Source organism: Pokkaliibacter sp. MBI-7 (genome assembly GCF_029846635.1).
Taxonomy (GTDB): domain Bacteria; phylum Pseudomonadota; class Gammaproteobacteria; order Pseudomonadales; family Balneatricaceae; genus Pokkaliibacter.
Genome location: NZ_JARVTG010000001.1, coordinates 3342501 through 3400171, shown reverse-complemented (window position 1 = coordinate 3400171; position 57671 = coordinate 3342501). Strand labels below are relative to the sequence as shown.

The 57671-nt window shown below is 54.2% G+C and carries 48 protein-coding genes, 5 tRNA genes and 2 rRNA genes (2 of these 55 cut by a window edge); 6 read left to right on the top strand and 49 right to left on the bottom strand.

Translation table 11 applies throughout. The annotated features are described in order from the left end of the window. The 10 genes from QCD60_RS15095 to QCD60_RS15050 all read right to left on the bottom strand — a co-directional run. On the bottom strand, window positions 1-633 hold the 5' portion of the coding sequence (locus tag QCD60_RS15095; RefSeq protein ID WP_279786656.1) for an AMP-binding protein. It extends 1044 nt beyond the left edge of the window; 633 of the gene's 1677 nt are visible here — the first part of the coding sequence; the start codon lies at window positions 631-633; its stop codon lies beyond the left edge, outside the window. A 117-nt stretch (window positions 634-750) separates the two neighbouring features. Beyond that, the gene (locus QCD60_RS30645; protein ID WP_347950208.1) at window positions 751-1374 is read right to left on the bottom strand and encodes an SCP2 sterol-binding domain-containing protein; all 624 of its coding nucleotides are present in this window, start codon (window positions 1372-1374) and stop codon (window positions 751-753) included. A gap of 101 nt (window positions 1375-1475) precedes the next feature. Further along, window positions 1476-3275 (bottom strand): acyl-CoA dehydrogenase C-terminal domain-containing protein, encoded by a 1800-nt coding sequence (locus tag QCD60_RS15085; RefSeq protein WP_279786654.1) that lies wholly within the window; start codon window positions 3273-3275, stop codon window positions 1476-1478. A gap of 397 nt (window positions 3276-3672) precedes the next feature. After that, the gene (locus QCD60_RS15080) at window positions 3673-4533 is read right to left on the bottom strand and encodes a universal stress protein (protein WP_279786652.1); all 861 of its coding nucleotides are present in this window, start codon (window positions 4531-4533) and stop codon (window positions 3673-3675) included. After that, window positions 4520-6988 (bottom strand): MMPL family transporter, encoded by a 2469-nt coding sequence (locus tag QCD60_RS15075; RefSeq protein ID WP_279786650.1) that lies wholly within the window; start codon window positions 6986-6988, stop codon window positions 4520-4522. Before QCD60_RS15075 ends, QCD60_RS15080 begins: the two co-directional genes overlap by 14 nt. A 13-nt stretch (window positions 6989-7001) precedes the next feature. After that, complete coding sequence (locus QCD60_RS15070) at window positions 7002-8204, bottom strand: YCF48-related protein (RefSeq protein WP_279786648.1); 1203 nt, start codon at window positions 8202-8204, stop codon at window positions 7002-7004. Window positions 8205-8354: 150 nt separating this feature from the next. Beyond that, on the bottom strand, window positions 8355-9545 hold the full coding sequence (bktB, locus tag QCD60_RS15065) for a beta-ketothiolase BktB (protein WP_279786646.1): 1191 nt from the start codon (window positions 9543-9545) through the stop codon (window positions 8355-8357). Between the two features lie 362 nt (window positions 9546-9907). Beyond that, entirely contained in the window at window positions 9908-10711 is an 804-nt protein-coding gene (locus QCD60_RS15060; protein WP_104154356.1) for a MetQ/NlpA family ABC transporter substrate-binding protein, read from the bottom strand. Window positions 10712-10804: 93 nt separating this feature from the next. Then, entirely contained in the window at window positions 10805-11464 is a 660-nt protein-coding gene (locus tag QCD60_RS15055; protein ID WP_279786643.1) for an ABC transporter permease, read from the bottom strand. Beyond that, window positions 11451-12491 carry a methionine ABC transporter ATP-binding protein gene (locus QCD60_RS15050; RefSeq protein ID WP_279786641.1) on the bottom strand — a complete coding sequence of 347 codons (1041 nt, stop codon included), beginning with the start codon at window positions 12489-12491 and terminating at the stop codon, window positions 11451-11453. The genes QCD60_RS15055 and QCD60_RS15050 overlap by 14 nt, the downstream gene beginning before the upstream one ends. A gap of 726 nt (window positions 12492-13217) precedes the next feature. Here QCD60_RS15050 and QCD60_RS15045 point away from each other — a divergent pair. Next, window positions 13218-14345 (top strand): GIY-YIG nuclease family protein, encoded by a 1128-nt coding sequence (locus tag QCD60_RS15045; protein WP_279786639.1) that lies wholly within the window; start codon window positions 13218-13220, stop codon window positions 14343-14345. A 238-nt stretch (window positions 14346-14583) separates the two neighbouring features. Here the strand turns inward: QCD60_RS15045 and tuf are convergent, their stop codons facing one another. The 22 genes from tuf to pomA all read right to left on the bottom strand — a co-directional run bounded on the left by tuf (window position 14584) and on the right by pomA (window position 35806). After that, window positions 14584-15777, bottom strand: coding sequence for an elongation factor Tu (gene tuf, locus QCD60_RS15040; protein WP_104154361.1), 1194 nt, complete (start codon window positions 15775-15777; stop codon window positions 14584-14586). Window positions 15778-15805: 28 nt separating this feature from the next. Continuing rightward, on the bottom strand, window positions 15806-17896 hold the full coding sequence (fusA, locus tag QCD60_RS15035) for an elongation factor G (protein WP_279786637.1): 2091 nt from the start codon (window positions 17894-17896) through the stop codon (window positions 15806-15808). A gap of 18 nt (window positions 17897-17914) precedes the next feature. After that, window positions 17915-18385, bottom strand: coding sequence for a 30S ribosomal protein S7 (gene rpsG, locus QCD60_RS15030; protein ID WP_104154365.1), 471 nt, complete (start codon window positions 18383-18385; stop codon window positions 17915-17917). A gap of 146 nt (window positions 18386-18531) precedes the next feature. Continuing rightward, window positions 18532-18906: a 30S ribosomal protein S12 gene (rpsL, locus tag QCD60_RS15025; protein WP_104154367.1), complete on the bottom strand. Its 375-nt coding sequence runs from the start codon at window positions 18904-18906 to the stop codon at window positions 18532-18534. Window positions 18907-19075: 169 nt separating this feature from the next. Continuing rightward, a complete protein-coding gene (gene rpoC / locus QCD60_RS15020) occupies window positions 19076-23320 on the bottom strand; it encodes a DNA-directed RNA polymerase subunit beta' (protein WP_104154369.1) in 4245 nt (1414 codons plus the stop codon). A gap of 77 nt (window positions 23321-23397) precedes the next feature. Next, window positions 23398-27516: a DNA-directed RNA polymerase subunit beta gene (gene rpoB, locus QCD60_RS15015; protein WP_279786633.1), complete on the bottom strand. Its 4119-nt coding sequence runs from the start codon at window positions 27514-27516 to the stop codon at window positions 23398-23400. 210 nt (window positions 27517-27726) lie between these two features. Further along, window positions 27727-28098, bottom strand: coding sequence for a 50S ribosomal protein L7/L12 (gene rplL, locus QCD60_RS15010; protein WP_104154373.1), 372 nt, complete (start codon window positions 28096-28098; stop codon window positions 27727-27729). Between the two features lie 82 nt (window positions 28099-28180). Then, entirely contained in the window at window positions 28181-28681 is a 501-nt protein-coding gene (gene rplJ / locus QCD60_RS15005) for a 50S ribosomal protein L10 (protein ID WP_104154375.1), read from the bottom strand. A gap of 184 nt (window positions 28682-28865) precedes the next feature. Beyond that, window positions 28866-29561, bottom strand: coding sequence for a 50S ribosomal protein L1 (gene rplA / locus QCD60_RS15000; protein WP_110185677.1), 696 nt, complete (start codon window positions 29559-29561; stop codon window positions 28866-28868). Beyond that, window positions 29562-29993: a 50S ribosomal protein L11 gene (gene rplK / locus QCD60_RS14995; RefSeq protein WP_279786628.1), complete on the bottom strand. Its 432-nt coding sequence runs from the start codon at window positions 29991-29993 to the stop codon at window positions 29562-29564. 99 nt (window positions 29994-30092) lie between these two features. Then, a complete protein-coding gene (nusG, locus tag QCD60_RS14990) occupies window positions 30093-30626 on the bottom strand; it encodes a transcription termination/antitermination protein NusG (RefSeq protein WP_104154380.1) in 534 nt (177 codons plus the stop codon). Window positions 30627-30635: 9 nt separating this feature from the next. Further along, on the bottom strand, window positions 30636-31004 hold the full coding sequence (gene secE, locus QCD60_RS14985) for a preprotein translocase subunit SecE (RefSeq protein ID WP_104154382.1): 369 nt from the start codon (window positions 31002-31004) through the stop codon (window positions 30636-30638). A gap of 71 nt (window positions 31005-31075) precedes the next feature. Next, window positions 31076-31151 (bottom strand) — tRNA-Trp (locus QCD60_RS14980). A gap of 105 nt (window positions 31152-31256) precedes the next feature. After that, a tRNA-Thr gene (locus QCD60_RS14975) sits at window positions 31257-31332 on the bottom strand. 4 nt (window positions 31333-31336) lie between these two features. Next, a tRNA-Gly gene (locus QCD60_RS14970) sits at window positions 31337-31411 on the bottom strand. Between the two features lie 2 nt (window positions 31412-31413). After that, a tRNA-Tyr gene (locus QCD60_RS14965) sits at window positions 31414-31497 on the bottom strand. A gap of 12 nt (window positions 31498-31509) precedes the next feature. Beyond that, a tRNA-Thr gene (locus QCD60_RS14960) sits at window positions 31510-31585 on the bottom strand. A 64-nt stretch (window positions 31586-31649) separates the two neighbouring features. After that, entirely contained in the window at window positions 31650-32291 is a 642-nt protein-coding gene (locus tag QCD60_RS14955) for a hypothetical protein (RefSeq protein ID WP_279786625.1), read from the bottom strand. After that, window positions 32285-33034, bottom strand: coding sequence for a type III pantothenate kinase (locus QCD60_RS14950; RefSeq protein ID WP_279786623.1), 750 nt, complete (start codon window positions 33032-33034; stop codon window positions 32285-32287). The genes QCD60_RS14955 and QCD60_RS14950 overlap by 7 nt, the downstream gene beginning before the upstream one ends. Then, entirely contained in the window at window positions 33015-33995 is a 981-nt protein-coding gene (birA, locus tag QCD60_RS14945; RefSeq protein WP_279786621.1) for a bifunctional biotin--[acetyl-CoA-carboxylase] ligase/biotin operon repressor BirA, read from the bottom strand. The genes QCD60_RS14950 and birA overlap by 20 nt, the downstream gene beginning before the upstream one ends. Window positions 33996-34063: 68 nt before the next feature. Beyond that, complete coding sequence (locus QCD60_RS14940) at window positions 34064-35032, bottom strand: flagellar motor protein MotB (RefSeq protein ID WP_279786619.1); 969 nt, start codon at window positions 35030-35032, stop codon at window positions 34064-34066. 15 nt (window positions 35033-35047) lie between these two features. Next, a complete protein-coding gene (pomA, locus tag QCD60_RS14935) occupies window positions 35048-35806 on the bottom strand; it encodes a flagellar motor protein PomA (RefSeq protein ID WP_104154390.1) in 759 nt (252 codons plus the stop codon). Window positions 35807-35983: 177 nt separating this feature from the next. Between pomA and QCD60_RS14930 the strand changes: the two genes are divergently transcribed. The 3 genes from QCD60_RS14930 to QCD60_RS14920 are packed head-to-tail and all read left to right on the top strand — an operon-like array spanning window position 35984 to window position 38897. After that, complete coding sequence (locus tag QCD60_RS14930) at window positions 35984-36217, top strand: exodeoxyribonuclease VII small subunit (RefSeq protein ID WP_104154391.1); 234 nt, start codon at window positions 35984-35986, stop codon at window positions 36215-36217. A gap of 1 nt (window position 36218) precedes the next feature. Continuing rightward, window positions 36219-37100, top strand: a complete 882-nt coding sequence (ispA, locus tag QCD60_RS14925; RefSeq protein ID WP_279786615.1) for a (2E,6E)-farnesyl diphosphate synthase — start codon at window positions 36219-36221, stop codon at window positions 37098-37100. A 27-nt stretch (window positions 37101-37127) separates the two neighbouring features. Beyond that, window positions 37128-38897, top strand: coding sequence for a 1-deoxy-D-xylulose-5-phosphate synthase (locus tag QCD60_RS14920; protein WP_279786613.1), 1770 nt, complete (start codon window positions 37128-37130; stop codon window positions 38895-38897). Between the two features lie 50 nt (window positions 38898-38947). On the opposite strand, the gene ribA is transcribed toward QCD60_RS14920, so the two are convergent. The 10 genes from ribA to glyA all read right to left on the bottom strand — a co-directional run bounded on the left by ribA (window position 38948) and on the right by glyA (window position 46976). Continuing rightward, a complete protein-coding gene (gene ribA, locus QCD60_RS14915; RefSeq protein WP_104154394.1) occupies window positions 38948-39559 on the bottom strand; it encodes a GTP cyclohydrolase II in 612 nt (203 codons plus the stop codon). Between the two features lie 104 nt (window positions 39560-39663). Next, a complete protein-coding gene (locus QCD60_RS14910; protein WP_279786611.1) occupies window positions 39664-40158 on the bottom strand; it encodes a phosphatidylglycerophosphatase A in 495 nt (164 codons plus the stop codon). A gap of 36 nt (window positions 40159-40194) precedes the next feature. Then, entirely contained in the window at window positions 40195-41163 is a 969-nt protein-coding gene (thiL, locus tag QCD60_RS14905) for a thiamine-phosphate kinase (protein ID WP_279786609.1), read from the bottom strand. A gap of 11 nt (window positions 41164-41174) precedes the next feature. Next, on the bottom strand, window positions 41175-41645 hold the full coding sequence (gene nusB / locus QCD60_RS14900) for a transcription antitermination factor NusB (protein ID WP_279786607.1): 471 nt from the start codon (window positions 41643-41645) through the stop codon (window positions 41175-41177). Continuing rightward, a complete protein-coding gene (gene ribE / locus QCD60_RS14895) occupies window positions 41642-42121 on the bottom strand; it encodes a 6,7-dimethyl-8-ribityllumazine synthase (RefSeq protein WP_104154398.1) in 480 nt (159 codons plus the stop codon). The genes nusB and ribE overlap by 4 nt, the downstream gene beginning before the upstream one ends. 19 nt (window positions 42122-42140) lie before the next feature. Continuing rightward, entirely contained in the window at window positions 42141-43253 is a 1113-nt protein-coding gene (gene ribBA, locus QCD60_RS14890; protein ID WP_279786604.1) for a bifunctional 3,4-dihydroxy-2-butanone-4-phosphate synthase/GTP cyclohydrolase II, read from the bottom strand. 58 nt (window positions 43254-43311) lie between these two features. Beyond that, entirely contained in the window at window positions 43312-43977 is a 666-nt protein-coding gene (locus QCD60_RS14885; RefSeq protein ID WP_279786602.1) for a riboflavin synthase, read from the bottom strand. A 23-nt stretch (window positions 43978-44000) separates the two neighbouring features. After that, window positions 44001-45131 carry a bifunctional diaminohydroxyphosphoribosylaminopyrimidine deaminase/5-amino-6-(5-phosphoribosylamino)uracil reductase RibD gene (ribD, locus tag QCD60_RS14880; RefSeq protein WP_279786600.1) on the bottom strand — a complete coding sequence of 377 codons (1131 nt, stop codon included), beginning with the start codon at window positions 45129-45131 and terminating at the stop codon, window positions 44001-44003. Then, a complete protein-coding gene (gene nrdR, locus QCD60_RS14875) occupies window positions 45124-45606 on the bottom strand; it encodes a transcriptional regulator NrdR (protein ID WP_104154402.1) in 483 nt (160 codons plus the stop codon). Before nrdR ends, ribD begins: the two co-directional genes overlap by 8 nt. A 116-nt stretch (window positions 45607-45722) precedes the next feature. Beyond that, on the bottom strand, window positions 45723-46976 hold the full coding sequence (gene glyA, locus QCD60_RS14870) for a serine hydroxymethyltransferase (RefSeq protein ID WP_279786597.1): 1254 nt from the start codon (window positions 46974-46976) through the stop codon (window positions 45723-45725). 426 nt (window positions 46977-47402) lie between these two features. Between glyA and ettA the strand changes: the two genes are divergently transcribed. Both ettA and QCD60_RS14860 read left to right on the top strand, forming a co-directional pair. Further along, window positions 47403-49061, top strand: coding sequence for an energy-dependent translational throttle protein EttA (gene ettA / locus QCD60_RS14865; RefSeq protein WP_279786595.1), 1659 nt, complete (start codon window positions 47403-47405; stop codon window positions 49059-49061). A gap of 108 nt (window positions 49062-49169) precedes the next feature. Beyond that, a complete protein-coding gene (locus QCD60_RS14860) occupies window positions 49170-49541 on the top strand; it encodes a PilZ domain-containing protein (protein ID WP_104154405.1) in 372 nt (123 codons plus the stop codon). Window positions 49542-49554: 13 nt separating this feature from the next. Here QCD60_RS14860 and radA read toward each other — a convergent pair whose 3' ends face one another. The 7 genes from radA to QCD60_RS14825 all read right to left on the bottom strand — a co-directional run. After that, window positions 49555-50922 carry a DNA repair protein RadA gene (gene radA / locus QCD60_RS14855; RefSeq protein ID WP_279786591.1) on the bottom strand — a complete coding sequence of 456 codons (1368 nt, stop codon included), beginning with the start codon at window positions 50920-50922 and terminating at the stop codon, window positions 49555-49557. Window positions 50923-50993: 71 nt separating this feature from the next. After that, a complete protein-coding gene (locus QCD60_RS14850; protein WP_110185658.1) occupies window positions 50994-51773 on the bottom strand; it encodes an SDR family oxidoreductase in 780 nt (259 codons plus the stop codon). A 32-nt stretch (window positions 51774-51805) separates the two neighbouring features. Next, window positions 51806-52870, bottom strand: coding sequence for a uroporphyrinogen decarboxylase (gene hemE, locus QCD60_RS14845; RefSeq protein WP_279786588.1), 1065 nt, complete (start codon window positions 52868-52870; stop codon window positions 51806-51808). A 152-nt stretch (window positions 52871-53022) separates the two neighbouring features. Beyond that, the gene (locus QCD60_RS14840; RefSeq protein ID WP_104154409.1) at window positions 53023-53238 is read right to left on the bottom strand and encodes a hypothetical protein; all 216 of its coding nucleotides are present in this window, start codon (window positions 53236-53238) and stop codon (window positions 53023-53025) included. Window positions 53239-53509: 271 nt separating this feature from the next. After that, the gene (locus QCD60_RS14835; protein ID WP_279786583.1) at window positions 53510-54475 is read right to left on the bottom strand and encodes a TAXI family TRAP transporter solute-binding subunit; all 966 of its coding nucleotides are present in this window, start codon (window positions 54473-54475) and stop codon (window positions 53510-53512) included. Window positions 54476-54803: 328 nt separating this feature from the next. Beyond that, window positions 54804-54919: ribosomal RNA gene (gene rrf / locus QCD60_RS14830) — 5S ribosomal RNA — on the bottom strand. A 178-nt stretch (window positions 54920-55097) separates the two neighbouring features. Continuing rightward, a 23S ribosomal RNA gene (locus QCD60_RS14825) occupies window positions 55098-57671 on the bottom strand; it runs 304 nt beyond the window's last position.

The following is a 57671-nucleotide window of genomic DNA, read 5'->3' as shown; positions in this document are numbered from 1 at the left end:
CTGCAGCATAACGGTGTCATGGCGATGGACCCGGACCTCACGCCACGCCTGACCTGCGCCTTTATCCAGTGCCTCACGCAGGGGCACCTCGTTGGCCAGGTGATAAGGAGGCTGCATTTTCTTGATGTATTTGACTGCCGCATTGAGCAGCGCCCGTTTGGGCCAGGGGTGCAGATCCCCTATTTCGGTGGTAATCACATGGCGAATCTGGGTGTCAGCGAGTATCGGCTCGGCCTTGCTGGCCATACAGCGGTGAATGACCAGCGCCTTAGCACCGCTGTCGGCAAACTGGTGCTGCATCTCGGTCGAGGTATACAACGGGTTGGTGTTGACCACGATCAGCCCCGCCCGCATGGCTCCCAGCAATACGACCGGATACTGCAGCAGGTTAGGCAGCTGGATAGCAATGCGATCACCGGGTTTGAGGTCGGTATGATGCTGAATGTAGGACGCGAAGTTACCCGCCAGCCGGTCCCATTCGGCATAGCTCAGAGCATGACCGAAGCAGGTATAGGCCGGGCGCTCGGCGTACTTCTTACAGGCATGGTTCAGCACCTCGGGAATAGACTGATATCCTTCCGGATTCGGCCATTCAGCGGGCTGCACCGTCACTGCGGTCGCGGCAGCGTTCATCACATTGTCTCCAACTTATTCTTATAAGAGACGAGCTGGGTAAAGCCCTTCTTGAGCTTTACCGCCCGACGACTGTCATGGCCTGAGGTGGCAGCTCAGGCCAGTCTCAGAAGGGACTCAGTCGAGGGGAAACAGGTTGTTGAGCTTGGTTGCCAGCATGATGTTGCCATCGGCACGAATGCGGCCGGTCATAAAGGCCTGCATGCCGTCCAGCTCACCGGTCATCACCTGCTGCAGGGTATCGCTGTCCATGATCAGGGTAACGGTAGGATCATCATGCTCACCGTCCACCACCTGGCAGGTCTGGTTTTCAATCACGATATGGGTGGTATCACCATCGGTCAGCTCGAACTGGAAAACAGCATCCAAGCCGGCAGCGGCCTGGGCATTAAAACGGCTCTGCATAGACTGAAACAGGGCGGCGATAGCAGACATGGGGGTATCCTCGTGGTAACGGTCATTATTATTCGGAATATCGGTCAGGGTAGCGGGCGCACGGGTGATGGCTTCCACCGCCAGCATTTCCGGCGTGATGGCAATGGCTGCCGGGGCAGGCTCGACAACGGTCTCCACTGCGGCAGCGGGCTCCACCCTAAGCTCGGCCTTACGTGCCTTTCTGGCCGCATAGGCGCGCTGCTGAGAAGCCAGCAGGCGCTGCACCAGCCAACGGCCAACGGCATTGCCCATCAGCCCCTGCACCAGCGCCGGACTGGCTGCGGCCTTTTTAATCAATCGCTTCACTGTGATGCCCATCCGGCGTCCGCTGTGCCCCGCTGCGGCTGAAGGCTCAGCAAGCAGGGCAGGGTTGTAACATTAACTGTAGTCAGATCGTGAACCGGGTCTCAGAACTGGAACAGCGCTGAATCCAGCGCCATGATTGGCGCCGCACCGGCCTGCATGCAGGCGACATGAGCACGGGTGCGTGGCAGGATACGCTTGAAGTAGAACTCGGCAGTCGCGACTTTGGCCTGATAGAAACCAGCCTCATCGCTGCCAGCAGCCAGTGCTTCGTTGGCCACCTTGGCCATCCGCGCCCACAGATAACCCAGTACGACGTAACCCGAGTACATCAGGTATTCAACCGAGGCGGCACCGACTTCATCACGGTTTTTCATGGCGCCCATACCGATCTGCAAGGTCAGCTCGCCCCACTCCTTGTTGAGTCTGGCCAGCTCCTGCACGTAAGGCTTGAGCTGTTCGTTGCCTTCTTCAGCCTGACAGAACTTGTGCACCATCTTGGTAAAGCGTTTCAGGGTTTCACCCTGCGTCATCAGCACCTTGCGGCCCAGCAGGTCAAGCGCCTGAATCTGGGTGGTGCCCTCATACAGCATGGAGATACGGCTGTCGCGCACGTTCTGCTCCATCCCCCACTCGGCGATAAAGCCATGACCACCGTAAATCTGCACACCGTGGTTGGCGGCTTCGTAGCCCACTTCAGTGAGGAAGGCTTTGGCGATGGGAGTCAGCAGCGCCAGCAGCTCATCTGCTTCTTTCTTTTCAGCATCGTCGGTGCTGAGTTTGACCTTGTCCACCAGCGTAGAGCAGAAGTAGATCAGCGCCCGGCCACCTTCGGAGAAGGCTTTCTGGATCAGCAGCATCTTGCGCACTTCGGGATGCACGATGATAGGATCCGCCGCTTTCTCCGGTGCAGCAGGCCCGTTCAGCGCCCGCATCTGCAGACGCTCTCTGGCGTAAGGCAGGGAGTTCTGGAACGCCCACTCGGCATGCGCCAGCCCCTGCAGGGCGGTACCCAGACGGGCGGTATTCATAAAGGTGAACATGCAGTTCAGACCTTTGTTGGCCGGGCCGATCAGATAACCGGTGGCCCCATCAAAGTTCATCACGCAGGTAGCGTTACCGTGGATCCCCATCTTGTGCTCGATGGAGCCGCAGCTGACGGCATTGCGCTCACCGATACCGCCATCAGTGGTCGGCATGAATTTGGGTACGATAAACAGGGAAATGCCCTTGGTGCCGGCAGGGGCATCGGGCAGGCGGGCCAGCACGATATGGACGATGTTGTCGGCCATGTCATGCTCACCGGCAGAGATGAAGATCTTGGTGCCACTGACCTTGTAGCTGCCATCCGCCTGAGGTTCGGCTTTGGTGCGCAGCAGACCGAGGTCAGTACCGCAGTGAGGTTCGGTCAGGCACATGGTACCGGTCCACTCGCCGGACACCAGCTTGGTCAGATAGGTATGTTTCTGTTCATCGGTACCGTGGGCTTCCAGCGTATTCATGGCGCCGTGAGACAGGCCTGGGTACATGCTCCACGACCAGTTGGCAGTGCCGGTCATCTCGTTGACGAACAGACCGAGTGATTCGGGCAGCCCCTGACCACCGTGTTCGGGGGAGTGAGCCAGTGAAGGCCAGCCGCCTTCAACATATTGCTGGTAGGCTTCCTTGAATCCGGTGGGTGTCGTGACGGTGCCGTTATCGAACGTACAGCCTTCACGGTCACCTACCTGATTGAGCGGTGCCAGCACGCGCTCGGAGAACTTGGCGCCCTCCTCCAGAATGGCAGTAATCATGTCAGGTGTGGCTTCTTCGCAGCCAGGCAACGCAGCGTAATGCTTGTCGATACCCAGGACTTCGAAGAGGGTGAATTGCATATCTCGTAATGGCGCTTTGTAACCAGGCATAGTAACCCTACCTCGATTGTTCTTGTTGTAAGTCGCTCTGCCACCCCGTCTCCCGCTGGAGACACTGCCGGGCTAGCAATGGCGACTACCTCTGGCATGGGGTACAGAATCCTGCAATTGACGCATTCTGCTCAATAACAAAACGAACCATATTCGCTAACAAAAAATATCAGCCGGTGCAGGTAGTGGCTCGTCAGCAGGCATGAAACGGACTTTATGAGTTATGCCTGCGAAACGGCGCAAAGCAAGATGATTACTGACATAAGCGGAGGGAAGATCGTCAGGGTAATACCTGTCTGGGGACAGGGTGACAAGCGATGTCAGCACCGGAGTCCGGCACTGACATGCTTTGCACTGAAGAAGGAATAGCGGCAGTGCTCAGAGCGTAAACAGGTTCTCAGCCTTCCAGCAGGGTCAGTACCGCCTCACCGTTATCAGGTTGCAGCACCAGCACATCACTGTGGATGGCATCCAGAATGCGCTCGGCCGTGTTACCCAGTAGTGCTCCGATAAACTGCGAGCGTGCGACGGTACCTAGCACCACGACCGCATAGCTGTCTTCGCCTGCAATCTTGGGAATCCAGTGCTCGGCTGGTCCTTCACCAATGTGCATGGCTGCAGGCGTGGGAGCCAGACTGGCACTCTGGCCAATGCAGGCCAGACGCCACTGGCTTTCCAGCTGCTGCACAGTCAGCTCATCCGGGTTGCCTCCCTGCAAGGGCGGTGGAAAAGCGGACACCAGATGCAGCTGGCCATCAATACTGCGCGTCACCAGAGCCGCCAGCTGCAAAATACCTTGATTCAGCAGGCGATGACGCTCGCTCTGTGGCTGCCCTTCGATAGCCGCCAGCACCTTACCGCCCTGCCAGCGGATATCACGCTTGACCAGCAGCACCGGACAGGGGCACTGACGCAGCAGCTGCCAGTCCGCCGGCGCACGCCAGGACAGCTGCGAATGGCGCGGATCACACTCCTTCACCACCAGTCCGGCCTGCAGACGGCTCTGGGCACGCAGCACGGCATCAGCCAGATCAGGATCAGCATCCGCTTCAATGCAGATATCCTGACCGGCCGCACTGAAGGCCGCCAGCTCCGACTCCAGCCACGCCTGCCGCTCCATAAGCTCCGCCTGGGTCCCTGCGACCAGCACCGCCAGCCGGCAATGCAGACGCTCGGCGATCAAGCGGCCACGCTCCAGGGCGATGGTTTCCTGCTCATGGGCGCGCAATACCACCAGTACAGTCTTACTTAACGACATGGCTTACCTCCCGCCCCACACGGCCTGTTTTACTCTGTTTGATTTCATCACCGTGCCGGGCGCGCACTGTACTGGCTTCGGCGTCCTCAGTACGTTGTGGCGCCACCGGGGGTTCCACGGCTACCGGCCGCTTCAGCAGGCACACCAGTGCAGGCAGGAAGATCAGCGCACCGAGCATGTTCCACAGGAACATAAAGGTCAGCAGTACGCCCATGTCGGCCTGGAATTTGATCGGCGACCAGATCCAGATGCCCACGCCAATGGCCAGTGTCAGCCCGGTGAAGGCAACGGATTTACCCGTGCTTTTCAGGGTCAGCAGATAGGCCTTCGGCAGTGCCATTCCCTGCACCAGATAGGTACTCAGGCGTGAGTAGATATAGATACCGTAATCCACCCCGATACCCACCCCAAGGGCGATGACCGGCAGCGTGGCGACCTTGACGCCGATACCGAGTTTGGCCATCAGCGCCTGACAGAGTACCGAGGTCAAGCCCAGTGGCAGCAGTATGCACAGCACCGTGGTCAGCGAGCGGAACGTGAGCAGGCAGAGCAGCCCGACCACCGCATATACCCAGGCCAGCATGGCGTACTGAGCGGTGCCAATCACTTCATTGGTGGCGGCCTCAATGCCTGAGTTACCAGCCGCCAGTACAAACCTGAGCGTGTCGCTGTTGTTGTCGGCAGCAAAGCGCTTGACCGCATCGACGACACCCCGCAGGGTGTCGGCCTTATGGTCATCAAGGAAGATGATGACCGGCACCAGCGAACACTCGGCATCCATCAGACCGGGGGGCACAAAGCTCAGACTGGAGTTGATCATGTACTGGTTGCGGGTCAGGGTGCGCCATTTCAGGCTGCCCTCGTTCATCCCGGCAATGGTCATTCTGGCCACATTAGCCAGCGATACGCTGGACTGCACACCGGCGACGTTGTCGATATAACCCTGGAAGCGGTCGATCATGGCCAGATTGGCGTAACTCGAGCACTGTTCAGGTTTCGTTTCCGCCATCACCACAAACACATCACTGCTGGATGAGTAGTGTTCATTGATAAAGGCGTTGTCGAGGTTGTAGCGTGAGTCAGCGCGCAGTTCTGGCGCACCCTTCTCCAGATCACCAATCTGCAGATCCTGCCCGGCATAAAAACCATAGGCGGTTGCCGCTACACCCAGTGTCACGGCCACGATCGCACCACGAGGCCTGGCGAACCAGGTGAACGGCGCCCAGAAGCGGTCCTGATACTGTTCGCGGCGGCGCTGATGCTGCAGCGCCTTTTCACCCACACCGGTGTAGGACATCAGCACGGGCAACAGCAGCAGATTGGTGAGAATGATCACCGCCACGCCGATACTGGCCGCCACCGCCAGCTCCTTGATGACCTGAATGTCGATCACAATCAGTGTGACAAAGCCGATGCCGTCGCTGAGCAGTGCTACCATGCCGGGAATAAACAGACTGCGGAAGGCACGTCGTGCGGCGGTCAGCTTATCAGCACCGTTGATGCTTTCATGGGTCAGCCCATTGACGATCTGCACGCCATGACTGACACCGATGGCAAATACCAGAAACGGCACCAGCATCGAATAAGGGTCCAGCCCGAGGCCGAGCTGATTGAGCAACCCCAGCTGCCATACCACCGCCACCAGTGACGTCAGCAACGGCACCAGAGTACAGGACAGGGAGCGGGAATAGATAAACAGCAGCACCAGCGTGATGCCAATGGCCACCAGGAAGAACAAGGCCACCTGACTGGCACCATCGATCAGGTCACCCACCGCCTTGGCAAAACCGGTGATATGGATCGCCACATGATCGTTCTGGTACTTATCACGTACCAGTTTCTCCAGCGCGGCGGAGAACGCCTGAAAGTCGAGTCGCTTGCCGGTATCCGGATTGATGTCCAGCAGTGGCACCTGAATGATGCTGGATTTGAAATCATTCGCCACCAGCACGCCGACCTGCCCGGAGCGCAGGATATTCTGCCGCACCTGTTCCAGACTGGCCGCGGAGCCATCGTAGTTTGCCGGGATAACCGGGCCGCCGGCAAAGCCGTCTTCGGTCACTTCGGTCCAGCGCACGTTGGGTGTCCAGATTGACTTCATGCCGGAGCGGTCAACACCGGGCAGAAAGAACAGCTCATCGGATATCTTGTGCAGCACATCCTGATAGTCCTTGCTGAAGATATCGCCGTCTCTGGCTTCCACTGCCACACGAATGGAGTTACCCAGTCCTGACAGCGACTCACGGTGTTTGAGGTAATTGATGACGTAAGGATGATCGCTGGGAATCATCTTGAGAAAGCTGGCATCAGTGCGGATATGAGCCGCCTGCCAGCCCAGCCACAAGGTGGCCAGTGCAAATAGCAGCAGCACCCCCAGCCGACGGAAAAAAAGCACCCGCTCCAGCACACTTTCCAGTGCCGCGACAGGGCGGAGCAGCAGATTGAAAATCTTCATTACAGCAGGCTCCTCAGGGCTGAGTACGGGCAATGCGGGTCAGACCACCTTCACCCGCCACCACCCAGTAACCGGGTACGGCAGCAATGGCACTGTGGGTACGACGCCCGGGCAAGGTGGCCGTGGTCAGAGGTTGACCTGGCTGGCCGCTGATCATTAAGCCGCTGTTACCGACAATCGCCAGCTGGCCATCACTGAACAGCCCGGCATTGGTGGTCAGCGCCGTATCCAGTTTGACCGGCTGCCAGGAGTCTCCCTGATCCTCGCTGACAAAAACATGCCCACGCAGGCCAAGCAGATAGGTATCAGCCCCTGCAGAGAGCAAACCAAAGTAGGAACCTTCATAGGGGCTGTCGAGACGCTGCCAGCTGCTCCCCTGATCATCCGAACTCATCAGCAGACCAGCCTCACCGGCCAGCAGCAGCCGTCCGGAATCCAGACGCACCAGGGCGTTGTAGTGATTGTGATCTGGGTTATCCATCTGCGACTGCCAGGAGTGCCAGCTCTTGCCACCATCCTCGGTCCGCGCAATCTGTCCATAGGCGCCAACCACCATACCTATTTCAGGGGTCACAAACAGTACGTCCAGCAGCGGATTACCGGGGCCATCACTGACGGCAGCCCTGGCATCATCCAGCGCGGCTTCGGCATCTTCCAGCGTCGTCTGCAGGTCGGCGGCATCATTAGCGGTATCTGCGGCCGTTTGCTCCGCCTGCGGATTATCCCCACTACTGACCGTTGCGCTGACCTGATTACTCTGGCTGGCCGCCAGCTCTGTCTGCAGCCTGGCCACCTGTTGCTGCCAGTCTTCCACCGCCAGCTGATTCAGCTGATTGCCGTCCAGCACCTTGCGCCAGCTGGCACCGGCATCGTCGCTCTGCAGTACCACGCCATCATGACCCACAGCCCAGCCAAGCTTGTCAGTGCTGAAGGTGACTGCGGTGAGCATCACACTGACGGGCACCCGAGCCTGCTGCCAGTGCAGTCCCTGATCGTCAGAAAAGAGGATATTGCCCCGCTCGCCCACACTCACCAGTCGTGAACCGGCCCTGGCCAGATCGACCTGCAGTGAATGCTCAGCGCGGCTGGCAGGTAAGGCCGGCATAGTGAGCAGATCATCGCCGGCCTGCACCGCTGCGGTCAGACTCAACCCCAGGGCCAGCAGCACGCACTGTCCGGCACGCCACCCCGGTTTCCCGGTTCGTTTCGGCTTCATAGCGCCCTCGTTGTTATGCTTATTATCAGGAGTAAAAATGAAGCAGCCCTGTGCCACTCAACACAGGACAGCTATCAGAATGTGTTCAAGGCACCAGTACACTCTTAAGGCATCACTGTTGCCAGATCAGTCAGGCTGATGAGCGGGCCGTCATACGTTACGCTCGAACAAGGCAGCGATTCCCTGCCCACCGCCAATGCACAGTGACACCACCGCGTAACGCCTCTGGGTCCGCTGCAGTTCATACAGTGCCTTGACTGTAATCACCGCACCGGTCGCACCGATGGGATGGCCGAGAGAAATGCCACTACCGTTGGGGTTCAGTTTTTCCTGCGGTATCTGCAGATCACGAGCTACGGCCAGCGCCTGAGCGGCAAAGGCCTCATTGATTTCCCACAGATCGATATCCGCCACGGTCAGGCCAGTCTGCGCCAGCAACTGGCGTATGGCTGGCACCGGGCCGATGCCCATGTACTTAGGTTCCACTGCCGCCACACTGTAACCACGCAGCGTGGCCATAGGCTGCAGTCCCTGTGCGGCAGCGGCCTCGGCGCTCATCAGCACCACCGCGGCGGCGGCATCATTCAGGCCGGACGCATTGCCCGCAGTCACACTGCCATCCTTACGGAACACAGGGCGCAGTTTCTCCATGTCAGCAGGTTCGACATTGAGGCGGACGTGTTCATCAGTGCTGTACTGCACATCACCTTTACGAGATTTCAGGGTGACCGGCAGAATCTGCTCGGCAAAATAGCCCTGCTCGATTGCCTGCTGAGCACGGCGATGACTTTCCACTGCCAGCGCATCCTGATCTTCCCGCGATATCTGCCACTTATCGGCAATATTTTCCGCAGTAATTCCCATGTGTACCTGCTCCATCGGGCAGGTCAGAGCACCGACCATAGAGTCGATCATGGCACCATCACCCATCCGCTGACCCCAGCGTGCCGCCGGCAGCCAGTAGTTGGTACGACTCATGGACTCCGCGCCCCCGGCTACTGCTACGTCACAGTGCCCAAGTTCAATCTGCTGGGCGGCAGTCACAATCGCCTGCAGGCCGCTGCCACAAAGACGGTTGACCGTCAGTGCCGGCGTCTGCTCAGGCAAGCCACCCTGCAGTGCCGCCACTCGGGCCATGTACATGTCTTTTGGCTCTGTGGGGACAACTGTTCCCATCACGCAATGACCAACGCTGTCCGCCGCAATACCGGCACGCTTTACCGCCTCAGCAACCACCATGGCTCCCAGTTGCGACGGCGGAATGTCTTTCAGGGCGCCGCCAAAGGTACCAATCGCCGTTCTGACACCACTGACCACTACAACGTCTTTTATTGTTTTCATTGCGTACTTGCCCTATCTGGAAAGAAGTAATGAACCTGACTGACGTCCAGTCATCATCATGAGAGGTGAAGTCTGAGCGTAATGCGTGAGTGCCTGAAAGCACTTTGGCACGTGAGGAGGTCCCATTGCAGTGTCGGACAGCATCCCCGAAAGCAGCAACCTGTCTCAATAACAATTGACGCCAAGATGGATAACAAAATCCGTCAATAGCTGAACGGGCAGGCCACTATTCAGTCAACCTAAGAGGAAAAGACAGGCTGAAGAAGCCGAAATACGGGGAATATGCAGGAAGTGTGGCGAGGTGATGGTAGAAGAACAGCAGACATCCCGCCGATGGTGGGATGTCTGTGATTGACTGACGATTATTTCCAGCCGGGAATCGCAGTGCCTTTGAACAGTTCTTCAGCACGGGCAGCAACGGCATCGGACTGGTAGGCTTCGATCAGCTTCTGCAGACGTGGATCGTTCTGATTGTCTTCACGGGCAGCGAAAACGTTCACGTAAGGAGAGTCTTTATCTTCTACCAGCACGCCATCACGGGTCGGTAGCAGGCCAGCAGGAACAGCATAGGTGTTGTTGATAAAGGCCAGATCGACGTCATCCAGTGCACGTGGCAGCTGTGCCGCATCCAGCTCAACAAACTTGAACTTTTTGGGGTTCTCGGCAATGTTCAGCGGCGTAGCTTCCAGATTTTTGTTGTCTTCCAGTTTGATCAGCCCCTGCTTGTCGAGCAGGATCAGCACGCGGCCTTCGTTACTTGGATCATTAGGGATGGCGATCTGAGCACCTTCAGGCAATTCGCTGATGTTTTTGATCTTCTTGGAATAGGCAGCAATCGGGTAAACAAAGGTGTTAGCTACTGCCACCAGTTTGAAGCCGCGATCACGTACCATGGCATCCAGATAAGGACGGTGCTGGAACGCGTTAGCATCAATAGAACCATCCGCCAGGGCTACGTTAGGAGCCACGTAGTCAGAAAACTCGATCAGTTTGACATCCACATCAAAGCGCTTTTTAGCTTCGGCCGCAGCAGTCTCCATGACCTGCGACTCCGGGCCAGCCATCACACCCACTTTCAATGGCTCAGCAGCCTGGGCCTGGCCCCAGACCAGCAGGGAAACCGCAGCAGCGGCAACAGTTTTGATAAAGGTACGACGGTTAGACATGTGACAACTCCAGTTGACAGTCGGACAGGCCTTCAGTGAGGCATGTCCCTTTGTATTTTTCAAAACACTAACACTTCATGCGCAGCGCTTTCTTCAGTGACGAGTGTGGTCGTAACGACGCACCAGCCAGTCACCCAGCGACTGCACCAGCTGTACCAGCACGATCAGGATCACCACGGTGGAGATCATCATGCTGGAATCAAAACGCTGGTATCCGTAGCGGATACCCAGATCCCCCAGTCCACCACCACCGATGGCACCGGCCATGGCCGAATAGCCAATCAGGGTAATCAGCATCAGGGTCAGACCATGAATCAGGCCGGGCATGGCCTCAGCCAGCAGTACCTTGCGCACAATTTGCCATGGGGTCGCCCCCATGGCCTGAGCGGCCTCGATCAATCCACCGGGCACTTCGTTCAGTGCGCCTTCGGTAATGCGGGCAACAAAGGGAATCGCGCCCAGCGTCAGCGGCACAATCGCTGCTGTCGTGCCGATAGAGGTACCGACGATCCAGCGGGTAAAGGGAATAATCGCCACCAGCAGGATAATAAAAGGCACGGAACGCGTGGCATTGATGACGATGCCCAACAGGCGGTGCAACCATGGATTCTGCAGCATCCGTCCGGACTTGGTGGTATAGAGCAGAATACCCAGCGGAATACCCAGTAAGGCACTGAGACCACCCGACACCGCGACCATGTACAGGGTTTCCCACAGACTGCTGGTCAGCAGATCCAACTTAGCGGCTGACATAACCCAGCACCTCCACCTGTAACTCTTGTTGCTGCAACCATGCCAGCGCCGCCTCGGCCGCAGGCTGATCCTGCGCTTCTACCTGCGCCACCATAAAACCCAGCGGCTGGTGCTGAATCAGTTCGATCTGCGAAGAGAGAATATTGACGTCCACACCAAACTCGCGGCTCAGATGAGACAGCACCGGCGCATCAACCTGCCCACCCACATAGGTGATGCGTACCAGTGGATCGAGCCCTGCAGCAGGTACACTCTGCAACCGGCTCAGGATGATTTCTGGCAGTGGCCGCTCAAGAGCAGCCTGCACAAAACGTTTGGCAGTAGCTGATTGGGGTCGGGCGAAGAAAGCCTGCACCGGTCCACGTTCGACGACTGCACCATCTTCCATCAGTGCGACTTCGTCGCAGAGGGTCTTGATTACATCCATCTCGTGAGTGATCAACAGGATGGTCAACCCCAGCTTTTCGTTGATATCTCGTAGCAAAGCCAAAATTGAGCGCGTGGTTTCAGGATCAAGTGCAGAGGTAGCTTCATCACACAGTAAGACTTTGGGCTCACTGGCCAAAGCACGAGCGATAGCGACACGCTGCTTTTGGCCGCCAGATAACTGGGCAGGGTAATGATCGGCTCGCGCCTCAAGGCCGGTCAGAGCAAGCAGAGGCTGGACACGGGCAGCAATGTCACTGCGACTCAAGCCTGCCAGCTCCAATGGCAGCGCCACATTGTCAAAGACGCTACGAGTGGACAGCAGGTTAAAGTGCTGAAAGATCATACCAATCTGGCGCCGAGCCTGACGCAGTTCCGCATCGGTCAAGGTCAGCAGGTCTCGCCCATTGACCCAAACCTCACCGGCATCGGGACGCTCCAACAAATTGACACAGCGGATCAGGGTTGATTTGCCGGCGCCGCTGGCACCAATCACCCCGAATATACGCCCTTCAGCCACGTCGAGGCTGACATCACGAACCGCGTGAACAGGCGCACCATGACCATGGTAAGTTTTAACTAGATGCTTTAGAGAGATCATCGCATATCCAAATATGACTTGCGGATAGCGATGGTTGGCAGGCAACCATCCTGAGCTAACAGAACGGATCAAAGGCGGGAATAACGGCCTAAACCCTTCTTTTAGCGTATTTCTTAGCAAGGCTCTCAAGAGCCTTACTAACGCGCCCGCAAGCCGAAGTACAAATCAGCGCGTAAAGTAATAGGCAGGTAGTCTATATTCCACCTGTTTGATGTCAATAATATTCACCGAGAGCGCTAAACTGCTTTGCTCTAACTTAGAGCCATTAGCTATATGACCTGTTAACCGCCGCCAGACCAAAAACCGGACCAGTAGCAACAGTGAGATGAGATGACGACAGCGCTTGACGTGATAAAAAATAAGGCAGGTAAGCTACCTGCCTGAAAGATGGGTTGAGATTGAGAGCAAAGTGGCACATTCGCTGACAACCGAATGTGCAAGAGGGAGTATGGCACAGGCTAGTAAAATCAGGCATTTCCGCTCAGCTCAGACTGTTTCACACTGTTACCCCCTCTCAAAGATGCATGAGTTCAAAATGTCAATTCTTTCATCATCTGCCCATGCCTGTATAATGGCGCCCCTACCCTAGAGTCTCCTCCTGCGGATAACTGCTTTCACCTCTCCTATAATGGATAGTGACAGTTCGTCCAGGGTCTTTGCGCGCCCGGTTTCGGCCACAGGAGCAGACTCATGACAAATTCACCGCACCACTGAAAGGTTGTCCACGTGATAATCTTCAAGATTACCAATACCAAGACACAACAGACCTACATTGGCTCTACCAAAGGGGACATCTATTCCCGTTGGCAGGAGTATGTGAAAGCCGCTGAAGCAGGGATGGATTTTCCTCTGTATGAGGATATTCGTGCGCACGGAGAAGTCAGCTTCGAAGTCGAGGAAATCGACTTTGCTGAAACCCGTGAGGAGCAGCAGGAACTTGAGCTGTATTACACCATTGAGTCTCGTGCACGCTCGCTGAAAGGCTATAAATTCTCTACTGCCAAAGTGGTCATTCCTGCTGCTCAGCTGGAATTGCAGGAAGAAATTCTGGCAGCCCGCGCCAGCATGCAGAACCGTACAGCACCTATTGCTTCGTCCGTCGTAGATGATTCTGATGCTGAAGATAGTCGCGCCCCATGCACGGAGGTGGTCACTCCTTCTTCCCAAGCTGCGATTGAAGCCACTGCTGAGACCACCCATGACGATACGGCTCTAGTTGAAACTCAGAACGCTGAACATCCGCAGCTGAGCGGTTCTTTAGCCGATCTGCTGGCACAGACTGCAGCACAACTACCCGATCAGGCCAGAGCATCAGCAGTGCTGAATATTGCACAGCAACTGCTGGCTATTGCCGACGAGCAGAACGCCCCGTCACCATCTGTCGAGCCGGAAATGGCCGCAGAGGATAAGGCACAGGTGCTGCGCAACTCGAATCTGGCAGCGACCATTGCGGCATTGCGAGTTCAGCAATCCAGCCCAAAACGTGGTAGCAAGAAGGCAGCCGCCACCGCTACGGTCAGCCGCGCCAAACAGGACGCTATTATCGACCGGAGTAGCCTCAATGATGGACTGGACAGCTCCGTTCTGACCACGTTAAAAAAAGCTGCACCTGCGACCACAGCAACCTCTTCCTCTCCTACGACGGGGGACACTCTACCAACAGGTCGAGCACGCTCTTCAGTCAAAGAAAAACGTATAAGGGAAGCGTTAGCCAAAGAGCGTGAAGCTCGCGAGAGCGAACGACTGGCCAGAATAGAAGCTGAGAAATCAGAGATGGATGCCATCCTGGCCAATATCGCAGCAAGAGAAAAAGATAGCCGGCTTACCTTACGAAAGCGCCGCAACGGCCGCTAAGCACTAACAAACGAGGCAAGGATGCCTCACCCCCTCCCCAAGCTCCAAGCTCCAAGCTCCAAGCTCCAAGCTCCAAGCTCCAAGCTCCAAGCTCCAAGCTCCAAGCTCCAAGCTCCAAGCTACTTTTATTCATGAACAAAGCAATCGCCACGTTCGCAAACAACCGCTCATTCATCTCTTAATGCTAACCAACAAAAAAGGCTCCCGAAGGAGCCTTTTTCTTTAAGAGCAGCGAGTATTACTCGATGATCTTAGCAACAACACCAGCACCTACGGTACGGCCGCCTTCACGGATAGCGAAGCGCAGACCTTCGTCCATAGCGATTGGGTTGATCAGAGTTACGCTCAGAGCAACGTTGTCGCCTGGCATAACCATTTCAACACCTTCTGGCAGTTCGCAAGAACCAGTCACGTCAGTAGTACGGAAGTAGAACTGAGGACGGTAGCCTTTGAAGAATGGGGTATGACGACCACCTTCTTCTTTGCTCAGAACGTAAACTTCTGACTCGAACTTGGTGTGAGGCTTGATCGCGCCTGGCTTAGCCAGAACCTGACCACGCTCTACGTCGTCACGCTTGGTACCACGCAGCAGAGCACCGATGTTCTCGCCTGCACGACCTTCGTCCAGCAGCTTACGGAACATTTCAACACCAGTAACGGTGGTTTTGGTGGTAGCGTGAATACCAACGATCTCGACTTCTTCACCAACGCGGCAGATACCGCTCTCTACACGACCAGTTACTACAGTACCACGGCCAGAGATAGAGAATACGTCTTCGATAGGCATCAGGAAGGGCTTGTCGATAGCACGCTCAGGCTCAGGGATGTAAGAATCCAGAGTCTCAACCAGCTTACGAACAGCGGTAACGCCCATTTCGTTGTCGTCTTGGCCGTTCAGAGCCATCAGAGCTGAACCGATAACGATAGGAGTGTCGTCACCTGGGAAGTCGTAAGTGCTCAGCAGATCACGCACTTCCATTTCAACCAGTTCCAGCAGCTCAGCATCGTCGACCATGTCGGCTTTGTTCAGGAACACAACGATGTAAGGAACACCTACCTGACGAGACAGCAGGATGTGCTCACGAGTCTGAGGCATGGGGCCGTCAGCAGCGGAGCAAACCAGGATAGCGCCGTCCATCTGAGCAGCACCAGTGATCATGTTCTTAACGTAGTCAGCGTGTCCTGGGCAGTCAACGTGAGCGTAGTGACGTACAGTTGACTGGTACTCTACGTGAGCAGTAGAAATGGTGATACCACGAGCACGCTCTTCAGGTGCAGCGTCGATCTGATCAAACGCTTTAACAGATCCACCCCAAGTTTCAGCACACACTTTGGTCAGTGCAGCGGTCAGAGTAGTTTTACCATGGTCAACGTGGCCGATGGTACCTACGTTAACGTGGGGTTTACTCCGTTCAAATTTTTCTTTAGCCATTCTTACACCTACTTACGTAACGAGGTCATTAAGACTGTTTGATAACTGCTTCAGCGATATTGTTGGGTGCTTCAGCATAGCGTGCGAATTCCATGGAGTAAGTCGCACGACCCTGAGTAGCTGAGCGCAGATCGGTTGCGTAACCGAACATTTCGCCCAATGGTACTTCAGCACGGATGACTTTGCCAGAAACGGTGTCGTCCATACCTTGGATCAGACCACGACGACGGTTCAGGTCACCCATTACGTCGCCCATGTAGTCTTCAGGCGTTACAACTTCCACCTGCATCATAGGTTCGAGCAGGCAAGGATTAGCCTTCTTCGCATACTCTTTCAGAGCCTGAGAAGCGGCAATCTTGAACGCCATTTCGTTAGAGTCAACCTCGTGGAAGGAACCGTCATACAGGCGAGCCTTGAGACCGATCAGAGGATAGCCGGCGATAACACCGTTCTTCATCTGCTCTTCAACGCCCTTCTGAATGGCAGGGATGTATTCCTTAGGAATCGCACCACCCACGACTTCGTTGATGAATTCCAGACCTTCTTCATCAGAAGGCATGAACTCGATAACAACGTGACCATACTGACCGCGACCACCGGACTGACGCACAAACTTGTGGTTTGCGTTGACCGCTGAGCGGATTTTCTCACGGTAAGCTACCTGTGGCTTACCGATGTTCGCTTCAACTTTGAACTCGCGACGCATACGGTCAACGATAATGTCCAGGTGAAGCTCACCCATACCAGAGATGATGGTCTGACCAGACTCTTCGTCAGTTTCCACACGGAATGACGGATCTTCCTGAGCCAGCTTGCCTAGGGCAACACCCATCTTCTCCTGGTCTGCCTTGGACTTTGGCTCCACGGCTACGGAAATAACAGGCTCGGGGAACTCCATACGCTCAAGAACGATGACGTTATTGAGGTCGCAAAGAGTATCTCCGGTAGTTACATCTTTCATGCCGATCAGGGCACCGATGTCACCAGCCAGTACTTCTTTGATTTCTTCACGGGTGTTAGCGTGCATCTGAACCATACGGCCGATGCGCTCTTTCTTCAGCTTGACCGAGTTGATTACCTGATCACCGGAGTTGATGTGACCTGAGTAAACACGGACAAATGTCAGAGTACCAACGAAGGGGTCGGTCGCAATTTTGAACGCCAGTGCAGAGAAAGGAGCATTGTCGTCAGCTTCACGGGTAGCCTTGGTCTCGCCATCTTCCAGAGTACCTTCCACTGGAGGAATGTCGATCGGAGAAGGCAGATACTCGACCACGCAATCCAGCATTGCCTGAACACCTTTGTTCTTGAATGCAGAACCACAGATGGTCAGAACAATTTCGTTGCTCAGAGTACGAGCACGCAGACCGGCCTTGATTTCCTCAATGGTCAGTTCGCCTTCTTCCAGGTACTTGTTCATCAGCTCTTCGGTGGCTTCAGCGGCAGCTTCGACCATGTGCTCACGCAGCTCTTCAGCTTTGTCTTGCAGCTCAGCAGGAATATCTTCCAGCTCGTAAGTCATGCCCTGATCGGCCTCATTCCACATGATAGCTTTCATGCGAAGCAGGTCGACGACACCTTTGAAGCTGTCTTCAGCACCGATTGGGATCTGGATAGGTACTGGAGTAGTACCCAGACGAGCTTTCATCTGCGCAACAACGTTGTAGAAGTTTGCACCAGCACGGTCCATCTTGTTGACGAACACCATACGGGGAACTTCGTACTTGTTAGCCTGACGCCATACAGTTTCAGTCTGAGGCTGAACACCAGAAGATGCACACAGTACAACTACAGCACCATCCAATACACGCAGAGAACGTTCTACTTCGATAGTGAAGTCAACGTGTCCGGGGGTATCGATGATGTTGATACGGTGTTCATCGAACTGCTGGTTCATGCCCTTCCAGAAACAGGTGGTAGCAGCAGAAGTGATGGTGATACCACGCTCCTGTTCCTGCTCCATCCAGTCCATGGTCGCAGCGCCATCATGTACCTCACCGATCTTGTGAGAGACACCTGTGTAGAACAGAACGCGTTCGGTAGTCGTGGTTTTACCCGCGTCCACGTGGGCGCAGATACCGATGTTACGGTAACGCTTAATGGGGGTTTTACGTGCCACGGCTCAGTCCTCTGCTGATTAGAAGCGGTAGTGAGAGAAGGCTTTGTTGGCTTCTGCCATACGGTGCACGTCTTCACGCTTCTTAACCGCTGCACCTTTACCATCAGCAGCATCTAAGATTTCGTTGGCAAGACGCATGGCCATAGACTTGTCGCTGCGGTTACGGGCAGCATCTACCAACCAACGCATGGCCAGGGCCGCACGACGATTAGGACGCACTTCAACCGGAACCTGATAGGTAGCACCACCTACGCGGCGTGATTTAACCTCAACCAGAGGCTGGATCGATTCAAGGGCTTTGGTGAAGGTTTCCAAAGCATCGTTACCGGTACGCTCACCGATACGATTCAGAGCGCCGTAAACAATACGCTCTGCTACAGATTTCTTACCACTGATCATCAAGTGGTTGATAAATTTGGCCAATGTCAGGCTTCCGAACTTGGGATCCGGCAGCGCTTCACGTTTAGCCGCTACGCGTCTTCTTGGCATGATAAGTCCTTCTTCAGGGGAGCTCAGGACCAACTTTGGCCTGACCTTACTCTTATCCAGTAATCACCCTTTGCAACAAGGCAAAGGAATATAAAGATGTTCTGTTACAGTCCCGTGGCAGAGAGTGCCACTACCGTGCTAAGCAATTAAGACTTAGGACGCTTGGTACCGTACTTGGAACGACCCTGTTTACGGTTGTTAACACCAGAAGTATCCAGTGCACCGCGAACAGTGTGGTAACGCACACCTGGCAAGTCTTTTACACGACCGCCACGGATCAGTACTACCGAGTGCTCCTGCAGGTTGTGGCCTTCACCACCGATGTAGGAAGTCACTTCGAAGCCGTTGGTCAAACGAACACGGCACACCTTACGCAGAGCCGAGTTAGGCTTCTTCGGGGTGGTGGTATAAACGCGGGTACATACACCACGGCGTTGCGGGCAGCCCTGCAGAGCAGGAACGTCGCTTTTGTCCACAACGCGCTTACGGGGTTTACGCACCAGTTGGTTAATAGTTGCCATTCAGCAAACTCCAAGTTTGGCGTCATTCGTCTGTAATTTATGTTACAGACACTCAATAAAATGACAGGCAAAAGCCTGTCATCGAGGGGGCGAAATTTTAATCACCCTTAGTCAAAAGGTCAAGATACGCACAATAAAGGGCGCACCCTGACCTTCAACTTTTTCTGGCTCAGGACTCAAGCTGATGCTGTTTCAGCGCTTCGCTCAGAGCCTGACTAATTTCTTCTGCGGTTGGGCCCTGGCTGGCCGCTGGAGCCATTTGAGCTTTAGCACGCTTACGCTTGCGCTCATTGTGATAGGCCAGACCAGTACCGGCAGGAATCAAACGACCTACTACCACGTTCTCCTTCAGACCACGCAGATGATCACTCTTACCAGTGACAGCTGCTTCGGTCAGTACTCGTGTAGTCTCCTGGAAGGAGGCTGCAGAGATGAACGATTCGGTAGCCAGGGACGCCTTGGTGATACCCAGCAGAACACGCTCGTACTTAGCAGGGAAACGCCCTTCAGTGGCGGCCTTTTCATTAGCCTCCAGCATCTGGGTGTACTCCACCTGATCACCTTTGATCAGATTGGTATCACCCGCATCAGTGATATCTACCTTACGCAGCATCTGACGAACGATAACTTCGATGTGCTTGTCGTTGATCACAACGCCTTGCAGTCGGTAAACGTCCTGAATTTCATTGACGATGTATTTCGCCAGTTCACCAACACCCAGAATACGCAGGATATCGTGAGGATTGGACGGACCATCAGCGATGACTTCACCGCGCTCAACGTGTTCGCCTTCGAACACGTTCAGTTGACGCCATTTTGGAATCAGCAGCTCGAAAGGCTCGCTCTCAGCCGGCGTAATCACCAAGCGCTTCTTACCTTTGGTTTCTTTACCGAAGGTCACCACGCCAGATACTTCCGCCAGAATGGCAGGCTCTTTGGGTCGACGTGCTTCAAACAGGTCAGCAACACGCGGCAGACCACCGGTGATGTCCTTGTTACCGGACGACTCCTGAGGAATACGCGCTACAACCTCACCCGCTTTGATGGTAGAACCGTTGTTGATGTTCAACACAGCCTTGGCTGGCAGCAAGTATTGCGCTGGAGCTCCAGAGGACAGCGTCAGCTCGTTACCACCTGCATCCACCAGGCGGATCATGGGACGAATATCCTTACCTGCAGCTGGACGGTCTTTAGGTTCCAACACTTCAACACTGGAAAGACCAGTCAGCTCGTCGGTCTGACGCTTGACAGTAATACCATCGTCCAGACCCACGAACTCGATCTGGCCAGCGACCTCGGCAATGATCGGGTGAGTGTGCGGGTCCCAGTTGGCAACCACATCACCTGGCTCAACACGCTGACCATCAGCCACTTTTACCAGTGCGCCATAAGGAAGCTTATAGCGTTCACGCTCACGGCCATGCTCATCCGTAACACCCAACTCGGAAGAACGAGAAACAACAACCAATACGCCGTCGTCACGTTTTACCGACTTCATGTTGTGCAGGCGGATCTCACCACCATTCTTGACCTGGATGTTGTCGACTGCTGCCGCTCGCGATGCCGCACCACCGATGTGGAACGTACGCATGGTCAGCTGAGTACCGGGCTCACCGATGGACTGAGCAGCGATGACACCGACAGACTCACCGGCATTCACCAGATGACCGCGACCAAGGTCACGACCATAGCACTTAGCACAGATACCATAGCGGGTATCGCAGCTGATAGGTGTACGAACGATAATCTCGTCGACAGAAGACAGGTTTTCGTCTTTCTCCAGACGCTCAACCCAAGCCTCATCGATCAGCGTACCACGACTGATCAGCACATCCTGACTGGCAGGATCCAATACGTCATGAGCAACCACTCGGCCCAGCACGCGCGCACCCAGAGGCACAACAATATCACCACCCTCGATAACCGGGGTCATGATCAGGCCTTCTTCCGTTCCGCAGTCGTCTTCGACTACAACCAGATCCTGTGCTACATCCACCAGACGGCGAGTCAGGTAACCGGAGTTGGCTGTTTTCAATGCGGTATCGGCCAGACCTTTACGAGCGCCGTGAGTAGAGATGAAGTACTGAAGTACACTCAAGCCCTCACGGAAGTTCGCGGTAATAGGTGTCTCGATGATGGAGCCATCAGGTTTGGCCATCAGACCACGCATACCACCCAGCTGACGCATCTGTGCTGCAGAACCACGAGCACCGGAGTCGGCCATCATGTATACGGAGTTAAAGGACTCCTGATCTACTTCGTTACCGTCGCGATCAAGCACTTTCTCACGACCGAGAGTAGCCATCATCGCTTTGGCAATTTCATCGTTAGCCTTCGACCACAAGTCGATAACCTTGTTGTACTTCTCACCAGCCGTTACCAGACCATCGCGGAACTGCTGTTCGATTTCCTTGACCTCACCCTCAGCACGATCAATGATCGCGACCTTGGCATCAGGAATAACGAAATCGTTAACACCGACCGAAGAACCTGAGCGTGCAGCAAAGCTGAAGCCCATATACATCAGCTGGTCAGCAAAGATAACGGTATCTTTCAGACCAACACGACGATATGACTCGTTCAGCAGGCGAGAGATCGATTTCTTCTTCATCGCCTGGTTGATCAGATCAAATGGCAAGCCCTTGGGCACGATATCAAACAGCAGTGCACGGCCAACAGTGGTGTCAGCGATACGTGTACGCTCTTCCACACCGCCGTGAATATCACGAATGACTTCGTGGATACGGACTTTGATCTTGGCTTGGAGATGTACGGCGCGCGCTCCATCTTCAGCAAAGGTGTTGTAAGCCTTGTGAACTTCTTTAAGGTCAGCAAAGATGCGACCTTCGCCACGGGCATTTACACGCTCGCGACTCATGTAATACAGACCCAATACCACGTCCTGAGAAGGAACGATGATAGGCTCACCGTTGGCAGGCGACAGCACGTTATTGGTTGACATCATCAACGCACGCGCTTCCAGCTGGGCTTCCAGTGTCAGCGGTACGTGAACAGCCATCTGGTCACCGTCGAAGTCAGCGTTATAAGCCGCACAGACCAGAGGGTGCAACTGAATAGCCTTACCTTCGATAAGAACTGGCTCAAATGCCTGAATACCCAAACGGTGCAACGTAGGTGCACGGTTAAGCAGCACAGGATGTTCGCGGATGACTTCCTCGAGGATATCCCAGACGAAGCCTTCTTCGCGCTCTACCATTTTCTTGGCAGCTTTGATGGTTGTTGCCAGCCCACGAGCTTCCAGCTTCTGGAAGATAAAAGGCTTGAACAGCTCCAGTGCCATTTTCTTCGGCAGACCGCACTGATGCAGACGCAGGGTCGGGCCCACAGTGATAACGGAACGACCGGAGTAATCGACACGCTTACCCAGCAGGTTCTGACGGAAACGACCCTGTTTACCTTTGATCATGTCAGCCAGAGATTTCAGCGGACGCTTGTTCGAACCCGTAATGGCACGACCACGACGACCATTGTCGAGCAGTGCATCAACTGACTCCTGCAGCATACGCTTCTCGTTACGCACGATAATATCGGGCGCAGCCAGCTCAAGCAGACGCTTCAGACGGTTGTTTCGGTTGATCACACGGCGATACAGGTCATTAAGGTCCGACGTAGCGAACCGGCCACCGTCCAGCGGCACCAATGGACGCAAATCAGGCGGCAGAACTGGCAGCACAGTCAAAATCATCCACTCAGGCTTGTTGCCGGAAGCAACAAATGCCTCCATCAGCTTCAAACGCTTGGACAACTTCTTGATCTTGGTCTCAGAGTTGGTCTGCGGAATTTCTTCACGCAATTGCTGAATTTCCAGCTCAAGATCCAGATCACGCAGCAAGCCCTGAATAGCTTCGGCGCCCATCTTGGCATCAAACTCATCGCCATGCTCTTCGAGCATTTCGTAGTATTCTTCATCACTCAGCAGCTGGCCTTTTTCAAGGTCAGTCATACCGGGATCGATAACCACAAAGGACTCGAAGTACAGCACGCGCTCAATGTCACGCAGCGTCATGTCCAGCAGCAAGCCGATACGGCTTGGCAGGGACTTCAGGAACCAGATGTGCGCAGTTGGAGAAGCCAGCTCGATATGGCCCATACGCTCACGGCGAACCTTGGCCAGAGCAACTTCAACACCGCACTTTTCGCAGATCACACCACGATGCTTGAGGCGCTTGTACTTACCGCACAGGCACTCATAGTCCTTGATAGGACCAAAAATCTTGGCGCAGAAGAGACCATCACGCTCAGGCTTGAACGTACGATAGTTGATGGTCTCCGGCTTCTTTACCTCACCGAACGACCAGGAACGAATCATATCCGGAGAAGCCAGGCCAATCCGGATAGAGTCAAATTCTTGGTGTTGGGCCTGATTCTTTAACAGATTCAGCAAATCTTTCATTGGCCGTACCCCTGGGGAACTTCGTCGTGGGGAGCCTTGTTAGGCCCCCCGCTAATCCTGTCACCTGGTCAGGAAAATCACTCGGTCTCGAGCTCGATGTCGATACCCAACGAGCGAATCTCCTTGACCAACACGTTGAAGGACTCCGGCATGCCGGCCTCCATACGGTGGTCACCGTCCACGATGTTTTTGTACATCTTGGTACGACCATTCACGTCGTCGGATTTAACAGTGAGCATTTCCTGAAGGGTGTAGGCAGCACCGTATGCTTCCAGGGCCCACACTTCCATCTCACCGAAACGCTGACCACCGAACTGTGCCTTACCACCCAGTGGTTGCTGGGTAACCAGACTGTAAGAGCCTGTGGAACGAGCGTGCATCTTGTCATCAACCAGGTGGTTCAGCTTCAACATGTACATGTAGCCGACTGTGACCGGACGATCAAAACGCTCGCCGGTACGACCGTCGAACAGGTTGATCTGACCGCTATCATCGATACCAGCCAAGCGCAGCATGTGTTTGATTTCAGCCTCTTTGGCACCATCGAACACAGGCGTTGCCATTGGCACACCTTTACGCAGGTTGGCAGATAGCTCAAGAATCTCGTCATCACTCAGAGAGTTCAGATCTTCCTGACTGGCAGAAACCAGATTACCTATTGGAGCGTTATAGACTTCCTGAAGGAAAGAACGCAGTTCAGCTACTTTCTCTACACGCTCACGCTCAGCTTCCAGCATGCCGTTGATCTTGTGCCCCAGACCACGAGCAGCAGCGCCCAAGTGAGTCTCCAGCACCTGACCAACGTTCATACGGGAAGGAACGCCCAATGGGTTCAACACGATGTCAACCGGATTGCCTTCAGCATCATAGGGCATATCCTCCACCGGCATGATGATGGAGATAACCCCTTTGTTACCGTGACGACCGGCCATCTTGTCACCGGGCTGAACGCGACGCTTGGTAGCAACATACACTTTGACAATTTTCAGAACACCTGGAGCCAGGTCATCACCTTGCTGCAGCTTCTTCTTCTTGTCTTCAAACTTGTCTTCCTGCTTCTGACGGAACTCCTTCAGATACTGCTGGGCTTTTTCCAACAGCTCAATGGACTCTTCATCAGCTACACGAATTTTGAACCAATCGCCATGAGGCAATGAAGCCAGATAATCATCGCTGATAGTCTGACCTTTGATCAGCCCTGGACCACCATCGGCCGTCTTACCAGAAAGAGCCTGGGCCAGACGCTCGAATGTTGCACGCTCAACGATACGGAATTCTTCATTCAGGTCCTTACGGATCTCGTCAAGCTGCATCTGCTCAATTTCCAGAGCACGCTGATCCTTCTGTACTCCATCACGGGTGAACACCTGAACGTCGATGACCTTCCCATAGGTGCCAGTTTTCACTCGCAGGGATGTATCTTTAACGTCAGATGCTTTCTCACCAAAGATGGCACGCAACAGCTTTTCTTCCGGAGTCAGCTGAGTTTCGCCTTTGGGCGTTACCTTACCAACCAGAATATCGCCAGGACCTACTTCAGCACCGATGTATACCACACCCGAGTCATCCAGCTTGGCCAATGCAGACTCACCCACGTTGGGGATATCGGAAGTAATTTCCTCCGGGCCAAGCTTGGTATCACGGGCCACACAGGTCAGTTCCTGAATGTGGATAGTGGTAAAGCGATCTTCCTGTACGACTCGCTCGGAAATGAGGATGGAATCCTCGTAGTTGTATCCGTTCCATGGCATGAAGGCGATACGCATGTTCTGACCCAGAGCCAGTTCACCCAAATCGACCGACGGACCATCAGCGAGAATATCCTTGCGCTCAACGACATCACCTTCGTTCACAATAGGACGTTGGTTGATGCAAGTGTTCTGGTTAGAGCGCACGTACTTGGTCAGCGTATAGATATCAACCCCTGCTTCACCAGGAATGATCTCATCTTCATTGACACGCACTACGATACGCTTGGCATCAACACGCTCAATCACACCGCCGCGCTTGGCAACGATACATACGCCGGAATCACGTGCGACATAACGCTCCATACCAGTACCAACCAGCGGCTTGTCTGCACGCAGGGTAGGTACAGCCTGACGCTGCATGTTCGAACCCATCAAGGCACGGTTAGCATCGTCGTGCTCAAGGAAAGGGATCAATGAAGCTGCGACAGACACAACCTGACGTGGTGAAACGTCCATGTAGTCGACGCGCTCAGGTGGCATGACAGTAAATTCGTTAAGATGACGAACCTGAACCAGCTCATCAACCAGAGCGCCATCATCGTTCACCTTGGCAGAAGCCTGAGCGATAACGTATTGGCTCTCTTCAATCGCTGACAGGTAGGCGATTTCTTCAGTTACTGTGCCATCAACAACTTTACGGTACGGGCTCTCAAGGAAACCATAACGGTTAGTACGGGCGTAGGTTGCCAGTGAGTTGATAAGACCGATGTTCGGACCTTCAGGCGTTTCAATAGGACATACGCGACCATAGTGGGTCGGATGCACGTCACGAACTTCAAAACCCGCACGCTCACGAGTCAGACCGCCTGGGCCCAATGCTGAAACACGACGTTTGTGCGTCACTTCAGACAGAGGGTTGTTCTGGTCCATAAACTGGGACAGCTGACTGGAACCAAAGAACTCCTTGATCGCTGCCGCAACTGGCTTGGCATTGATCAGATCCTGCGGCATCAGACCATCGGACTCGGCCAATGCCAAACGCTCACGAACTGCACGCTCAACACGCACCAGACCAACACGGAACTGGTTCTCAGCCATCTCGCCAACGGAGCGAATACGGCGGTTCCCCAGATGATCGATGTCGTCCACCACGCCCTTACCGTTGCGAATATCGATCAACGTGGTCAGTACGTCGGTGATGTCTTCATTACTGAGGATACCAGGACCAGTTTCTATGGCCTGACCGCTCTCATCCAGACGATTGATACGGCGGTTGAACTTCATACGACCTACAGCAGAGAAGTCGTAGCGTTCAGGAGCGAAGAACAAATTATTGAACAGCGTCTCGGCAGCCTCACGGGTAGGCGGCTCACCAGGACGCATCATGCGATAGATTTCGACCAACGCTTCCAGCTGGTTACGAGTCGGATCAATAGCCAAGGTATCTGAAATGAAAGGACCACAATCGATGTCGTTGGTATACAACGCATTGATACGGTCGATGCCAGCATTGAGCATTTTTTCCAGCAGTTCCAGTGTAATTTCACTGTTGCACTCAGCAATCAGTTCACCAGTACTCGGATCAAAAATATCACGTGCGGAAATCTTGCCCAGCAGATACTCAATAGGCACTTCCAATTCGTCCAGCCCGGTTTTCTCCAGCTGACGAATATGACGAGCAGTAATACGACGCCCCTGCTCTACAATGACGTTACCTGATGCATCTTTGACATCAAAGCTCAGTGTCTCACCACGCAGGCGGGAAGCCACCAGCTCCATCGTCACGCCATCGGCACTCAGACGGAAGGTTGTGGTATCAAAGAACATCTCCAGAATTTCTTCTGAAGAGTAGCCCAGAGCACGTAGCAGAATCGTAGCAGGCAGTTTGCGACGACGATCGATACGAACAAAGACACAATCTTTGGGATCGTATTCGAAATCCAGCCATGAGCCACGATAAGGAATAATACGAGCGGAATAAAGCAACTTGCCTGATGAGTGAGTCTTACCACGATCATGATCGAAAAACACACCAGGAGAACGGTGCAATTGCGACACAATTACACGCTCGGTACCGTTGACAACGAAGGTACCGTTATCAGTCATCAATGGGATTTCACCCATGTAGACTTCTTGCTCTTTGATATCCTTGACCGCTTTATTGGGTGACTCTTTATCAAAGATCACCAGACGGACTTTCACCCGCAGCGGTGCAGCGAAGGTCAAACCACGCAGTTGACATTCCTTGACGTCAAATACAGGTTCACCCAGGCGATAACTGACATATTCCAGCGATGCGTTGCCAGAATAGGACTGTATCGGGAAGACAGACTTAAACGCAGCGTGGAGGCCAATGTCCTTGCGATGAGCCAGTGCCACACCGGTTTGCAGGAACTTCCGATATGAATCTATTTGGATTGCCAACAAATATGGCACATCCATCACGGGGGGCAGTTTCCCGAAATCCTTACGGATACGTTTTCTTTCAGTATACGAGTAAGCCATCAGCGTTCCCCAGCTTGTGCACCTGACTCAAAAGACAATAACAGCCACCGCCATCTCTTTTTTCTGGCCGGACTGACTGTCTGAGAAAATGAGCTTGGATAGCCGCTCCACATGGGCTGCATTTTAAGCGAGAAAAGGCCGGTGGCGATGGCCACCAGCCCCAACTAGTAATAGTATCGTCAGGCAATAGAAAATGCCATAAGAATAAAATTACTTGATCTCTACAGTGGCGCCAGCTTCTTCCAGCTCTTTCTTCAGCTTTTCAGCTTCGTCTTTGCTGATGCCTTCTTTCAGAGTAGAAGGAGCACCATCAACCATGTCTTTGGCTTCTTTCAGGCCCAGACCGGTAGCAGCACGAACCACTTTGATAACGTTAACTTTCTTTTCGCCAGCAGAAGCCAGGATCACGTCGAATTCGGTTTTCTCTTCTACAGCTTCAGCAGCGGCAGCAGGACCAGCAGCTACAGCAGCAGCAGCGGTAACACCGAACTTCTCTTCCATCATCTTGATCAGTTCTACAACGTCCATTACAGACATTTCGGCAACTGCGTTGATGATATCTTCTTTAGAAATAGCGGACATTTTGAATCTTTCCTAAACGTATAACATTTCTGCCAAACAGAAATGATTAATCGATACTTTAAGCAACTTATCCCTACAAGGATTAAGCGGCTTGGCCTTCTTTCTGGTCGCGAATCGCAGCCAAAGTACGTGCCAGCTTGCTGGTTGCACCTTGGATTACGCTCATCAGCTGTGCAACAGCTTCGTCGTAGGTTGGCAGAGTTGCCAGGATGTCAATCTGAGCTGCAGTCATGAACTTACCTTCGTAAGCCAGACCCTTTACCTCAAACTTGTCATTACCTTTCGCAAACTCTTTGAACAGACGAGCGCCAGCGCCTGGATGCTCATTTGAGAAAGCAATAAGGGTTGGCCCCTTGAAAACCTCGTTCAGGCATTCAAATTGGGTACCTTCCATTGCGCGACGAGCCAGAGTGTTACGTACAACACGAACGTAAACTCCATTCTCACGCGCTTGCTTACGCAGACCAGTCATGTGCTCTACAGTCACACCACGGGCATCAGCAACCACGGCAGAAAGCGCGCCTTTAGCCACCTCGCTGACTTCAGCGACAATGGCCTTCTTGTCTTCAAGTTTCAAAGCCACGGGCTTTCTCCTGGATATTTCCATACCACACCCCTGAAATCAGGGGCACTTTTGGTGGTCAGACTCAACAAGGTTGAGCCGGGACACCATCTGCGCAGGCAACATTAAGAACCAAGGCTCACCTGCGGTCTTTGACGGCCCCCAGTACATATCCAGGGACCCCAAAGTTCGATCGCAACATGAATTATACGTTCAGGCTGCTCAAATCCACTACCAGACCAGGTCCCATAGTGGTAGACAGGGTTACCTTCTTCAGGTAAACCCCTTTGGAAGTAGAAGGTTTGGCTTTCTTCAGATCACCAACCAGAGCTTCCAGGTTTTCCTTGATAGCACCCGCCTCAAAGCCCAGCTTACCTAGACCACAGTGGATGATACCGTTTTTGTCGGTACGGTAACGAACCTGACCAGCCTTGGCATTTTTAACCGCGGTAGCAACATCAGGAGTAACAGTACCCACCTTTGGGTTAGGCATCAGGCCACGAGGACCAAGAATCTGACCCAACTGACCAACTACACGCATTGCATCTGGAGTAGCAATGACAACATCAAAGTCCAGATTACCAGCTTTAACTGCATCAGCCAGATCATCAAAACCTACTACGTCAGCACCTGCAGCCTTAGCGGCTTCAGCATTGGCACCCTGAGCGAACACTGCCACGCGTACAGTTTTACCAGTACCGTTAGGCAGAACAGTGGAACCACGAACAACCTGATCAGATTTACGTGGATCAACACCCAGGTTCACAGCCACATCAATGGACTCAGTGAACTTTACTTTTGACAGATCTGCCAGCAGAGTTACAGCATCTTCAACACTGTACAGTTTGCCAGGCTGAACTTTCTCAGCGATCAGCTTTGCACGCTTAGTCAGCTTTGCCATTTATACGCCCTCCACATCCAGGCCCATAGAACGAGCACTACCGGCGATAGTACGCACAGCAGCATCCATGTCGCCTGCAGTCAGGTCGGGCATTTTTGCCTTGGCAATTTCTTCAAGCTGAGCACGATTCACCTTACCCACTTTCTGAGTATTGGGACGCGGTGAACCACTCTTCAGACCCGCAGCCTTCTTCAACAGAATTGAAGCAGGAGGAGTCTTAGTGATGAAGGTGAAGCTACGATCAGCATAAACGGTAATAACTACAGGTGTAGGCAGACCCAGCTCAAGACCTTGAGTCCTGGCATTGAACGCCTTACAGAATTCCATAATGTTAACACCGTGCTGACCCAGAGCTGGACCAACGGGTGGGCTAGGGTTAGCTTGACCAGCCTTAACCTGCAGCTTGATATAAGCTGTAATTTTCTTTGCCATGTTTCACTCCAATGGGTAATAGCGCCCGAAGGCTCCCCGTTTCACAGGTAAGCAAAAGCCCCGATACAATCGAGGCGAACGCTTACTAGCACAATCCAATCAAGCCTTCTCGACCTGACCGAACTCCAGCTCTACAGGAGTAGAGCGTCCAAAAATTAAAACAGCCACATGAAGCCGGTTTTTCTCGTAGTTCACTTCTTCAACGACACCGCTGAAATCAGCAAACGGACCATCAATAACACGCACTGCTTCACCAGGCTCAAATACAGTCTTGGGCTTGGGCTTATCAACAACAGATTCCACACGCTGCAGGATAGCAGCCGCCTCTTTATCACTGATAGGAGCAGGCTTGTCTGCAGTACCACCGATAAAACCCATTACACGAGGCGTTTCCTTAACCAAGTGCCAAGCAGCCTCGTTCATATCCATCTGAACCAATACATAGCCAGGATAGAATTTGCGCTCACTTTTGCGCTTCACACCATTGCGAATCTCTACAACTTCCTCAGTAGGAACCAAGATATCGCCAAAATGCTCTTCCATGTCATTCAGCTTGATACGATCTTTCAACGTGCGCATCACGTTTTTCTCGTATCCAGAGTACGCATGAACTACATACCAACGCTTAGCCATGCCACCTCCTTAACCGATGACCAAAGAAACCAAGAAACTGAGCAATGAATCCAATGCCCATAACAACAAAGACATCAGCAGAACCACTGCAACAACAATCAAAGTAGTCTGAGTTGTTTCCTGGCGAGTTGGCCATACAACCTTACGAACCTCTGTCTTAGCCTCTTTTAGCAACGCAAAGAAAGACTTCCCCTTTGCAGTTTGCAGAGCAACAAAAGCCGCAACAGCAGCCAGAACAAGCAACGCAACTACCCTGTATAACAGGGATTGTTCAGAATACATTGCATTACCAACCACACCGACAGCCACCAGGGCAGCAACAACTACCCACTTCAGACCATCCAGCTTGGATTCCTGAACTTCTGCCTTCCCACTCATCCAGGCGCCTCTATTCAAGTGCTTTTGTTACGGGGTGTGCCATTTCGGCAGGAGAGATTCGACTGGAGTATTGGCAGGGCAGGAGGGATTCGAACCCCCAACATTCGGTTTTGGAGACCGACGTTCTGCCGTTGGAACTACTGCCCTGTCATCACTCAATTTAGCCGGACGCGTATGGTATATATCTAAACCACCCGATGCAAGAACTTTCCCACACCAAAACGCCAACCTTTGAGTTACACCGTCAAACAATGGAGCTCATGAGCAGACTCGAACTGCCGACCTCACCCTTACCAAGGGTGTGCTCTACCAACTGAGCTACATGAGCATACTGGAGCGGGCAGCGGGAATCGAACCCGCATCATCAGCTTGGAAGGCTGAGGTAATAGCCATTATACGATGCCCGCGCTGGTGGTGGGGGGTGGATTCGAACCACCGAAGCTCACGCGTCAGATTTACAGTCTGATCCCTTTGGCCACTCGGGAACCCCACCGCGCTTAGATAATGGTGCCGGCACCAGGAATCGAACCCGGGACCTACTGATTACAAGTCAGTTGCTCTACCTACTGAGCTATACCGGCTTAGTCACCACCACTTGCGTAGCGGGTGCGAATATTACTCAAGGAATCAGATACTTGCAATACCCTAATTACAAAGAATTTTACTTAACTGCATTTGCTGCTGATCTTTAGCCGGCAACCCAGCAATTATCTCTGCCCATGTATCAGCATAAGTGCTATCAACACGCAACATCCATTGCTCGCTTGCATGATCAATGGAATAGATTAGCGGCCTTAATCCAAGCGCACTGACAGTAGCCTGAACGTAGTCCGCTGCTGATCTACGCGTAAATCGCCCTATAGAGATAAACCCCTTAAGCTGCCCAGCATCAATAACATAGGCATCAATCCCCTCAGCAGATAGTTTCTCCAGCCACGACTGACGCTGAGTCACATCCCGCGTTTCCAGGTACACCCAATAATCAGGGGAAGCCGCTTCCGCATAACGAACCATCGTGGCCGCCACCCCCTTTGACTGCAGCCATCCCAACCACGTTTTCGCCAATGCTTCGCTGCCCAGCATGACACCAAGACATGCCTTCTGCGCTTCCTCGGCCCGCTGCTGCAACGAACTTGCAGCCATTTCATGCCCCATTAGCAATCTCTGATCAGCCAAGGCAGGCAGCATCAAACCCAAGCCCGCGCTCTCTTCCTGCTCACGCTGCCATCCCCACCAAGCCACTGCCAGATTAATAACAATCAGCACCAGCCACGCATGTCTTAACATTCTGCCGACCTCGCCATGATCGCGAGACCATCGAGTACCAGGTCAGGGCAATGCACACACAACCGCCCCTGCAGCACGGGTAGCACCTTATCAGCATCGCCACCCGCAACCACAAAGCGCGACACCGCCGAATAGCTCTCAGCCTGCACAATCATTTGCCTGATAAAACCTTGCCACATAAGCAGGCGGCCATGTCCCACACAGCTATCCGTATCATCTCCTGGCAAGGTATCGCTCATCATTTCTGCTCGCACATGAATGCGCTGGGTATTACCCAGCAAGGCCTGCTGCAACATGGCCCAGCCTTGCACGATGTAGCCACCCAGATGCCGACCATCTGCTGCAACAAAATCGACAGTTAGCGCACTGCCAGCATTGAAAACACACAGACAATCAGAGGGGTACGCATTGCGCGCCGCAACCATAGCCAGCCAGCGATCCACTCCCAGACGACCCGGCTCGCGATAGGCGTTTACAACCCCCGCTGCACTTGACTCAGAGGCTGCCAAATAGAGTGACCACTGGCATTCCTGTGCATATTGCTGCCACTGCTGCACGGCAGCAGGCGCACCCACCGATGACAACGCCAGGGCGCGTACACCATCAGCCTGCAACTCCTCCATTACCACCGCAGAATCGGCACTGGGTCGATACATGACCGGTCCCAGCCGATTCATCGCATAGCGAACACGCCACTTAATTCGTGTATTACCAACATCTACTTCAGCTTGTGGAAAGCGCACGAACACTCACCTCACCACCATGAAATACTTCTTCACCCTGTTCAGTGGCAACGCGCAGACCGCCTGTATCCGTAAGCCCCACCATCACCCCTTCAGTGCACTGCTCTCCCGCCTGCAAGCGCACCGCCAGCCCCTGATGAACGCTAAACGACATCCACTCCTGCTTAACGGCCACAAAACCCTCACGCTGAAACACCTGCAGCACGGCAACCAGCTCCTGCAGCAGATCAGCCAGCAGGCGATTACGCCCATAGCCTTCGGGCAAGTAAGACCGCAAACTGCACCAGGGCTGCGTGATCTGCTCCATCTGATCCTGCATCTCCACATTCACGCCCACACCAATGACCACCTGGCAAACACCGCCAGCCTCGCCGCTGAGTTCCAGCAAGATGCCAGCGACTTTTTTATTCTCAATCAACACATCGTTCGGCCACTTTAGTCCCACACCGCTGACTCCGGCCTTGCTGAGCGTCCGCGCCAGTGCAAGCCCGACAGCCAGGCTCAAACCTTCCAGTGCAGCGAGACCGGACTGGAAGGACCAGATAAGAGAAAAATAGATATTTTCTCCAAAAGGACTGACCCAGGCTCGCCCGCGGCGCCCACGTCCTGCCGCCTGATGCTCAGCGATAATGAGGTGACCATGTCCACTCTCGCACCGCGTCAGCTCCAGAGCAGTCTTGTTACTCGAATCCAGACTCAGGAAGTAATGTAAAGTAAGCAACTCGCGCGTCACGGCATTACTCTTGAGGGTCGAGTCCAGCCATAGCACATCGATCAGCTCGAGCGGTCGTACCAGACGGTAGCCCCGCCCTTTCACCGCATGTAAAACGAGCCCAAGCGCTTCAAGCTTTTGCAGCTGCTTCCACACTGCCGCCCGACTTACACCCAGCGCCTCACCCAGCTCTGCTCCGGAATGCCACTGGCCATCCGCCAGCGTATCGAGCACCTGCTTCAAATCCATCACCGAACCTCGACAAAGCACAGACTGTCATGACAGGTATCCACGCAACACCTGCATCACCATTACTGTTAGAAAATTTCCTGAGGAGCCAGAGGAACAGCCTCATTGGTAGTTGGTGGTGGAGTAACCAACGGTTCGTCACTTTGCAGATCTTTACCTTGATGAATGACTATTTCCACCCGACGGTTGGCAGCTCTATTGGCAGATGTATTATTGGGCGCCAACGGATGGGTGTCCGCATACCCCACCACACTAAACCGACGCTGATCCAGCCGCCCATCGGAAAACAATTCCTCCGCGACTGACAGAGCACGAGCAGTCGACAGAGCCCAGTTGGACTGGAACAACGCAGTATGAATAGGCACGTTATCGGTATGCCCTTCAATCGAGATACGCCCACGCACACCAAGCAGCACATCGCGAATTTTGGCCATGATAGGCACAAAGGCATAGTTCATTGCTGCGGACCCTGATTCGAACGAGCCCTGCTCCTTGACACGAATGATGATTTTTTGCTCCTGCGTCTCAACCTCTATGGAGCCTTTGGCGATTTCCGCATTCAGCGCTGAGGCGACATTGATTGCTGTCTCCTCCGTCTGCTGCTGAGCCTCCCTGTCTTCCTGGGATTGCTGCTGACTATCCTGCTGCGCAGAAGCCTGCGGATTATTTTCCTCATTCTGCTCTTCCGGTGGATTCACCACACGACCAGGAGCACATTGCACGTCAAGCGTGCTGCGTGTCTGGTCCGTAGTAAACTGGCGCACCTCATTGAGCGGAGTAGGTTCAGGACGCCCCGGACTGAACTCCTGAGCGATGATACTGGTCCCCTTAGGGATATCTTTCACCTGTAGTTGATTCTGCACCCCAAACGCTGCGCGCATGGAACCAGCAATCTGCTTGTACTTCAGCACATCCATTTCGGAGAAGGACAGTAATAGAACGAAGAAGCACATCATTAGGGACATCAGGTCGGCAAAGGTTGCCAACCAGGCAGGCAAGCCAGGCTTACATTTACACTCTTCTACATCATCGCTCATGGGCGCCCCACCCTATCACGCTTCCGCTGTGCCGCGTTTCGACTCTGGCAGATAGTTCTTCAACATCTGTTCGATAACCCGGGGGTTCTGACCTGCCTGAATAGCCAGCAAGCCATCGACCACAATGGCGCCGCACTCAGCCTCTTCTTCATTGCGATTTTTCAGCTTGTCTGCAATGGGAAGACATATCACGCTTGCCAGCAAGGCGCCGTACAGTGTTGTCAGCAGGGCAACAGCCATGGCAGGCCCTATGGCCTTGGGATCACTCATATTGGCCAGCATCTGCACCAGACCGATCAGGGTACCGATCATCCCCATGGCTGGTGCGACATCACCCAATGCTTCAAATATCTTGATACTGCTTTCGTGCCGCCCCTTGGACAGGCGTAATTCTTTATTGAGTAACGTTCTAACCACCTCAGGATCATGTCCGTCTACCAGCAGCTGCATACCCCGCTGCATGAACGGGCTGGATACCTGTTTGTCTTCCAGCGACAACAGACCTCCCTTGCGGGCAGCATCTGCGACCTCAACAATTTCCTGAATGAGAACGTTCGGATCGACCGACTTGAACATGAAGGCTTTGGCAGCGGTTTTACCGGCACCAAGAAATTGACCCAGAGTGAACTTGATCAGTGCGACCAGCAGCGCTCCACCAAATACAATCAGGATAGATGGCACATCTATAAAGACGCCGAGACTTCCACCCATTACCATGGCAGCGACAATAAGACCCATCGCTCCCACCAGTCCGACCAGCGTTGCTATGTCCACGGCATCCCCTTCACTTCATCCACGTGATTAGTACGATCGATCCCTTGCGGCTTAACAGTTGTTTGGCAATACCTTAGGCATGGCACACACGCCTGTTATTATAGGGCACATTGTCGTTAAAATGGCACGCGGTCATAGCTTGCCTGTGATTCAGGCAGATGCCAAGGGAGACTAAGGTTGGCACGCAAAAAGAAAGTCGAGTTTGAGCAGGCACTGCAGGAGCTGGAAACGCTGGTGCAGCAGCTGGAGCAGGGAGACCTCAGCCTGGAGGCGTCGCTAAGCGCCTTTGAGCAGGGAATTGCTCTGGCCAGAGAGTGCCAGCAGACACTCAGTGATGCGGAGCAACGGGTACATCTGGTTCTTGAACAAAATGGTCAAGTCAGCAAGCCCCCCTTTCAGGACGACATCTGACATGCACCAACTGCAAACAGCCTCACTACACTGGCAGCATCAGGTAGATGAGGCGCTCAAGCGCTACATTGATGACTACGCAGGCGCTGAACTACTCACACAGGCAATGCGATACAGTCTGTTCAACGGCGGTAAACGCATCCGCCCCATATTGTGCTATGCCACCTCACAGGCATTAAAGGTCGACACGAAACTGCTCGACGCGTATGCCGCTGCCATCGAGTGCATCCACGCCTACTCCCTCATTCATGACGATCTTCCAGCCATGGATGATGACGACCTGCGACGTGGCAAGCCAACCTGTCATGTAGCTTATGGAGAGGCCACTGCCATTCTTGCAGGCGACGCTCTCAACACCCTGGCATTTCAGCTGATCAGCGAAGAGAGCGCCCTACCTGCCGCAGTACGTATACAACTTATACGCTGCCTCAGCCGGGCAGCAGGTATGCACGGCATGGTCGCAGGCCAGATGATGGATATGGCGGCCACAGGGCAGCAAATCACGCTGCCTCAACTTGAACGCTTGCATCGCCATAAGACCGGTGCCTTGCTGCTTGCCGCAGTAGAAGGCCCTGCCATGGTTGCCCAGCCGACAGAAGCAATACGCACAGGCCTGCAGGAGTATGCCCGCTGTATTGGGCTGGCATTTCAGGTTCAGGATGACATTCTGGATATTGAGGGCGATACCGCCACGCTGGGCAAACCTCAGGGTTCAGACCTGCAGCACAATAAGTCAACCTATCCTGCGCTACTCGGCCTTGAACAGGCCAGAGAATACGCGGCAAAGTTGATCGACACAGCCATTACCAGCCTGGCCCCACTGGGTGACCACGCTGCACTGCTGCGCGAGCTTGCCTATTATATTGTTCGCCGCAATCACTGAGCGACGACGACACATCAGAGTTACAGCATGACCGAACTTCCGCGGCAACGCCCTTCCACTCCGCTGCTGGACCAGATTGATCAGCCCGCTGCGGTTCGTCAGTTGCCTGGCAACGCCCTGCCTCTGTTGGCAGATCAGCTACGCCGCTATCTGCTGTGGAGCGTCAGTCAAAGTGGTGGCCATTTCGGTGCAGGCTTAGGTGTGATCGAACTAACCGTTGCCCTGCATCATGTATTGGACCTGCCTCACGACCAACTGATCTGGGACGTGGGCCACCAGGCCTATCCGCACAAGGTCCTCAGTGGACGTCGTGATGCGCTTGTTCAGATCCGTCAGGCTGAAGGGCCAGCGCCTTTTCCCAGCCGGGATGAAAGCCCTTATGATGCGTTCGGCGTTGGCCACTCGAGCACATCCATCAGTGCCGGATTAGGTATGGCCATTGCCTTTGGCCGTCAGATTGTGCGACCTGAAGGTGTAACACCCCGGGTTGTCTGCGTCATCGGCGATGGTGCCTTTACTGCTGGTATGGCGTTCGAGGCCATCAATCACGCAGCCCAGACTGGCGTAGACCTGACGGTCATCCTCAACGACAACGATATGTCGATTTCACCTAATGTCGGCAGTCTGGCCACCTACCTGGACTCCAGTCATGCAGGAGAGCTGTTCACCGCCCTAGGCTTCAGCTACCACGGCCCCCTTGATGGCCATGACCTCTCGCAACTCCCCCAGCAGCTCGATAGCATCATTCACCAACCGGGTCTGCATCTCATCCATGTGCTGACTCGCAAAGGGAAAGGATTTACACCAGCAGAAGCAGACCCCGTCGGCTTCCATGCCATCGCCAAGCTGGAGCCTGCAAGTACGACTAACGCCAAGGGGCCGAAATATAGCCGTATATTCAGTGACTGGATTTGCGCCATGGCGGTACAGGATCAGCGACTGCTTGCCATTACCCCGGCCATGCGCGAAGGCTCCGACCTGATTGCCTTTTCACAGCAATTTCCTGAGCGCTACTTCGATGTCGGCATCGCCGAACAGCATGCGGTGACACTGGCTGCCGGCATGGCCTGCGCCTCAGCCAAACCGGTCGTCGCCATCTACTCCACCTTCCTGCAACGGGCTTATGACCAGCTGATCCATGACGTTGCCATCCAGAATCTGGACGTATTATTTGCCATTGATCGCGCCGGTCTGGTCGGTGAAGACGGTCCAACGCATGCGGGCGTCTACGACATCAGCTTTTTACGCTGCATTCCCAATATGCTGTTGCTCTGCCCGTCTGACGAAGCAGAGACCCGCGCAGCTCTGACCACTGCTTATCACTACCCCGGGCCCGCTGCAGTACGTTATCCACGCGGACATGGCCCAGGCAATCTGCCCGACCATAGCCTGCCACAACTCCCCCTGGGCCAGGCCAGGCCCCTTCACCACGGTCAACGTATTGCCGTGCTGGCCTTTGGCCCGATACTGCACGACATCAAAGAGGCAGCGCTGGAGTTGAATTGCAGCCTGGCAGATATGCGCTTTGTTAAGCCATTGGACGCAGAGCTACTGGAGCGCTGGATGCAGACTCACGAACAGATTGTGACGATTGAAGAGCATGCCATCGCTGGAGGTGCTGGATCGGCCGTTGCTGAGCATCTGCTAAACAAGGGGTATACGGGACGAATTACTCACCTGGGCATAGAGGATCGTTATATTCCTCATGGCTCCGCCGATCAGCAGCGACAATGGTGTGGCCTGGACCGACTCAGCCTCAAGCACCGGCTGGAAGCACTACTGGCAATCTCAGAGTAATCCGACAAACAGCCGCCATAGAGCATGGCGGCTGATGGAGGCTGGCACTCTCAGTCCTGATGGTGCTGCAGCGGTACTTCAAACATATGTCCCAGCTTACCTGCCTTAGTCGCCAGATAGTGGGCATTGTGCACATTCCGTCCCACCTGCAAAGGTACACGCTCAGCGATATTGATTCCGAAACCCTGCATGGCCTTCACCTTGCGTGGATTGTTGGTCATCAGACGAAGTGATTTGATATTCAGATGCTCCAGCATCGGAATGCAAATACTGTAGTCACGCATATCTGCAGCAAAACCCAGACGCTCATTCGCTTCGACCGTATCAGCTCCCTGGTCTTGCAGGTTATAGGCGCGAATTTTATTAAGCAGACCAATACCTCTGCCTTCCTGACGCACATAGAGCAATGCTCCGCGCCCTTCTTCAGCGATAGCCTGCAAAGCCGCTTCCAACTGAAAACCACAGTCACAACGCAAGCTGAATAAGGCATCCCCGGTCAGACACTCAGAATGGATACGACCCAGTACTGGCTCACCATCACCCACAGCGCCCAACGTCAGCACCACATGCTCCTTGCCCGTCTGCTCCTCTGCAAAGCCATGCATGGTAAACACCGCCCACGGCGTAGGTAACCGGGATGAAGCGACATAACGTATCGTCACTGCTTTATTTCCTCTTGAACTCAGTTGCGTTTGCCCGTCCTGTTCAGGACTGCTGGCTATAACGTCTTCGCCAGCCACACAAACGCGGCCTATAGTGTCTTCACTCAAAATAACTGCCACAACAGGTAGCTCAGTTGTACTGCCACCCAGGCAAACAACCCGGCAACAATGTCATCCAGCATAATGCCCCAGCCACCATGTACTTTGGCATCCAGCACGCGAATGGGCCAGGGTTTAGCAATATCGAACAGACGAAACCAGAAAAAGGCCAGCAACAGGACATAGCTGGTATCCGGTGCCGCAATCAGGGTAATGCCATAGCCAACAAATTCGTCCCAGACAATGCCGGGGTGATCATGCACTCTGAGGTCTCGTGCGGTTTTGTCACACACGTAGATACCAACCAGCGCCGCCACCAGCAAAATGATCAGGTAAGGCATCAGCGAATACTGCATCGCCAGCCAGACAAAGGGGACAGCCGCCAGCGTCCCTACTGTACCCGGAGCCTTGGGTGACAGTCCGCTGCCAAAACCAAATGCCAGAATATGCGCCGGATGACGCCAGATACTGATTGGTAACGGGGGGTAATGCTTGGCCATAATGTCGTCGTATGCGGGTGCGTTGGAAAGATGGGGTTAGAAATGCTGAAATCCCAGATGCGCTGGTAAAGAAAATTCTTCGCCATCCAGAGCCATGCGCAATCCGGTACGATGAGTGATGGTGCCAATACGAGTGAGTGGCACCTGCAGGCGTTGCAGTTCTCGCAGCATGTTAGCTTCATCGGCCGGATTAACTGTGAAACACAGCTCAAAGTCCTCACCACCGGTCAGCGCTTTCAGCAACGCATCCTGCTTTGGCATCGTCGCCAACAGCGGCTCCGAGAGCGGCACATGCTGAAGTTCCAGCTCAGCACCCATATGACTGCGTTGCAGAATATGTTGCAGGTCACCCAGCAAACCATCGGATATATCAATCACCGCTGACGCATAGGGACGTAACAACCGCCCCATTTCCACCCGTGGAGTGGGGCGGTAGAAGCGCTCGAGCAGATAACTATCATTAGGAGATAACAAGGAAGGAGGGTTAAGTGCCAGAGCCAATCCGGCAGCAGAGTCACCCAGACTGCCGCTGACATAGATCTGATCCCCGGCATAGGCACCATCACGACGCAGTGCCTGGCCGACCGGAATCCGGCCATGCACCTGCACCGTCAGCGTAAGAGGCCCGCGCGTGGTATCACCACCCACCAGAGAAAGATGAAACTCCCCCGCCAGCTGCGCCAGACCGCGCGCGAAGCCCTCAAGCCAGCTTTCATTGACGCTCGGTATCGTCAACGCGAGCGTAAACCAAACAGGCTCCGCCCCCATCGCGGCCAGATCACTCAGATTAGCCGCCAGCAACCGATAGCCGATATCCTCAGCTGCAGCATCAACGGGAAAATGCACCCCGCTGACCATGGTATCCATCGATACCGCCAACTGCTCACCGGGGCGTAAATTCAGCAGGGCGCAATCATCACCGATACCGAGGATGACGCCCTGCCCACACTGCAATGACTCGCTCTGGAAGAAGCGATGAATGAGATCGAACTCGGAGAGCGCCATGAAAGCCGGAATCAGGCAGGGCGATTGTTGCGCTGCGTTTCTGCAGCACGCAGTTCACGCGCTACCCGATCCAGCACACCATTGATGTACTTGTGGCTGTCAGTAGCACCAAACAGCTTAGCCAACTCAACACACTCGTTGATAACCACCCGATAAGGCACTTCGAGACGGAAAGCCAACTCATAGGCACCCATCCGCAGAATGCATTTTTCTACCGGATCCAGATCTTTCAGAGCACGGTCCAGCTTTGGCTGCAAATGCTCATCCAGTTCAGCTACCTTGGCAGGCACACCATGCAACAGCTCACGGAACAGCGTCAGATCCGTTTTCGACATGTCATTGTCAGTACGGAACTGCACCTCGATGTCGGTCAGATTGCCACCCGCCAAGCTCCATTGATATAAAGCCTGCAGGCTGAACTGGCGGGCGTTACGCCGTTTGTTGGCCAACGCCTCTTTTTTGACCGGCTTATCCTGGCTCATGCATCTGCCTCCAGCTGCTTGAGCATACTGACCATTTCGATCGCGCCCAAAGCGGCCTCAGCGCCTTTGTTGCCTGCTTTAGTACCAGAACGCTCAATGGCCTGTTCGATACTGTTCACAGTGATAATGCCGTTCATGACGGGAATACCACTATCCAGACCTACTTTGGTCAGCCCCTTGGCAGATTCAGAGCAGACATACTCGAAATGAGGAGTACCACCCCGGATCACTGCCCCCAGAGCGATGATGGCGTCATCACGCTTCTGCTCGGCCACTTTCTGCGCAGCCAGTGCGATTTCGAATGCACCGGGAACATAGACAACGCGAATATTGTCTTCGCTCACGCCATGACGTTTCAGGGTATCGATAGCGCCTTCCAGCAGGCTATCCACCACAAAGCTATTAAAGCGGGCCACCACAATGGTGTAACTACCAGTCACTCTGGTGAAGTCCCCTTCGATTCGTTTAACGCTCATAAGTTATCCGTTCCGACACTCAATCTTCAGCTTCAACATATTCGACAATTTCCAGGTCAAAGCCAGAAATCGCGGTAAATTTGACCGGGCTCGACAGCAGACGCATCTTGCCTACTCCCAATGCCCGTAAAATCTGCGATCCGGTACCCACGGTCTGATACACCCCAGACACGCCGCCCTCACGCTGTGCCACCCGGCTTCGTTTCGGATGGACAAAACTTTCCAGCGCTGCCCCCAGGTCTTCACATTGCTGCCCTGCGAGCAGCACTGCCACGCCAGAACCTGCTTCAGCGATAGCCTGCAACGAGCTGCGCATTGTCCACTTACCGGGTGACTGCACACCGATAATATCGCGCATCACTTCTGCCATGTGCACACGCACCAGCGTCGGCTCAGCCGCATTTATTTCACCGCGCACTAGGGCCAGATGTGACTTGCCCTGAATACGATCGAGGAAAGTAACGGCTTTAAAAGCACCAAACTCGGTTTGTAACTCAGCCTCTGCTACCTGCTCGATCGTCTTCTCATGCAGAGTACGATAGTGGATCAGATCAGCGATCGTGCCGATCTTGAGATCATGGGTTCGAGCGAACTCTTCCAGATCAGGACGGCGGGCCATGCTGCCATCTTCATTCATGATCTCGACAATAACCGACGCAGAAGTCAGCCCTGCCAGTCTGGCCAGATCACACCCTGCTTCAGTGTGTCCTGCTCTTGAAAGTACGCCACCCGGCCGTGCCATCAACGGGAATATATGCCCAGGTTGCACGATGTCTTCCGGACGACTCTCGGCATTCACGGCTACCTGTACGGTACGGGCGCGATCTGCCGCAGAAATACCGGTGGTAACGCCCGTTGCCGCCTCAATAGAGACCGTAAAGTTGGTAGCATAAGGCGTGCCGTTCGCACTGACCATCAATGGCAGTTTGAGATACTCGCAACGTTCACGCGTCAGTGTCAGGCAAATCAGACCACGGGCATACTTGGCCATGAAGTTGATATGCTCTGGAGTGACCTTATCGGCTGCCAGAATCAGATCACCTTCATTCTCACGGTCCTCATCATCCATCAGAATGACCATCTTACCCTGACGGATATCTTCGATGATCTCCTCAACACTGTTAACACTCATTCGCGAACCTCTGTTAAGTCTTGCGTTATCCCTGCCATCGCAAGGCACCGGACGTCACTCAGCGACGCCGCATAAATCCATGTTGCAGCAAGGCCGACATTGACACACCTGCCGCTGATTCAGGCTCGCTGGCAGCGCTATTCAGCATGCGCTCCAGATACCGTGCCAGAACGTCCACTTCAAGGTTCACCCTGGAGCCCTGCCTGAGGCTGCTCAGCGTAGTCATATCTGCCGTATGAGGCACGATGTTCAATTCAAACAGTAGGCCTTCCACTGCATTGATGGTCAGACTCACACCATCAACACAGACAGATCCTTTGCGTGCCAGATAACGTGCCAGCATCACGGGCGACTCAATCTGTACCCACAGAGAACGGGCATCACGACGCACATCACGGATGACGCCAACAGCATCAACATGACCGCTGACCAGATGACCGCCCAGACGTGTAGTCGGTAACAACGCCTTTTCCAGATTGACACGCTGACCGACGGCCCATTCTGGCAGAGTGGTATGCTGCAGAGTCTCACGCGAAACATCCGCAACAAACTGCCGCCCCTGTAGCGCAACCACTGTCAGACAGACACCCTGAGTGGCGATAGAATCGCCCAGACGGACATCACTGAAATCCAGTGTGTCACTGGCGATGCTCAGCTGCAGATCCCCGCCTTGACGGGTAATTTGCTGCACCGTTCCTAACGCTTCAATTATTCCTGTAAACATTCTAGTACAGCGCTCAATTCCAGCTAGTCGGCTACCTGTGGTAACGCGGTAATACGCCAGTCTTCACCCACCTGACACATATCCTTAATCGTCAGGCGCAGCTTCTCCTGCATCTGCTGCAGCGGCAGATTCAGCAACGGGCGGGCCAGACTGCCCAACAATACCGGCGCCATATAGATCACCAGCTCATCCACCAGCCCAGCGCTGACAAAAGCACCCGCCAATGTGGCACCCGCCTCCACCAGCACCTCGTTGCAACCACGTGCGGCCAGCTGCCGCAGTAAAGTCTGCAAATCCAACCCTGTAGAAGAGCGAGGCAAGCTCAGACTTTGCACTCTCGTCACCAACTCTTCCGCCAGCTGTGCTGAGCCATGCGCCAGCACCACCTCGCCTGCACTCTGCAACAAACGGCAGTCTGGGTGGGCAGCAAGGCGCTGATGACTATCCAGCACTACCCGCAACGGTTGCCGCTCGCCGCGCCGAGCACAGGTCTCGGCATCCAGCCCGGCTTCTGCCAGCCTGACCGTCAATGCTGCGTTGTCGGCAAGTACAGTATCAATACCGCTCACCACGGCGGAACTGCGTGCACGCAGGCGCTGCACATCGGCGCGCGCCGCCGCACCGGTAATCCACTGACTTTCACCGGAAGCCATCGCGGTACGACCATCGAGACTCATGGCCAGCTTGACTCTTACGTAAGGCAACCCGGTCGACATGCGTTTGATAAAGCCGGGGTTCAGGGTGCGTGCCTGGCTTTCCAGCAGCCCCCAACTGACCTCAATGCCATGAGACGCCAGTATTCCGTGTCCCTTACCACTGACCAGTGGATTGGGATCCTGCATGGCACTCACTACCCGTGCAACACCGGCCCTCACCAGACCTTCGGCACAAGGTGGTGTGCGACCATGATGGGCACAGGGCTCCAGACTGACGTAGGCTGTTGCCCCCTTGGCTGCCTCACCGGCCATGCGCAGCGCATAAACTTCTGCGTGAGGTTCACCTGCGCGCTCATGAAAGCCTTCACCAATCACCTGACCATCTTTGACCAGCACACAACCTACGCGAGGATTGGGATCGGTGCTGTACAGACCACGCTCCGCAAGATGCAAGGCGCGACTCATGTAGGCAGTATCAGCAGCGCTCCAGCTAGTCAAGGGATGCCCCCTTCTGTTCCGGCTCCTGGCTGGTCAGCATTTCGATTTCTTTCTTGAATTCTTCGATATCCTGGAAGTCACGATATACCGATGCAAAACGCACGTAGGCAACCTGATCCAGCTTGCGCAGTTCATTCATCACCGCCTCGCCCAGCCAGCGGGAACCCATTTCCCGCTCGCCAGTGGCGCGCAGCTGCTGCTTTATTCGAGTGATAGCGGCTTCAACCGCCTCCGTGGACACCGGTCGTTTTTCCAGCGCACGCTGCATACCGGCTCGGAGTTTAGGCTCATCAAAGGGCTGCCGGCTGCCATCCTGCTTGATGATGTGAGGCATAACCAGTTCAGCCAGCTCGTAAGTTGTGAAGCGTTCACCACAGACCAGACACTCCCGTCGCCGACGGACCTGTTCACCTTCAGCCACCAGACGAGAATCCGTTACCTTGGTTTCCTGAGCACGGCAGAATGGACAGTGCATGAACGCGCACACCTTACTTAAAGAGCGAAGGGCGACATTGTAACTGAGATTGGCATAAGCCCCAACAAAAACGGCCGGAAAATCCGGCCGTCTCGTGCATCTGACTCAGCGTGGCATCAGGCGTATACAGGGAAACGCTTGCACAGGGCAGAGACTTTTTCCTGTACGGCACTGATGACCGCTTCGTTATTGATGTCGTCCAGAATGTCACAGATCCAGCCTGCCAGCTCTTTACACTCGGCAACACCGAAACCACGCGTAGTGACCGCTGGAGTACCAATGCGCAAACCGGAGGTGACAAACGGCGACTGTGGATCGTTAGGTACGGCATTCTTGTTGACGGTAATGTGTGCACGACCCAGTGCGGCATCGGCATCCTTACCGGTGATACCCTGACGGATCAGGCTCAACAGGAACAGGTGATCATCAGTACCGCCAGACACAACGTCAAAACCACGCTCGATAAACACTGATGCCATGGCACGGGCGTTCTCCAGCACCAGCTGCTGATATGCCTTGAACTCATCGCTCATGGCTTCTTTAAAGCACACGGCCTTGGCGGCGATAACATGCATCAGCGGACCGCCCTGACCACCGGGGAATACCGCGGAGTTCAGTTTCTTCTCGATGTCGGCATTGGCGCGCGCCAGGATCAGACCACCGCGAGGACCACGCAGCGTCTTGTGGGTAGTGGTGGTGACAACGTCAGCGAAAGGTACAGGATTAGGATACAGACCTGTAGCAATCAAACCGGCTACGTGTGCCATATCGACCAGCAGGTAGGCACCTACTTTGTCAGCGATTTCACGGAAGCGTGCCCAGTCAACCACACGAGAGTAGGCAGAGAAGCCTGCCACGATCATCTTTGGCTTATGCTCCAGCGCCAGACGTTCGACCTGTTCGTAGTCGATCTCGCCGGTTTCCGGGTTCAGCCCGTACAGGACAGAGTTATAAACCTTACCGGAGAAGTTAGGCTTGGCACCGTGAGTCAGGTGGCCACCGTCAGACAGGCTCATACCCAATACGGTGTCGCCCGCATTGCACAGCGCCAGATAAACAGCAGAGTTGGCCTGTGAACCTGAGTGAGGCTGAACGTTGGCGTAATCAGCGCCGAACAGTTCCTTGGCACGATCAATCGCCAGCTGTTCAACCACGTCAACGTATTCGCAACCACCGTAGTAACGCTTGCCAGGATAACCCTCAGCATACTTGTTGGTCAGTTGCGTGCCCTGGGCCTGCATCACCCGTGGACTAGTGTAGTTTTCAGAAGCGATCAGCTCGATGTGGTCTTCCTGACGCTGTACTTCGGCTTCGATCGCCGCCCACACTTCTGGATCGAAGTCGGCGATGTTCTGGTCTTTAGTGAACATAAGAGTCCCCTCAGGTCTGCACAGGTGATGGGTCTTGGAAAGCGCGGCATTATAACCAAATTCCCGCTTTGCAGCAGTTGAATATTCTGCGACTTAGTAGGTTATTTGCCTCATAGTCAGGCTCTTCTTTGCTGAAAAACGTCCGTTTAACATGCCAATTTACGGCATCATTCACCTTCATATCGAAGTACTCACCATTGCATAGCGGCCACACCCGACGACCCCTTTACCCTTCCACACTGCTTGTGGCTGGCTGGCAAAATCTCCGCTCAATCCCCGCAGGAGCGTAGCCAAGCTGGCAGCAAATCCTTACCATTAGTTCACTCTCTCCACCCGAGGTCACTGCACCAACGGCGGCGATGCATTTAGATGGGGCGGCCACTGTGCCACCTGTCGCCAACTGAGACTAACAACAGGTTTAAGCCAATGGCTCAATACGTGTTTACCATGCACCGGCTGGGCAAGGTTGTCCCGCCGAAGCGCGAAATTCTCAAGGATATTTCTCTGTCCTTCTTTCCCGGTGCCAAGATTGGTGTTCTGGGTCTGAACGGTTCGGGTAAATCTACCCTGTTACGCATCATGGCAGGTGTAGATCCGGATTTCATCGGTGAAGCCCGTCCAATGCCGGGTCTGAAAATCGGATATCTGCCACAGGAACCCAAGCTCGACGAAACCAAGACGGTACGTGAAATCGTTGAGGAGTCCGTTGCTGATGTAAAAGGTGCACTGGCTGCACTGGATCAGGTTTACGCCGCCTATGCAGACCCGGATGCTGACTTCGATGCACTGGCAGCGCGTCAGGCCGAACTGGAAAACCTGATTCAGGCCAAAGATGGCCACAATCTGGAGCGCACCCTGGAAGTCGCGGCCGAAGCCCTGCGTCTGCCCGCATGGGAAACCGAAGTGAAGGTGCTGTCCGGTGGCGAGCGTCGCCGTGTTGCATTGTGCCGTCTGCTGCTCGACCACCCCGACATGCTGCTGCTTGACGAGCCCACCAACCACCTGGATGCCGAGTCCATTGCCTGGCTGGAGCGCTTCCTGCACGAGTATCCCGGCACCGTCGTGGCCATTACCCACGACCGTTACTTCCTCGACAACGTCGCTGGCTGGATTCTGGAGCTGGACCGTGGTCACGGCATTCCCTATGAAGGCAACTACTCAGGCTGGCTGGAAGCCAAGGAAAAACGTCTGGAGGTTGAAGCCAAGCAGCAGGCCGCCCATGACCGTGCCATCAAATCCGAACTGGAATGGGTACGTGCTGGCGCCAAAGGCCGTCAAGCCAAGCAGAAAGCACGTCTGCAGCGCTTCGATGAGCTGAGTTCGAAAGAGTTCCAGAACCGCAACGAAACCCAGGAGATCTACATTCCGCCAGGCCCGCGTCTGGGCGACAAGGTCATTGAGATCAACAATGTCACCAAGAGCTACAACGACCGCGTACTGTTCGAGAACCTCAACCTGGCCATTCCTGCAGGTGCCATTGTCGGGGTTATCGGGGGTAACGGTGCCGGTAAATCGACGCTGTTCCGTATGATTGCCGGTCAGGAACAGCCAGATGGCGGCAGCATCGATATCGGTTCCACCGTGCAGCTGGCTTATGTCGACCAGATGCGTGAACTGGATGGCAGCAAGTCGGTGTGGGAAGAACTGTCAGGCGGCGCCGACATCATCACCGTAGGCACCTACCAGACCCCCTCCCGCGCCTATCTGGGCCGTTTCAACTTCAAAGGTTCCGATCAGCAGAAAATGGTCAAGGATCTGTCCGGGGGTGAGCGCAACCGTCTGCATCTGGCCAAACTGCTCAAAGAAGGCGGCAACGTACTGATGCTCGACGAACCGACCAACGATCTGGACGTGGAAACCCTGCGTGCGTTGGAAGAGGCACTGCTGGTGTTCCCCGGCAGTGCGGTGGTGATCTCCCACGATCGCTGGTTCCTCGACCGTATCTGCACGCATATGCTGGCCTACGAAGGTAACTCGCAGGTGGTCTTCTTTGAAGGCAACTACACCGAATACGCTGCAGACTATAAGAAGCGCTATGGCAAGGATCACCAGCCAGAACGCATCAAATACAAACGTCTGGCCTGATCTGCCAACGTTGATAAGCCAAGCCAGCCATTACGGCTGGCTTTTTTTTGCACGGAGCACCTACACTTAATTTCTGCAGACCATTCGACCAGCCAAGAGAATCGAGCCATGGATAACAAGATCAACCGGCGTCGCTTTACCCGCCTGCCACTGGAAATGCAGGCAGACCTGACCACCTCGAAAGACCGTTACACCGTAACCGTGCTGGATGTTTCCCTGCATGGCGTATTGCTGATGCAACCCGAGCAGATGGAACCGCTGATCGGCGAAGCAGCCCGGGTCGATCTGGCGCTGTCAGAAGAGGTAACCATCCAGATGCCGGTTACCATTGTGCATGCGGAAGAAGGCCTGCTCGGTTGTGAAGTACGTGCAATCGACGTTGAAAGCCTCGCCCACCTGCGGCGCATGCTGGAGCTGAATCTTGGCGACACCACACTGGTCGAACGCGAGCTGGTGCAGCTGCTGGAAAAGCAGCAGTAGCACTTCAAAAAGATTAAAGTGCGGCCAGTGCCTCATTGAGGAACTTCACTGGCACCAGCTCCATACCCTCTACTCCGCCCTTGGGCACATTGGCGGCAGGCACGATGGCCCGTTTGAAGCCGTGTTTGGCCGCCTCGCGTATCCGCTCCTGACCACTGGGAACAGGACGAATTTCTCCTGACAGACCTACCTCACCAAATACCACCAGATCCTGAGGCAAGGGCTGATCCCGGAAGGAGGATACGATCGCCAGCAGCAAGGCAAGGTCAGCACTGGTTTCAGCTACCCTGACCCCGCCGACGACATTGACGAAGACGTCCTGATCACCACAATGCAGCCCGCCGTGGCGATGTAACACCGCCAACAGCATCGCCAGTCGGTTTTGCTCCAGACCAACAGCCACTCGACGCGGCGCTGACAGATGGCTCTCATCCACGAGTGCCTGGATTTCGACCAGCAAGGGGCGCGTCCCTTCCCATACCACCATCACCAGACTGCCGGGTACAGCGTGCTCAGTGCGCTGCAGGAAGATCGAACTGGGGTTTTTAATTTCCTTCAAGCCTTGTTCCAGCATGGCAAAGACCCCCAGTTCGTTAACCGCGCCAAAACGGTTCTTGATACCACGTAAAGTCCGGAAGCGACTGTCATGACTCCCCTCCAGCAGGAGCGATGCATCAATCATGTGCTCCAGCACTTTGGGGCCAGCAAGAGTACCGTCCTTGGTCACATGTCCGACCAGCATCAGTACTGTCCCTGTCTGCTTGGCAAAACGTGTCAGAATGGCAGCACTCTCCCTGACCTGGCTGACACCACCGGGGGCAGAGTCAATCAGCTCGGTGTGCACTACCTGAATCGAATCGACTACCAGTAATTTGGGCTGCAATTGCGTGGCCATTTCCAGAATGCGTTCGACGCTGGTCTCAGCCAGCATCTTCAGCCCTTGCATAGGCAGACTCAGCCGCTGCGCACGCATCGCAATCTGTTGCAGTGACTCTTCACCACTGACATAGAGTGCGGGCATACGTTGTGCCAGCTGACACATGGTCTGCAGCAACAGGGTACTTTTACCTGCACCGGGGTGGCCGCCAATCAGAATGGCAGAGCCGGGAACCATACCTCCCCCCAGTACACGGTCAAACTCACCGATACCGGAAGAAAAGCGTGGCGTCTCGCTCAGCTCAACCGCTGACAGATCCAGAATCTGCGCCTGCTGCCCTGCAGCTCCAGCATACCCCCCAGCGCTATTAGTGCTGCGCTTACCGCTACCCAGGCGTACTTCTGAAAGAGTGTTCCAGTTACCACAGTTACTGCACTGCCCCTGCCATTTGCTGAAGTCTTCACCGCATTCATTACAGACATAGGCGAGTTTTTGCTTGGCCATGGTGTTCCTTGGAGTACAGAGGGCGAAAAGTACAAAGCCCACTGTATGCGGGCTCAGTTGAAAATGTCAGGTTAGAACGTACCGGGGTAAGCCCCCCCATCCATCAGCAGGTTCTGTCCGGTGATGTAGCCTGCCTGGACACTGCATAGGAAAGCGCATGCCGCACCGAACTCTGCTGGCTCACCAAAGCGTCTGGCCGGATGGCTGGTCAAACGCTTTTCCCTCGCCTGTTCCGGGCTGATGCCCTGGCGTTTAGCCTCACCGACAAAAACCTGGACCAGACGGTCAGTCTCAAACGGACCCGGCAGCAGGTTGTTAACAGTAACGTTGTGCTGAATCACATCTCGCGCCAAACCGGCGACAAAACCGGTCAAACCCGAACGCGCACCATTGGACAGACCCAGAACCGCAATAGGGGCCTTAACAGCACCAGACGTAATATTGACGATGCGGCCAAAACGACGGGAGATCATGCCATCCACCACTCCTTTGATCAGCTCAATGGGGGTCAACATGTTCGCATCCACTGCCTTGTGCCAGTCTTCTCGACTCCAGTCGCGGAAATTACCTGGCGGAGGGCCACCGGCATTGGTCACCAGAATATCCGGTGCCGGACAGGCTGCCAGCGCAGCATCAATGCCTGCAGGCGTAGTAATATCCACCGCCACCTCATGTACGTCCACCCCATAACGCTGACGTAACATCGATGCTGCTTCAGCAAGAGGTGCGGCAGAGCGCGCCACCAGCGTCAGGTGCACACCCTCTGCAGCCAGGGCTTCTGCACATGCTCGCCCCAGGCCCTTGCTGGCGCCGCAGACCAGTGCCTGCTTGCCGGTCAGTCCGGTATCCATGACTTCTCCTTACTCGGGTTTACTGCCTGACATTACTGATGGTAAGCCGCACTCAACTCGTGCACGGCCTCCACAAACACACGGGCATGCTCTGGTTCAACGAACTGGTGAATCCCGTGTCCCAGATTAAAGACATGACCAGGATGATGGCCAAAGGACTGCAGAATAGTCGCAACTTCTTCGCGAATCCGCTGAGGGTTGGCATACAGCACACAAGGGTCCATATTGCCTTGTAATGCGACGCGCTGGCCTACACGCTGACGTGCATTACCAATATCAGTAGTCCAGTCGATGCCAAGTGCATCAGCACCCGTCGCCGCCATCAGCTCAAGCCACTGCCCGCCCCCCTTGGTAAACAGAATAACTGGCACAGTCCGACCTTCATGCTCCCGAATCAGGCCCTGCACAATTTTGTCCATATATGCCAGAGAGAACTCCCGATAAGCACGATCGCTGAGATTGCCTCCCCAGGTATCGAAGATTTGTACCACCTGGGCACCACTTCGGATCTGTTCATTCAGGTAACTGGTTACTGACTGCGCGAGCTTATCAAGCAATGCGTGCATCAATTCCGGTGTGTCGTACATCATGGCTTTGATATGGCGGAAGTCCTTGCTCGATCCACCCTCGACCATATAGGTAGCCAGAGTCCAGGGGCTGCCAGAAAAACCGATCAATGGCACTCGGCCATTCAGCGCCGCACGAATGGTGCTAACACAGTCCATGACATAACCCAGATCGGCCCGGGCATCAGGAACAGGCAATGCGGCAATATCGGCTTCGCTACGAATGACTTTGCGGAATCGGGGACCTTCACCCGTCTCAAAATACAACCCCAGGCCCATTGCATCGGGGATCGTTAAAATATCAGAGAACAGAATGGCAGCATCCAGCGGAAAGCGCTCAAGCGGCTGAAGTGTCACTTCGCAGGCAAAATCAGGGTTCTTGCACAAACTCAGGAAGTCACCAGCCTGACTACGGCTGGCACGATACTCAGGCAAGTAGCGCCCGGCCTGACGCATCATCCATACGGGTGTGCAATCCACAGGCTGACGCATCAGCGCACGAAGAAAGCGATCATTCTTGAGTTCTGCCATAGTGTTGAGGCTCTGTCTGCTACATTCGGGGCATTATTCTAGCCTGTCCTTATACAGGCGTCCGTGTTCTGGCTCAAGGCGTACGGCTAGCAGAAATAAAAAAGCCAGCGGGTATCGAAATACCGGCTGGCTTTTTGAACTCAAGATAGCAACTACACGGTTACATCCACATTCAAACCAAGACGACCACTTGGATCGGGCTTGGCAGGCTGTTGACCGCTGCCTACTGAACTCTCATCAATCAGCTGAAGCACCTGCTGACCTACCAGCTCTTGCTGCTGATTAGCCATCTGAACAGCCTTGATGCCAAGAGAGTCCCCGTAACTAACGGAGCTATATGATGAGCCACTCACTGAGCCGAGATCCATCAGTATCCTCCTCTTACTCTGAAAACCCGTTAAGTATCGCCTACTTTTTAACCAATCATCAAGTTTTTGTCTGAATTGATTGTGTTAGCAGGCGTGGATTTTAAACCGTAATACGTCAACAACATCAAATAAACGTAAGTTTTATTTACACTATACACCTGAATGTAATGCATCACTGGATGGAGCACCTTGCGTAATGTCAGCCCATCTAACGTCGCTGGCACGACGGCCCACCGCCCTACGATCCATAAAGAAGCCGCTAACCAGCAGCTTATTTAATCAACCCTGCTTCCTTGTAGTACTTGGCAGCTCCTTCATGCAGAGGCGCAGATAGGCCGCTTTTTACCATCTCTTCTTTGGTCAGATTAGCAAAGGCAGGATGCAGTCGTTTGAAATCATCAAAGTTTTCAAATACTGCTTTAGTCAAGGTGTATACGACATCATCAGATGTATTGGTTGAGCTAACCAACGTCGCCGCGACACCAAAGGTGTGAATGTCATGATCAGCCCCTCGGTACATACTGGCCGGAATAACCGCAGCTCGATAATACGGATGATCAGCGATCAACTTATCTACTACGGGTCCAGAGATATCGACCAGATTGGTATCGCACGCAGTTGTCGCTTCTTTGATAGAACCATTTGGATGCCCAACAACGTAAACAATCGCATCAACTTTGTTATCACAAAGCGCTTGAGCTTGTTCTGCGGGCTTTAACTCAGCCGCCAACGCTAGGTCGTCCATGCTCATGCCTTTGGCCTTCATCAAGACCTCAAAGGTATCTCTTGAGCCCGAACCGGGATTGCCAACGTTGACACGCTTGCCTTTGATATCATCGAATGTTCTGATTTTGGCGTCCGCACGTGCGACCACTGTCAGTGCCTCTGGGTGCAATGAAAATACGGCGCGAAGCTCTTTGAAGGGGCCCTGCTCAGCAAACTGATCTTTGCCTTCATAAGCATTGTATTGAACGTCAGACTGGGCTACGCCAAAATCAAGCTCACCTGCACGAATGGTATTGATGTTGTAGACCGACCCTCCAGTACTCTCAACCGAACAGCGAATACCATGGTCTTTGCGATCCTTGTTCACCAGCTTACAGATAGCACCTCCGGTGGGGTAATAAACTCCTGTCACCCCGCCTGTCCCAATAGTGATGAACTGTTGAGCAGTGGCATTCGTCGCACCGAATACTAACGCAGAAGCCAAAACGGCCTTAAACAGTGCCTTTTTCATGGACGTATATCCCCTGTTCTTTTTTGAATTATTCCTGCAGAGTGCCCAACCAGCATAAAGCACAGAGTCATTGTATTAGTTAGGCCAGACTTGTCGTGATTAGCTATGAAGTAGTCCATACACATGCATGTTCTATACACGTATTGGCGAATTGAAAAGCACTTTATAAGGTTATTGCTAGTCGGAACCAATAAATATTGGTCAATGCAACATAACTTGGATTTATATCAGGAAGAGATACGTCGTAGAGGTAAGGCCATTAAACTAATCAAAACCCCCAAAAGCAAAACCCCTGACCGTTACCGATCAGGGGTTGCTGTATTTCAATGCCTGGCGATGACCTACTCTCACATGGGGAAACCCCACACTACCATCGGCGCTGACGCGTTTCACTTCTGAGTTCGGGATGGAATCAGGTGGTTCCACGTCGCTATGGTCGCCAGGCAATTCTGGCTGAGTCTCTCGGACTTACTTCCTCTGCTCGCTCACTCTTCGCTCGCTCACAGCCGCCGGTTTACTCAAATAAGGGTGGCTCTAATTTGATTATTCGCATCTTCATGCGCTTGCGACGATCACAAAATCTCTTCGTCTATCCAGTGCTTAACCAAGTCTCTTAGCTTATATGGCCAAGCCGCACGGGCAATTAGTATGGGTTAGCTCAATGCCTCACAGCACTTACACACCCCACCTATCAACCTTGTGGTCTTCAAGGGCCCTTCAGAGGATTCAAGATCCAGGGAGATCTCATCTTGAGGGGGGCTTCCCGCTTAGATGCTTTCAGCGGTTATCCCGTCCGAACATAGCTACCGGGCAATGCGATTGGCATCACAACCCGAACACCAGCGGTTCGTCCATTCCGGTCCTCTCGTACTAGGAACAGCTCCTCTCAAATCTCCAACGTCCACGGCAGATAGGGACCGAACTGTCTCACGACGTTCTAAACCCAGCTCGCGTACCACTTTAAATGGCGAACAGCCATACCCTTGGGACCGGCTTCAGCCCCAGGATGTGATGAGCCGACATCGAGGTGCCAAACACCGCCGTCGATGTGAACTCTTGGGCGGTATCAGCCTGTTATCCCCGGAGTACCTTTTATCCGTTGAGCGATGGCCCTTCCATTCAGAACCACCGGATCACTAGCACCTACTTTCGTACCTGCTCGACCTGTCCGTCTCGCAGTTAAGCACCCTTCTACGCTTGCACTCATTGGCTGATTTCCGACCAGCCTGAGGGTACCTTCGCGCTCCTCCGTTACTCTTTGGGAGGAGACCGCCCCAGTCAAACTGCCCACCACACACTGTCCTCGACCCGGATCACGGGCCTGAGTTAGAACCTCAATGGTGTCAGGGTGGTATTTCAAGGTTGGCTCCACAGAAACTGGCGTCTCTGCTTCTAAGCCTCCCACCTATCCTACACAAACAACATCAAAGTCCAGTGTGAAGCTACAGTAAAGGTTCACGGGGTCTTTCCGTCTAGCCGCGGATACGCTGCATCTTCACAGCGAGTTCAATTTCACTGAGTCTCGGGTGGAGACAGTGCCGCCATCATTACGCCATTCGTGCAGGTCGGAACTTACCCGACAAGGAATTTCGCTACCTTAGGACCGTTATAGTTACGGCCGCCGTTTACCGGGGCTTCGATCAAGAGCTTCGCTTGCGCTAACCCCATCAATTAACCTTCCGGCACCGGGCAGGCGTCACACCCTATACGTCCACTTTCGTGTTTGCAGAGTGCTGTGTTTTTAATAAACAGTTGCAGCGGCCTGGTATCTTCGACTGCCAGCAGCTTACGGAGCGAGTCCTTCACCACCGGCAGCGCACCTTCTCCCGAAGTTACGGTGCCATTTTGCCTAGTTCCTTCACCCGAGTTCTCTCAAGCGCCTTGGTATTCTCTACCTGATCACCTGTGTCGGTTTGGGGTACGGTCCTGTTTACCTGAAGCTTAGAGGCTTTTCTTGGAAGCATGGCATCAACCACTTCGCTCATGCGAGCTCGTCATCAGTCCTCAGCATTGGCCGTGCGGATTTGCCTACACGTCCTGCCTACAACCTTAAACACGGATAACCATCACCGTGCTGGCCTAGCCTTCTCCGTCCCCCCATCGCAGTAAACAGCGGTACAGGAATATTAACCTGTTTCCCATCGACTACGCCTTTCGGCCTCGCCTTAGGAGCCGACTCACCCTGCCTCGATTAACGTTGGACAGGAACCCTTGATCTTCCGGCGAGGAGGCTTTTCACCTCCTTTATCGTTACTTATGTCAGCATTCGCACTTCTGATATCTCCAGCATGCCTTACAGCACACCTTCGCAGACTTACAGAACGCTCCCCTACCACTCCTCAATGAGGAATCCGCAGCTTCGGTGCCTGGTTTGAGCCCCGTTATATCTTCCGCGCAGGCCGACTCGACTAGTGAGCTATTACGCTTTCTTTAAAGGGTGGCTGCTTCTAAGCCAACCTCCTAGCTGTCTGAGCCTTCCCACATCGTTTCCCACTTAACCAGGACTTGGGGACCTTAGCTGGCGGTCTGGGTTGTTTCCCTCTTCACGACGGACGTTAGCACCCGCCGTGTGTCTCCCGGATAGTACTCACTGGTATTCGGAGTTTGCATCGGGTTGGTAAGTCGGGATGACCCCCTAGCCGAAACAGTGCTCTACCCCCAGTGGTATTCGTCCGAGGCGCTACCTAAATAGCTTTCGGGGAGAACCAGCTATCTCCGAGCTTGATTAGCCTTTCACTCCGATCCACAGGTCATCCGCTAACTTTTCAACGGTAGTCGGTTCGGTCCTCCAGTCAGTGTTACCTAACCTTCAACCTGCCCATGGATAGATCGCCCGGTTTCGGGTCTACTACCAGCGACTTGACGCCCTATTAAGACTCGGTTTCCCTACGCCTCCCCTATTCGGTTAAGCTTGCCACTGATAGTAAGTCGCTGACCCATTATACAAAAGGTACGCAGTCACCCCACGAAGGGGCTCCCACTGCTTGTACGTGCACGGTTTCAGGGTCTATTTCACTCCCCTCTCCGGGGTTCTTTTCGCCTTTCCCTCACGGTACTAGTTCGCTATCGGTCAGTCAGGAGTATTTAGCCTTGGAGGATGGTCCCCCCATGTTCAGACAGGATACCACGTGTCCCGCCTTACTCGATTTCATCTATAATGCACTTTCGTGTACGGGGCTATCACCCACTATGGCGG

Coding starts and splice junctions, on each gene's coding strand:
- QCD60_RS14835 (WP_279786583.1), bottom strand. CDS start 54,475: ATGAAAAAGGCACTGTTTAAGGCCGTTTTGGCTTCTGCGTTAGTATTC.
- hemE (WP_279786588.1), bottom strand. CDS start 52,870: ATGGCAGAACTCAAGAATGATCGCTTTCTTCGTGCGCTGATGCGTCAG.
- ettA (WP_279786595.1), top strand. CDS start 47,403: ATGGCTCAATACGTGTTTACCATGCACCGGCTGGGCAAGGTTGTCCCG.
- QCD60_RS14940 (WP_279786619.1), bottom strand. CDS start 35,032: ATGAGCGATGATGTAGAAGAGTGTAAATGTAAGCCTGGCTTGCCTGCC.
- secE (WP_104154382.1), bottom strand. CDS start 31,004: ATGAGTGGGAAGGCAGAAGTTCAGGAATCCAAGCTGGATGGTCTGAAG.
- nusB (WP_279786607.1), bottom strand. CDS start 41,645: ATGAGCCAGGATAAGCCGGTCAAAAAAGAGGCGTTGGCCAACAAACGG.
- QCD60_RS14920 (WP_279786613.1), top strand. CDS start 37,128: ATGACCGAACTTCCGCGGCAACGCCCTTCCACTCCGCTGCTGGACCAG.
- QCD60_RS15070 (WP_279786648.1), bottom strand. CDS start 8,204: ATGAAGCCGAAACGAACCGGGAAACCGGGGTGGCGTGCCGGACAGTGC.
- QCD60_RS14910 (WP_279786611.1), bottom strand. CDS start 40,158: ATGGCCAAGCATTACCCCCCGTTACCAATCAGTATCTGGCGTCATCCG.
- radA (WP_279786591.1), bottom strand. CDS start 50,922: ATGGCCAAGCAAAAACTCGCCTATGTCTGTAATGAATGCGGTGAAGAC.
- ribE (WP_104154398.1), bottom strand. CDS start 42,121: ATGAGCGTTAAACGAATCGAAGGGGACTTCACCAGAGTGACTGGTAGT.
- rplA (WP_110185677.1), bottom strand. CDS start 29,561: ATGGCAAAGCTGACTAAGCGTGCAAAGCTGATCGCTGAGAAAGTTCAG.
- rpoB (WP_279786633.1), bottom strand. CDS start 27,516: ATGGCTTACTCGTATACTGAAAGAAAACGTATCCGTAAGGATTTCGGG.
- nusG (WP_104154380.1), bottom strand. CDS start 30,626: ATGGCTAAGCGTTGGTATGTAGTTCATGCGTACTCTGGATACGAGAAA.
- bktB (WP_279786646.1), bottom strand. CDS start 9,545: ATGAAAACAATAAAAGACGTTGTAGTGGTCAGTGGTGTCAGAACGGCG.
- QCD60_RS14840 (WP_104154409.1), bottom strand. CDS start 53,238: ATGGATCTCGGCTCAGTGAGTGGCTCATCATATAGCTCCGTTAGTTAC.
- rpsL (WP_104154367.1), bottom strand. CDS start 18,906: ATGGCAACTATTAACCAACTGGTGCGTAAACCCCGTAAGCGCGTTGTG.
- QCD60_RS15055 (WP_279786643.1), bottom strand. CDS start 11,464: ATGTCAGCCGCTAAGTTGGATCTGCTGACCAGCAGTCTGTGGGAAACC.
- QCD60_RS15085 (WP_279786654.1), bottom strand. CDS start 3,275: ATGCCTGGTTACAAAGCGCCATTACGAGATATGCAATTCACCCTCTTC.
- QCD60_RS14885 (WP_279786602.1), bottom strand. CDS start 43,977: ATGTTTACAGGAATAATTGAAGCGTTAGGAACGGTGCAGCAAATTACC.
- ribBA (WP_279786604.1), bottom strand. CDS start 43,253: ATGAGTGTTAACAGTGTTGAGGAGATCATCGAAGATATCCGTCAGGGT.
- QCD60_RS15060 (WP_104154356.1), bottom strand. CDS start 10,711: ATGTCTAACCGTCGTACCTTTATCAAAACTGTTGCCGCTGCTGCGGTT.
- QCD60_RS14955 (WP_279786625.1), bottom strand. CDS start 32,291: ATGTTAAGACATGCGTGGCTGGTGCTGATTGTTATTAATCTGGCAGTG.
- thiL (WP_279786609.1), bottom strand. CDS start 41,163: ATGGCGCTCTCCGAGTTCGATCTCATTCATCGCTTCTTCCAGAGCGAG.
- rplK (WP_279786628.1), bottom strand. CDS start 29,993: ATGGCAAAGAAAATTACAGCTTATATCAAGCTGCAGGTTAAGGCTGGT.
- QCD60_RS14860 (WP_104154405.1), top strand. CDS start 49,170: ATGGATAACAAGATCAACCGGCGTCGCTTTACCCGCCTGCCACTGGAA.
- QCD60_RS15075 (WP_279786650.1), bottom strand. CDS start 6,988: ATGAAGATTTTCAATCTGCTGCTCCGCCCTGTCGCGGCACTGGAAAGT.
- birA (WP_279786621.1), bottom strand. CDS start 33,995: ATGGATTTGAAGCAGGTGCTCGATACGCTGGCGGATGGCCAGTGGCAT.
- QCD60_RS15080 (WP_279786652.1), bottom strand. CDS start 4,533: ATGTCGTTAAGTAAGACTGTACTGGTGGTATTGCGCGCCCATGAGCAG.
- QCD60_RS14850 (WP_110185658.1), bottom strand. CDS start 51,773: ATGGATACCGGACTGACCGGCAAGCAGGCACTGGTCTGCGGCGCCAGC.
- rpoC (WP_104154369.1), bottom strand. CDS start 23,320: ATGAAAGATTTGCTGAATCTGTTAAAGAATCAGGCCCAACACCAAGAA.
- glyA (WP_279786597.1), bottom strand. CDS start 46,976: ATGTTCACTAAAGACCAGAACATCGCCGACTTCGATCCAGAAGTGTGG.
- QCD60_RS15050 (WP_279786641.1), bottom strand. CDS start 12,491: ATGATCTCTCTAAAGCATCTAGTTAAAACTTACCATGGTCATGGTGCG.
- nrdR (WP_104154402.1), bottom strand. CDS start 45,606: ATGCACTGTCCATTCTGCCGTGCTCAGGAAACCAAGGTAACGGATTCT.
- rplL (WP_104154373.1), bottom strand. CDS start 28,098: ATGTCCGCTATTTCTAAAGAAGATATCATCAACGCAGTTGCCGAAATG.
- rpsG (WP_104154365.1), bottom strand. CDS start 18,385: ATGCCAAGAAGACGCGTAGCGGCTAAACGTGAAGCGCTGCCGGATCCC.
- tuf (WP_104154361.1), bottom strand. CDS start 15,777: ATGGCTAAAGAAAAATTTGAACGGAGTAAACCCCACGTTAACGTAGGT.
- ispA (WP_279786615.1), top strand. CDS start 36,219: ATGCACCAACTGCAAACAGCCTCACTACACTGGCAGCATCAGGTAGAT.